Consider the following 55,372-nt stretch of genomic DNA (forward strand, 5'->3'; position numbering starts at 1 on the left):
AGAACCCCTGTTTGCTAACGCAAACAGGGGTTTTGTTTTGGGCGGTCGAAAAAACTAAAAAACCATCGCTCACGTCCTGAGTGCAAACGCCCTGCGTTTCTATGCAATGACCTTACGCATGGCTATTATGCGTGCCTCATTGTGAGGCGATATTTGCATGCTGATGTTGTTGAAACTACTGAAAGACGGTCGATTCCATTCTGGAGAAGCGCTTGGCGCCGCCCTGGGCGTCAGTCGCAGCGCTGTGTGGAAGCAGCTTCAGCATCTTGAGGCAGAGTTAGGGCTGCCCATTCATAAGGTCCGAGGTCGTGGGTATCAATTGGCTGCGCCGTTGGTGTTCTTGAGTGCAGAGCAAATTTCCCTGAATGCGGCCTCTTTAACCTGGCCAGTTCATATTTTCGATTCCATCGACTCCACTAACGCCGAAGCTTTGCGTCTCGTTGACTCAGGGTGCGCAGCCCCCTTTGTCGTACTGTCGGAGCAGCAGACGGCTGGTAGGGGAAGGCGTGGTCGAAAATGGGTCAGTCCGTTTGCGCAAAATGTCTACTACAGCCTCGTGCTGCGCATTGAAGGTGGTCTGCGACAGTTGGAGGGGTTGAGTCTCGTAGTTGGCTTAGCCGTTATGCAGGCGTTGCGTGAGACCGGTGTACAGGGCGCGGCTTTGAAATGGCCAAACGACGTCTTGGTCGGGAGCAAGAAAATTTCTGGCATCTTGCTGGAGCTGGTGGGGGATCCTGCGGATATCTGTCACGTTGTCCTAGGGATAGGCATCAATGTGAATATGCAGAAAGCCGATGATGTGGATCAGCAATGGACTTCAATTCAGCTCGAGACCGGTTCTGCTATTGATCGCAACCAATTGGTGGCGCGTCTGGGGATGCAGTTGCAAGGCTATCTGGATCGACATAAGACTGCCGGTTTTGCCGGGCTGCAAGATGAGTGGGAGCGGCATCACTTGTGGCAGGGCAAGCCTGTGTCTCTCGTTGCTGGTGTTACCCAGATTGATGGGGTGGTGTTGGGCGTGGATCATCAGGGCGCGTTGCGCTTGAATGTCGATGGCGTCGAGAAAATATACAGCGGTGGTGAGTTAAGCCTGAGGTTGCGTGATGATTCTTGAGCTCGACTGTGGGAACAGCTTCATAAAGTGGCGCGTGCTTGAGGCGAGTGATGCAAGTGTCTCCGCCGAAGGCGTGGTGGGTTCGGATGATGCGTTGATTGAGAGCCTGATAGCGCTTCCTGGCCTTCTGCTCACGCGTTGTCGGTTAGTGAGTGTTCGAGCGCTTGAGGAAACCGACAAGCTGGTAGCGGCGTTGGTGAAGGCATTTGGCGTTACCGTTTCCTGTGCGGGTTCCGCGCGACAAATGGCCGGTGTGCACAATGGCTACGAAGAGTTCGAGCGGCTTGGGCTGGATCGTTGGTTGGCGATGCTGGGTGCATATAAGTTAGCGTCCGGCGCATGCGTAGTGCTCGATTTTGGTACGGCGGCGACCGCAGACTTTATTGATGTTGATGGTGAGCACTTGGGTGGGTTTATTTGCCCGGGCTTGCCACTTATGCGCAATCAGTTGCGAACCCATACGCGCAAGATACGTTATGACGATGCCGCGGCTGAGAGAGCTCTTGAGCGTCTCTCTCCTGGGCGGACGACCGTAGAGGCTGTCGAGCGCGGTTGTACGCTTATGCTAAGAGGGTTCGTGTTGACCCAGCTTGAATTGGCGAGAAGCTATTGGGGCGAGGATTTCACTGTCTTCCTGACGGGGGGGGATGCCGACCTGGTCAGGGATGCTGCACCTCAGGCTTGTTTGGTCCCGGACCTTGTGTTTGTTGGTTTGGCAATGGCGTGTCCTTTGTCTTGAGGTGATTATGCGCTGGCTGTTTTTGCTTTTACTTGTCCTCAATGTTTTCTACTACGTCTGGCATCAGCAAGAAGCTCCATTGCGTGCCAAGGACGTCACACCATTGAGTCTCTATCGTGGAACGCAGCAAGATATTCGGCTCCTGAGTGAGTCTGCCGACACGGTGGCGCGGCGTGATCGAGCAAGGGGGGCTGATGCACAAAGCACCTGTCTGTACATTGGTGGTTTCTCGGATCGTCACCAGGCGCTCTCTCTCGAGCAGCGGCTGACAAGCTTGGACATAAGGGTCAGGCTTCAATTGTTGAGCGCGCCTGAAGCCTCGGGTTACTGGTTGCGAGTAGCCCCTGAGAGTAGGCGCTTGGCTGACGATCTGCCCTTTGAAAGCCTTGCTAATGAATTCAATGAGTTAAAACATAAAATAATGCTGTGCGAAGGCATTGCAACTCTCGAATAGTTTGCATAGAATGGCGCCCGCTTCGCAGTGAAGACCTTTAAGGGCTTCAAGGTGAAACGAAGGTCAACGCAGCTAACCTCATATTTTTAATGAGAAAATGCTTGACAGAAGGCCGGCGTGATGTAGAATGCCGGCTCGCTTAGGAGGGGTTCCCGAGCGGCCAAAGGGATCAGACTGTAAATCTGACGTCTACGACTTCGAAGGTTCGAATCCTTCCCCCTCCACCATTTTTAGCGTGAGCTGCAAGCTCCGCGGGTATAGTTTAGTGGTAGAACCTCAGCCTTCCAAGCTGATGATGCGGGTTCGATTCCCGCTACCCGCTCCAAGTTTGCAGGTTGTGCAAGGTGTTTTGCTCTTGTAGCTCAGTTGGTAGAGCACACCCTTGGTAAGGGTGAGGTCAGCGGTTCAAATCCGCTCAAGAGCTCCATATAACAAGGCAGATATGAAAATATCTGCCTTTGTTTTAACAGCTGCCTCGGCTTGTATCGTGTTATGTCTGGCTGTGATTGTCAGGTGATTTCAAGTCTGTTGGGGTTGGTTGTTGTAAAGTCTTTTTCAGGCCTGCATAATGGTCGGCCTGATTTTGTTTTAGGTCAGTAGCTCAATTGGCAGAGCGACGGTCTCCAAAACCGTAGGTTGGGGGTTCGATTCCCTCCTGACCTGCCAGATTCACGTGGTGTGTCTGGCTTTCTTTTCACAGGATCTTCATAGATGACTCCTAAGGCTGAAGCTCAAAGCTCTCGTTTCGATCTGTTCAAGTGGCTCGCTGTAGTCGCCTTGGTGGTCGTAGGCGTTGTTGGCAATCAGTACTATTCTGCTTCGCCGATCCTGTACCGTGTCCTCGCATTGCTCGCCCTCGCTGCTGTAGCTGCCTTTGTAGGACTGCAGACTGCTAAAGGCAAGTCTTTCGCGGTCCTGGTAAAGGAAGCTCGCACCGAAATTCGTAAAGTCGTTTGGCCGACTCGCCAAGAAACCACGCAGACCACATTGATTGTTGTGGCTGTTGTTCTGGTTATGGCGTTGCTGTTGTGGGGGCTCGATTCCCTGCTCGGCTGGCTTGTTTCCTTGATTGTTGGCTAAGGGTGTCCCGTGGCTAAGCGTTGGTACGTTGTGCATGCTTACTCGGGTTACGAGAAGCATGTTATGCGCTCTTTGCTGGAGCGCGTAAAGCTGGCAGGCATGGAAGATGGCTTCGGCGAAATTCTGGTTCCCACTGAAGAAGTGGTTGAAATGCGGAATGGCCAGAAGCGCAAGAGTGAGCGCAAGTTCTTCCCTGGCTACGTGCTGGTACAGATGGACATGAATGAAGGTACTTGGCACTTGGTCAAGGACACTCCTCGTGTCATGGGTTTCATTGGCGGTACTGCTGATAAGCCTGCTCCGATCACTGACAAGGAGGCAGAAGCAATTCTGCGTCGTGTTGCTGACGGTAGCGACAAGCCCAAGCCGAAGACATTGTTCGAGCCGGGTGAGGTTGTTCGTGTTACAGATGGTCCTTTCGCTGATTTCAATGGCACCGTCGAAGAAGTTAACTACGAAAAGAGCCGGATCCAAGTGGCAGTGCTCATTTTCGGTCGCTCTACTCCGGTAGAGTTGGAGTTCAGCCAGGTCGAGAAGGTCTAGCTGAAAAAGCATCCCAACCCCGCAGCCTTAGGCTGTGGGGTTTTGTCGTCACTGGGATAAACGCGCAAGTAACCGGGGAGCCTTTCTAGGCGTTTGAACCCGTAATTGGAGTGCCTCATGGCCAAGAAGATTACCGCTTACATCAAGCTGCAAGTGAAGGCCGCTCAGGCCAACCCTAGCCCACCCGTCGGTCCAGCTCTGGGTCAGCACGGCGTGAACATCATGGAATTCTGCAAGGCCTTCAACGCCCGTACTCAGGGTCTTGAGCCAGGTCTGCCGACTCCAGTGATCATCACTGTATACAGCGACCGTAGCTTTACTTTCGAAACCAAGTCGACCCCGGCTTCGGTTTTGTTGAAGAAAGCTGCTGGTCTGACTAGCGGTTCCGCTCGTCCGAACACCGTTAAGGTTGGCACCGTAACTCGTGCTCAGCTGGAAGAAATCGCGAAAACCAAAAACGCGGATCTGACTGCAGCTGATATGGATGCAGCCGTGCGTACCATCGCCGGTTCTGCTCGTAGCATGGGCCTTAACGTGGAGGGTGTGTAATGGCTAAGCTGACCAAGCGCCAAAAGGCTATCGCCGGCAAAATCGAAGCAGGCAAGTCCTACAACTTCGTAGACGCTGCTGCTCTGCTGACCGAGCTGTCGACTGTCAAGTTCAGCGAGTCTGTTGACGTTGCTGTGAACCTGGGTGTTGACCCGCGTAAATCCGACCAGGTCGTTCGTAGCGCTACTGTGCTGCCACACGGTACTGGCAAGACTGTACGTGTTGCTGTCTTCACTCAGGGCCCGGCGGCTGAAGCTGCTCTGGCTGCCGGCGCTGATCGCGTTGGTATGGACGATCTGGCTGCCGAAATGAAAGGCGGCGATCTGAACTATGACGTCGTTATTGCTTCCCCGGATGCAATGCGCGTTGTAGGTCAGTTGGGTCAGATCCTGGGTCCACGTGGCCTGATGCCTAACCCTAAAGTCGGCACCGTAACGCCAGACGTAGCTACCGCGGTTAAAAACGCCAAGGCTGGTCAGGTTCGTTATCGCACCGACAAAAACGGCATCATTCACACCTCCGTTGGCAAGGTCGGCTTCGACGCCGTCAAGCTGAAGGAAAACGTTGAAGCCCTGATCGCTGATCTGAAGCGTATCAAGCCAGCTTCCTCGAAAGGCATCTACGTCAAGCGCGTTACCCTGAGCACCACTATGGGCCCAGGTCTGGTCATCGACCAAGGCTCGCTGGACGTATAAGACACAAATTGGCGCAAGCGATTGCGCCAATTGAAAGATTGGGGTCCCTGCCTGGCGGGGGCTATCCAAGACCGTAGGCGACGCAAGTCTTAAACCAACAAGCCTACGCAGATGGTGCTCCCGGTTCCTTACCGAATCAGACACCAAAACGACATCCGGCCTCGGCCAGATGAAACGGTAACAAGCAGGAGTTAAACCCGTGGCAATTAATCTCGAAGACAAGAAGGCCATCGTCGCTGAAGTCAACGAGGCTGCCAAAGCTGCTCTGTCCGCTGTCGTGGCTGATGCCCGTGGTGTGACAGTAGGCGCTATGACCGGACTCCGTAAAGAGGCTCGTGAAGCTGGCGTATACGTACGTGTTGTACGTAACACCCTGCTCAAGCGCGCTGTTGCTGACACTGAATACAGTGTTCTCAACGACGTGTTCACTGGCCCGACTCTGATCGCGTTCTCCAAGGACCATCCAGGCGCTGCTGCCCGTTTGTTCAAAGAGTTCGCCAAGAGTCAGGATAAGTTCGAGATCAAGGCAGCTGCGTTCGAGGGCAAGTTCCTCGCAGCTAACCAAATCGACGTACTGGCAACACTGCCGACCCGCGACGAAGCCATTTCGCAGCTGATGAGCGTGATTCAAGGCGCTACCAGCAAGCTGGCTCGTACTCTGGCTGCAGTTCGCGAGCAAAAAGAAGCTGCCGCAGCCTAAGGCTGAGCAACTTCTCTCGCGTATTTTTGTTTATTTCGATGGCCGCGTAGGCCGTCCCCCAATTCAGGAAATACAGCAATGTCTATCTCCCAAGACGATATCCTCAACGCCGTAGCTGAAATGTCGGTTCTGCAGGTTGTTGAGCTGATCAAAGCTTTCGAAGAAAAATTCGGCGTTTCCGCTGCCGCTGCTTCCGCTGGCCCAGCTGCTGCTGCTGCCGTTGTTGAAGAGCAAACCGAATTCAACGTCATGCTGACCGAAGCTGGCGAGAAGAAAGTAAACGTGATCAAGGCAGTACGTGAACTGACCGGTCTGGGCCTGAAAGAAGCCAAGGCTGTAGTTGACGGCGCTCCTGCCATGGTTCTGGAAGCTGTTGCCAAAGACGCAGCTGACAAAGCCAAAGCTACTCTGGAAGAAGCAGGCGCTAAAGTCGAGCTGAAGTAAGCATCGACCTTGCGTCTCCAGCCCAAGCGTTAAGCTGAAGGCTGATGGCTGGTGGCTCTTGCCACCGGCCTTTTTCCGTTCTTGGCTGTCGACTCGGTCGCCGCCATTAACGCGCTGTAGCCACCCGAAGCGGTGGTGCAAACCATGGGGTTTGCAAGATTTTCTGGCTGCTCCCGTCGGAGGGGCCAAACAAGCAGGTGACCAAGCTGGGGAACGCTGATGGCTTACTCATATACTGAGAAAAAACGTATCCGCAAGGACTTTAGCAAGTTGCCGGACGTCATGGATGTCCCGTACCTTCTGGCTATCCAGCTGGATTCGTATCGTGAATTCTTGCAGGCGGGAGCGACCAAAGATCAGTTCCGCGACGTGGGCCTGCATGCGGCCTTCAAATCCGTTTTCCCGATCATCAGCTACTCCGGCAATGCTGCGCTGGAGTACGTCGGTTATCGCCTGGGCGAACCGGCATTTGATGTCAAAGAATGCGTGTTGCGTGGCGTTACGTACGCCGTACCTTTGCGGGTAAAAGTCCGTCTGATCATTTTCGACAAAGAATCGTCGAACAAAGCGATCAAGGACATCAAAGAGCAAGAAGTCTACATGGGCGAAATCCCATTGATGACTGAAAACGGTACCTTCGTTATCAACGGTACCGAGCGTGTAATCGTTTCCCAGCTGCACCGTTCCCCGGGCGTGTTCTTCGACCACGACCGCGGCAAGACGCACAGCTCCGGCAAACTCCTGTACTCCGCGCGGATCATTCCGTACCGCGGTTCGTGGTTGGACTTCGAGTTCGACCCGAAAGACTGCGTGTTCGTGCGTATCGACCGTCGTCGCAAGCTGCCGGCCTCGGTACTGCTGCGCGCGCTCGGCTATACCACTGAGCAAGTGCTGGACGCTTTCTATACCACCAACGTATTCAGCCTGAAGGATGAAACCCTCAAGCTGGAGCTGATCGCTTCGCGTCTGCGTGGTGAAATTGCTGTCCTGGACATCCAGGATGAGAAAGGCAAGGTCATCGTTGAGGCTGGCCGTCGTATCACTGCGCGCCACATCAACCAGATCGAAAAGGCCGGTATCAAAGAGCTGGAAGTGCCTCTGGACTACGTCCTGGGTCGCACGACCGCCAAGGTCATCGTTCACCCGGCTACAGGCGAAATCCTGGCCGAGTGCAACACCGAGCTGAACACCGAAATCCTGGCGAAAATCGCCAAGGCCCAGGTTGTTCGCATCGAGACCTTGTACACCAACGATATCGACTGCGGTCCGTTCATCTCCGACACTCTGAAGATCGACTCCACCAGCAACCAATTGGAAGCGCTGGTCGAGATCTATCGCATGATGCGTCCTGGCGAGCCACCAACCAAAGACGCTGCCGAAACCCTGTTCAACAACCTGTTCTTCAGCCCTGAGCGCTATGACCTGTCTGCGGTCGGCCGGATGAAGTTCAACCGTCGTATCGGTCGTACCGAGATCGAAGGTTCGGGCGTGCTGTGCAAGGAAGACATCGTCGCGGTCCTGAAGACCCTGGTCGACATCCGTAACGGCAAAGGCATCGTCGATGACATCGACCACCTGGGTAACCGTCGTGTTCGCTGCGTAGGCGAAATGGCCGAGAACCAGTTCCGCGTTGGCCTGGTGCGTGTTGAGCGTGCGGTCAAAGAGCGTCTGTCGATGGCTGAAAGCGAAGGCCTGATGCCGCAAGACCTGATCAACGCCAAGCCAGTGGCTGCGGCGGTGAAAGAGTTCTTCGGTTCCAGCCAGCTTTCCCAGTTCATGGACCAGAACAACCCGCTGTCCGAGATCACCCACAAGCGCCGTGTATCCGCACTGGGCCCGGGCGGTCTGACCCGTGAGCGTGCTGGCTTCGAAGTTCGTGACGTACACCCGACGCACTACGGTCGTGTTTGCCCGATCGAAACGCCGGAAGGTCCGAACATTGGTCTGATCAACTCCCTGGCCGCTTATGCGCGTACCAACCAGTATGGCTTCCTCGAGAGCCCGTACCGTGTGGTGAAAGACGCTCTGGTCACCGACGAGATCGTGTTCCTGTCCGCCATCGAAGAAGCTGATCACGTGATCGCTCAGGCTTCGGCCACGATGAACGACAAGAAAGTCCTGATCGACGAGCTGGTAGCTGTTCGTCACTTGAACGAGTTCACCGTCAAGGCGCCGGAAGACGTCACCTTGATGGACGTTTCTCCGAAGCAGGTAGTTTCGGTTGCAGCGTCGCTGATCCCGTTCCTGGAGCACGATGACGCCAACCGTGCATTGATGGGTTCCAACATGCAGCGTCAAGCTGTACCGACCCTGCGTGCTGACAAGCCGCTGGTAGGTACCGGCATGGAGCGTAACGTAGCCCGTGACTCCGGCGTTTGCGTCGTGGCTCGTCGTGGCGGCGTTATCGACTCTGTTGATGCCAGCCGTATCGTGGTTCGTGTTGCCGATGACGAAGTAGAAACTGGCGAAGCCGGTGTCGACATCTACAACCTGACCAAATACACCCGCTCGAACCAGAACACCTGCATCAACCAGCGTCCGCTGGTGAGCAAGGGTGATCGCGTTCAGCGTAGCGACATCATGGCCGATGGCCCGTCCACCGACATGGGTGAACTGGCTCTGGGTCAGAACATGCGCATCGCGTTCATGGCATGGAACGGCTTCAACTTCGAAGACTCCATCTGCCTGTCCGAGCGTGTGGTTCAAGAAGACCGCTTCACCACGATCCACATTCAGGAACTGACCTGTGTGGCACGTGACACCAAGCTTGGTCCTGAGGAAATCACTGCAGACATCCCGAACGTGGGTGAAGCTGCACTGAACAAGCTGGACGAAGCCGGTATCGTTTACGTAGGTGCTGAAGTTGGCGCAGGCGACATCCTGGTGGGTAAGGTCACTCCGAAAGGCGAGACCCAACTGACTCCGGAAGAGAAGCTGCTGCGTGCCATCTTCGGTGAAAAAGCCAGCGACGTTAAAGACACCTCCCTGCGTGTACCTACCGGTACCAAAGGTACTGTCATCGACGTACAGGTCTTCACCCGTGACGGCGTTGAGCGTGATGCTCGTGCACTGTCCATCGAGAAGACCCAGCTCGACGAGATCCGCAAGGACCTGAACGAAGAGTTCCGTATCGTTGAAGGCGCGACCTTCGAACGCCTGCGCTCCGCTCTGGTAGGCCACAAGGCCGAAGGCGGCGCAGGTCTGAAGAAAGGTCAGGACATCACCGACGAAATTCTCGACGGTCTTGAGCACGGCCAGTGGTTCAAACTGCGCATGGCTGAAGACGCTCTGAACGAGCAGCTCGAGAAGGCCCAGGCCTACATCGTTGATCGCCGCCGTCTGCTGGACGACAAGTTCGAAGACAAGAAGCGCAAACTGCAGCAGGGCGATGACCTGGCTCCAGGCGTGCTGAAAATCGTCAAGGTTTACCTGGCAATCCGTCGCCGCATCCAGCCGGGCGACAAGATGGCCGGTCGTCACGGTAACAAAGGTGTGGTCTCCGTGATCATGCCGGTTGAAGACATGCCGCACGATGCCAATGGCACCCCGGTCGACGTCGTCCTCAACCCGTTGGGCGTACCTTCGCGTATGAACGTTGGTCAGATCCTTGAAACCCACCTGGGCCTCGCGGCCAAAGGTCTGGGCGAGAAGATCAACCGTATGATCGAAGAGCAGCGCAAGGTCGCAGACCTGCGCAAGTTCCTGCACGAGATCTACAACGAGATCGGCGGTCGCAACGAAGAGCTGGATACCTTCTCCGACCAGGAAATCCTGGATCTGGCGAAGAACCTGCGCGGCGGCGTTCCAATGGCTACCCCGGTGTTCGACGGTGCCAAGGAAAGCGAAATCAAGGCCATGCTGAAACTGGCAGACTTGCCGGAAAGCGGCCAGATGCAGCTGTTCGACGGTCGTACCGGCAACAAGTTCGAGCGCCCGGTTACTGTTGGCTACATGTACATGCTGAAGCTGAACCACTTGGTAGACGACAAGATGCACGCTCGTTCTACTGGTTCGTACAGCCTGGTTACCCAGCAGCCGCTGGGTGGTAAGGCTCAGTTCGGTGGTCAGCGTTTCGGGGAGATGGAGGTCTGGGCACTGGAAGCATACGGTGCTGCATACACTCTGCAAGAAATGCTCACAGTGAAGTCGGACGATGTGAACGGTCGTACCAAGATGTACAAAAACATCGTGGACGGCGATCACCGTATGGAGCCGGGCATGCCCGAGTCCTTCAACGTGTTGATCAAAGAAATTCGTTCCCTCGGCATCGATATCGATCTGGAAACCGAATAACACGTGACGCGAATCGAGAGCGTGGCCGTTTGGTCCGCTCTCTGCTCCGCCAGGAGGAAAGGCCTTGAAAGACCTACTGAATTTGCTGAAAAACCAGGGTCAAGTCGAAGAGTTCGACGCCATCCGTATTGGATTGGCATCGCCTGAGATGATCCGTTCGTGGTCGTTCGGTGAAGTTAAAAAGCCGGAAACCATCAACTACCGTACGTTCAAACCTGAGCGTGACGGCCTGTTCTGCGCCAAGATCTTTGGCCCGGTAAAGGATTACGAGTGCCTGTGCGGTAAGTACAAGCGCTTGAAGCACCGTGGTGTGATCTGCGAGAAGTGCGGCGTTGAAGTCGCACTGGCCAAGGTTCGTCGTGAGCGTATGGCGCACATCGAACTGGCTTCGCCGGTTGCCCACATCTGGTTCCTGAAATCGCTGCCGTCCCGTATCGGCTTGCTGATGGACATGACTCTGCGTGATATCGAACGCGTTCTCTACTTCGAGAGCTATGTCGTTATCGATCCAGGCATGACCACCCTTGAAAAGGGTCAGCTGCTGAACGACGAGCAGTACTTCGAAGCGCTGGAAGAGTTCGGTGATGATTTCGATGCCCGTATGGGTGCCGAAGCTGTCCGCGAGCTGCTGCACGCTATCGACCTGGAGCACGAGATTGGCCGTCTGCGCGAAGAAATTCCGCAAACCAACTCCGAAACCAAGATCAAGAAGCTGTCCAAGCGTCTGAAGTTGATGGAAGCCTTCCAGGGTTCCGGCAACTTGCCAGAGTGGATGGTGCTGACCGTTCTGCCGGTTCTGCCGCCAGACCTGCGTCCGCTGGTACCGCTGGACGGTGGTCGTTTCGCGACGTCCGACCTCAACGACCTGTATCGCCGCGTGATCAACCGTAACAACCGCTTGAAGCGCCTGCTTGACCTGTCCGCTCCGGACATCATCGTGCGCAACGAAAAGCGTATGTTGCAGGAAGCTGTCGATGCCTTGCTCGACAACGGTCGTCGTGGCCGCGCTATCACCGGTTCCAACAAGCGTCCTCTGAAATCCTTGGCTGACATGATCAAGGGTAAGCAAGGTCGTTTCCGTCAGAACTTGCTCGGTAAGCGTGTTGACTACTCCGGTCGTTCGGTAATTACCGTAGGCCCGACCCTGCGTCTGCACCAGTGCGGTCTGCCCAAGAAGATGGCACTTGAGCTGTTCAAGCCATTCATCTTCGGCAAGCTGGAAATGCGCGGTCTCGCGACCACCATCAAAGCGGCCAAGAAAATGGTCGAGCGCGAACTGCCAGAGGTTTGGGACGTTCTCGCCGAGGTGATCCGCGAACACCCGGTTCTCCTCAACCGTGCACCGACCCTTCACCGTCTGGGTATCCAGGCGTTTGAACCAGTACTGATCGAAGGTAAGGCTATTCAGCTGCACCCGCTGGTCTGTGCTGCGTACAACGCCGACTTCGACGGCGACCAAATGGCCGTGCACGTACCGCTGACACTGGAAGCCCAGTTGGAAGCGCGCGCGTTGATGATGTCGACCAACAACATTCTGTCGCCAGCCAACGGTGAGCCAATCATCGTTCCGTCGCAGGACGTTGTATTGGGTCTGTACTACATGACCCGTGAAGCGATCAATGCCAAGGGCGAAGGTCGTGTGTTCGCTGACCTGCAGGAAGTTGACCGTGTGTTCCGTGCCGGCGAAGCCGCACTGCACGCCAAGGTCAAAGTGCGGATCAACGAAACCGTCAATGACCGTGACGGCGGCAGCGTGAGCAACACCCGTATCGTCGACACCACTGTCGGCCGTGCGCTGTTGTACCAGGTTGTGCCAAAAGGTCTGTCGTACGATGTCGTCAACCTGCCGATGAAGAAGAAGGCGATCTCCAAGCTGATCAACCAGTGCTACCGCGTGGTTGGTTTGAAAGAGACCGTTATCTTCGCTGACCAGTTGATGTACACAGGTTTCGCTTACTCCACTATCTCCGGCGTTTCCATCGGCGTTAACGACTTCGTTATCCCGGATGAAAAAGCTCGCATCATCAGTGCCGCCACTGACGAAGTGAAAGAGATCGAGAGCCAATACGCCTCCGGCCTGGTAACCCAGGGCGAGAAGTACAACAAGGTGATCGACCTTTGGTCCAAGGCGAACGACGAAGTTTCCAAGGCGATGATGGCCAACCTCTCGAAAGAGAAAGTCATCGACCGTCACGGCGACGAAGTTGACCAGGAATCCTTCAACTCGATGTACATGATGGCCGACTCGGGCGCACGGGGTTCTGCTGCGCAGATCCGTCAGCTCGCCGGTATGCGTGGCCTGATGGCCAAGCCGGATGGCTCCATCATCGAAACGCCGATCACTGCGAACTTCCGTGAAGGTTTGAGCGTACTTCAGTACTTCATCTCCACTCACGGTGCTCGTAAGGGGCTTGCGGATACCGCGTTGAAAACCGCTAACTCCGGTTACCTGACTCGCCGTCTGGTAGACGTTGCACAAGATCTGGTTGTAACCGAGATCGATTGCGGCACCGAGCACGGCCTGCTGATGACTCCGCACATTGAAGGCGGTGACGTTGTAGAGCCGCTGGGTGAGCGCGTATTGGGTCGTGTGATTGCCCGTGACGTGTTCAAGCCAGGTACCGAGGAAGTTATCGTTCCTGCTGGCACCCTGGTTGACGAAAAGTGGGTCGAGTTCATCGAACTCAACAGCATCGACGAAGTGATCGTTCGCTCGCCGATCAGCTGCGAAACCCGCTATGGCATTTGCGCCAAGTGCTACGGCCGTGACTTGGCTCGTGGTCACCAGGTAAACATCGGTGAAGCGGTCGGCGTTATCGCTGCCCAGTCCATCGGTGAACCGGGTACCCAGCTGACCATGCGTACGTTCCACATCGGTGGTGCGGCAAGCCGGACCTCCGCAGCCGACAGTGTTCAGGTGAAGAATGGCGGTACCGTCCGCCTGCACAACCTCAAGCACGTTGAGCGAGTGGATGGCCACCTGGTTGCTGTGTCCCGTTCCGGTGAGCTGGCAATCGCTGATGACTACGGTCGTGAGCGCGAGCGTTACAAGCTGCCGTACGGTGCTGTGATTTCGGTTAAAGAAGGTGACAAGGTCGACGCTGGCGCAATCGTGGCCAAGTGGGATCCGCACACTCACCCAATCGTTACCGAAATGAAAGGTACCGTGACCTACGTGGGCATGGAAGAAGGCATCACGATCAAGCGTCAGACTGACGAATTGACCGGTATGACCAACATTGAAGTACTCGACGCCAAAGATCGTCCAGCTGCCGGTAAAGACATCCGTCCTGCCGTGAAGATGGTTGATGACAACGGCAAGGATCTGTTGCTGCCAGGCACTGACGTAATCGCTCAGTACTTCCTGCCAGCCAACGCCCTGGTCGGTGTAGCGGATGGTGCGAAGATCGCGATCGGTGATGTTATCGCGCGTATCCCGCAAGAAACTTCGAAGACCCGTGACATCACCGGTGGTCTGCCGCGTGTTGCCGACTTGTTCGAAGCTCGTCGTCCGAAAGAAGCGTCGATTCTGGCTGAAGTCAGCGGCACCATCGCGTTCGGTAAAGAAACCAAAGGCAAGCGCCGTCTGGTCATTACTCCGAACGACGGTAGCGATCCGTATGAAGAGCTGATTCCGAAGTGGCGTCACCTGAACGTGTTCGAAGGCGAACAGGTAAACCGCGGTGAAGTTATCTCCGACGGCCCGAGCGATCCACACGACATCCTGCGTCTGCTGGGTGTGAGTGCTCTGGCCAAGTACATCGTTAACGAGATCCAGGACGTTTACCGTCTGCAAGGCGTGAAGATCAACGACAAGCACATCGAGACCATCCTGCGTCAGATGCTGCGTAAAGTTGAAATCGCTGAATCCGGCGATTCCAGTTTCATCAAGGGCGACCAGATGGAACTGACTCACGTACTGGTAGAAAACGAGCGCCTGGCGAACGAAGAGAAATTCGTTTCCAAGTTCACTCGCGTGCTGCTGGGTATCACCAAGGCGTCGTTGTCCACTGAGTCGTTCATCTCGGCGGCCTCCTTCCAGGAGACCACTCGCGTACTGACCGAAGCAGCGGTAACCGGCAAGCGCGATTACCTGCGCGGCCTGAAAGAAAACGTGGTCGTGGGTCGTCTGATCCCGGCGGGTACCGGTTTGGCTTACCACAGCGAGCGTAAGCGTCGCCGTGATGCTGACAAGCCGCTGCGCGTGAGCGCCAGTGAAGTGGAAGCTGCACTGACCGAAGCACTGAACTCAAGCGGTAACTGAGTTCTGCGATAGATGAGTCTGGGCCCTGACACTCCCGTTCGTCGGATCGAGGCATTTTTGCCCCGGTTCGGCGCGAGGGGAGGTCGGGGCCTTGCCTTGACTGGGGACAAGATCCTCTTTAGACTCTTGTACCCCTAAATTTGGCGGGAATTCGTTCCTGCCATTTTGCTTTTCTTGCAAGACAATAGCGTCGCAAGACAACAGTGGAGCTAGTAGATGGCAACTATCAACCAGCTGGTACGTCAGCCGCGTAAGCGTATCGTCGAGAAATCCGACGTACCTGCGCTGCAGAACTGCCCGCAACGTCGTGGCGTATGCACCCGTGTGTATACCACCACGCCGAAAAAACCTAACTCGGCACTGCGTAAAGTATGCCGTGTGCGTCTGACCAACGGTTTCGAGGTTTCCTCGTACATCGGCGGTGAAGGCCACAACCTGCAAGAGCACAGCGTGGTACTGATCCGCGGCGGTCGTGTAAAAGACTTGCCAGGTGTTCGTTATCACACCGTACGCGGCTCCTTGGATACTTCCGGCGTTAAAGGTCGTAACCAGGGTCGTTCGAAGTACGGTACCAAGAAGCCTAAGTAGTAGCGGCTTTTTGTAAACCTGAATCATCTTATTTTCTGAGTCGATAAGAGTAAGGTCGGAGGCGTCCCGAAAGGGCACCGATTCCGAGCGAACCTGAAGACCGTTTGAGGGCTTATCCATGCCAAGAAGACGCGTAGCAGCCAAGCGCGAAGTGCTTGACGATCCAAAATACGGAAGCCAAATTCTGGCCAAGTTCATGAACCACGTGATGGAAAGCGGCAAAAAAGCCGTTGCCGAGCGTATCGTTTATGGCGCGCTGGAAAAGGTTAAAGAACGCAAGAACAGCGACCCCCTGGAAATCTTCGAGAAAGCTCTCGACGCCATCGCTCCGCTGGTCGAAGTGAAGTCGCGCCGTGTAGGCGGTGCTACTTACCAGGTTCCGGTTGAAGTTCGCCCGTCCCGTCGTAACGCTCTGGCAATGCGCTGGTTGGTAGACTTCGCCCGTAAGCGCGGCGAGAAGTCTATGGCTCTGCGTTTGGCCGGCGAACTGTTGGACGCTGCTGAAGGTAAAGGTGCTGCTGTTAAGAAGCGTGAAGACGTGCACCGTATGGCTGAAGCTAACAAAGCTTTCTCGCACTACCGCTTCTAATTTTAGCTTCACTAATTTTGCGAGGGCTTTATGGCTCGTACTACTCCGATTAGCCGCTACCGTAACATCGGTATCGTCGCTCACGTGGATGCTGGTAAAACCACCACCACCGAGCGCGTACTGTTTTACACCGGCAAAAGTCACAAAATGGGCGAGGTGCATGACGGCGCCGCGACCACAGACTGGATGGTTCAGGAGCAGGAGCGTGGTATTACCATTACTTCTGCTGCTATTACCGCCTTCTGGAAAGGTTCCGAGAAGCAGTACAAAGACGAGCATCGCTTCAACGTAATCGATACCCCGGGCCACGTAGACTTCACTATTGAAGTTGAGCGTTCCCTGCGTGTACTCGACGGCGCTGTCGTTGTGTTCTGCGGCACCTCGGGTGTTGAGCCTCAGTCGGAAACCGTATGGCGTCAAGCCAACAAGTACGGTGTTCCACGTCTTGTTTATGTAAACAAGATGGACCGTGCTGGCGCCAACTTCCTGCGCGTGATCGGTCAGATCAAGCAGCGTCTGGGTCACACTCCGGTGCCTATCCAGTTGGCGATCGGTTCTGAAGATAACTTCCAGGGTCAGATTGATCTGATCAATATGGAAGCTGTCTACTGGAACGATTCCGATAAAGGTATGGTTCCTGTTCGCAAGCCTATCCCTGAAGAGCTTCAGGAACTGGCTGACGAGTGGCGCAACAACATGGTTGAGGCTGCGGCTGAAGCCAGCGAAGAGCTGATGAACAAGTACCTCGAAGGTGAAGAGCTCACCAACGTGGAAATCAAGGCCGCTCTGCGTCAGCGTACTATCGCTGGTGAGATCGTCTTGGCTGTTTGCGGTTCTTCCTTCAAGAACAAGGGTGTTCCCCTGGTTCTCGACGCCGTTATCGACTACCTGCCTGCTCCAACCGACATTCCTGCTATCAAGGGTACCAACCCTGATAACGAGGAAGAAGAGATGGAGCGTCATGCTGACGACAACGAGCCGTTCTCGGCTCTGGCGTTCAAGATCGCTACAGACCCATTCGTGGGTACTTTGACCTTCGTTCGCGTTTACTCGGGCGTGTTGGCCTCCGGCGACGGCGTGATCAACTCGGTTAAAGGCAAGAAAGAGCGCGTGGGCCGTATGGTGCAAATGCACGCAAACGCTCGCGAAGAGATCAAGGAAGTACGCGCTGGTGACATCGCGGCCCTGATCGGCATGAAGGACGTCACCACTGGTGAGACTTTGTGCGACGCTGCCAAGCCAATCATCCTGGTTCGCATGGACTTCCCGGAGCCGGTTATCTCGGTTGCCGTAGAGCCTAAGACCAAGGATGACCAGGAAAAAATGGGTATCGCTCTGGGCAAGCTTGCTCAGGAAGATCCATCTTTCCGCGTCAAGACTGATGAAGAGACTGGTCAAACGATCATCTCTGGCATGGGCGAGCTGCACCTGGACATCCTGGTTGACCGGATGCGCCGTGAGTTCAACGTCGAAGCCAACATCGGTAAGCCTCAGGTTTCCTATCGTGAGCGCATCACGAAGAACTGTGAAATCGAAGGCAAGTTCGTTCGTCAATCCGGCGGTCGTGGTCAGTTCGGTCACTGCTGGATCCGTTTTGCTCCTGCTGACGAAGGTCAGGAAGGTCTGCAATTCGTGAACGAAGTAGTAGGTGGTGTGGTTCCTAAGGAATACATCCCTGCTATCCAGAAGGGTATCGAAGAGCAGATGAAGAACGGTGTTGTTGCCGGCTATCCGCTGATCGGCCTGAAAGCAACCGTTTTTGACGGTTCTTACCACGACGTCGACTCCAACGAGATGGCGTTTAAGGTGGCTGCTTCCATGGCAACCAAGCAACTGGCCCAGAAGGGCGGTGGTGAGTTGCTTGAGCCAATCATGGCGGTAGAAGTTGTTACACCTGAAGACTATATGGGTGATGTCATGGGCGACCTTAACCGTCGTCGCGGCATGATCTTGGGTATGGAAGACACGGTTTCCGGCAAAGTGATTCGCGCCGAGGTTCCGTTGGGTGAGATGTTCGGTTATGCGACCGACGTTCGCTCCATGTCCCAGGGTCGCGCAAGCTACTCTATGGAATTCAAAAAATACAACACAGCTCCGGCGCACATCGCTGAAACTGTATCCAAAAAACAAGGCTGATTCAGTCCTTTAGGCAAGGAGTTAATTGTCGTGGCTAAAGAAAAATTTGATCGTTCCCTACCGCACGTAAACGTTGGCACCATCGGCCACGTTGACCACGGTAAAACCACTCTGACCGCTGCTCTGACTCGCGTCTGCTCCGAAGTTTTCGGTTCGGCTCGTGTTGACTTCGACAAGATCGACAGCGCACCAGAAGAAAAAGCTCGTGGTATCACCATCAACACCGCGCACGTTGAGTACAACTCGACTATTCGTCACTACGCTCACGTTGACTGCCCAGGTCACGCTGACTATGTGAAGAACATGATCACTGGTGCTGCCCAGATGGACGGCGCGATCCTGGTTTGCTCGGCCGCTGATGGTCCGATGCCACAAACCCGTGAGCACATCCTGCTGTCCCGCCAGGTTGGCGTTCCGTACATCGTGGTTTTCCTGAACAAGGCTGACCTGGTAGACGACGCTGAGCTGCTGGAACTGGTTGAGATGGAAGTGCGCGATCTGCTGAGCACTTACGACTTCCCAGGTGACGACACTCCGATCATCATCGGTTCTGCTCGTATGGCTCTGGAAGGCAACGACGAAAACGAAATGGGCACCACTGCCGTTCGTAAACTGGTTGAAACTCTGGACAGCTACATCCCAGAACCAGTTCGTCTGACCGACAAGCCGTTCCTGATGCCAATCGAAGACGTATTCTCGATCTCCGGTCGCGGTACTGTTGTGACTGGTCGTATCGAGCGCGGTATCGTTCGCGTTCAGGATCCATTGGAAATCGTTGGTCTGCGTGACACTACCGTCACCACCTGCACCGGTGTTGAAATGTTCCGCAAGCTGCTCGACGAAGGTCGTGCTGGCGAGAACTGCGGCGTTCTGCTGCGTGGTACCAAGCGTGACGACGTTGAGCGTGGCCAGGTTCTGGTTAAGCCAGGTTCGGTCAAGCCGCACACCAAGTTCACCGCAGAAGTTTATGTTCTGAGCAAAGAAGAAGGCGGCCGTCATACTCCGTTCTTCAAAGGCTACCGTCCACAGTTCTACTTCCGTACTACTGACGTGACCGGTAACTGCGAATTGCCAGAAGGCGTTGAAATGGTAATGCCAGGTGACAACATTCAAATGACTGTTACCCTGATCAAAACCATCGCAATGGAAGACGGTCTGCGCTTCGCAATCCGTGAAGGCGGCCGTACCGTTGGTGCTGGCGTTGTAGCTAAAATCATCGAGTAATCTCTCTTTTGAGTGAGCTTTGATGTTTTGAGAAAGCCCCCGCTTAGCGGGGGCTTTTTTATTGGGTTGACACCTATCTAGGGCGTCTATAGAATTGCGCCTCCTTTTAACGGGCGTATTGCGCCCGGTGGGAATAGCAGCCGGAGTCTGAAATCCAATGCAAAATCAGCAAATCCGTATCAGGTTGAAGGCTTTTGACCATCGCCTGATCGACCAATCCACCCAGGAAATCGTGGAAACCGCGAAACGTACTGGTGCTCAAGTGCGTGGTCCAATTCCACTGCCTACCCGTAAAGAGCGGTTCACCGTTCTGGTCTCCCCGCACGTCAACAAAGACGCGCGTGACCAGTACGAGATCCGTACTCATAAGCGCGTACTGGACATCGTCCAGCCAACGGATAAAACCGTTGATGCACTTATGAAGCTCGATCTGGCGGCCGGTGTGGAAGTACAGATCAGCCTCGGCTAAGACTTGGGTCTTAGTCGTGTAACGCTCTGAAATGGGCGGCCATAGCGGGTGAAAGCCCCGTACACTCATGAGGTTTACAACATGACTATTGGTGTAGTCGGTCGTAAATGCGGTATGACCCGTATTTTCACCGAAGAAGGTGTCTCCATTCCGGTCACGGTCATTGAGATCGAACCGAATCGCGTCACCCAGTTCAAAACTGAAGAAACCGATGGCTATCGTGCAGTGCAAGTCACTGTCGGCGAGCGTCGTGCTTCGCGCGTGACTGCTGCTCAAGCAGGTCACTTCGCTAAAGCAAACGTTGCAGCTGGTCGTACTGTTATGGAGTTCCGTCTTGAAGACGGCGACTACCAGGCTGGCGATCTGATCAACGCTGAAATCTTCGCCGCTGGTCAACTGGTTGATGTAACCGGTCAGTCCAAAGGTAAAGGCTTCCAGGGTACGATCAAGCGTTGGAATTTCCGTGGTCAAGACAACACTCACGGTAACTCCGTTTCCCACCGCGTCCCGGGCTCTATTGGCCAGTGCCAGACTCCTGGTCGTGTATTCAAGGGCAAAAAAATGTCCGGTCATATGGGCGCTGAGCGCGTGACCGTGCAGTCCCTCGAAGTAGTGCGCGTCGACGCTGAACGCAATCTGTTGTTGGTCAAGGGTGCTGTTCCTGGCGCTACTGGCGGCAACCTGGTTGTACGTCCAGCGGCCAAGGCTCGCGGTTAAGGGGAAGCTGACATGCAATTAAATGTAAATGACGCTCAAGCGATCGAAGTTTCCGAACTGACATTTGGCGGCGAATTCAACGAGACGCTCGTTCACCAAGCAGTCGTGGCCTACATGGCCGGCGGCCGTCAAGGTAGCAAGCAGCAAAAGACCCGTTCCGACGTACGTGGTGGCGGTAAGCGCCCTTGGCGTCAGAAAGGCACTGGCCGTGCTCGTGCCGGTACTATCCGTAGCCCAATCTGGCGTGGCGGCGGTACCACTTTCGCAGCTCGTCCACAGGATCACTCTCAGAAGCTCAACAAGAAGATGTACCGCGCAGCTCTGCGCTCCATCCTTGCTGAACTCGTGCGTACTGATCGTCTGGTCGTGGTTCAGGACTTCGCTGTCGAAAGTCCAAAAACCAAAGATCTGCTGGGCAAACTGAACAACATGAGCCTGACCGACGTTTTGATCGTGTCCGAAGCTGTTGATCAGAACCTGTACCTGGCTGCTCGCAACCTGCCACACGTTGATGTACGTGACGTGCAAGGTTCCGATCCAGTTAGTCTGATCGCATACGACAAGGTGTTGATCACCGTGTCGGCCGTGAAGAAATTCGAGGAGCTGCTGGGATGAACCAGGAACGCGTATTTAAAGTTCTGCTTGGCCCGCACGTTTCCGAAAAGGCTACGGTTCTGGCTGACAAGAAAGGCCAGTTCGTTTTCAAGGTTGCAACTGACGCAACCAAGCTGGAAATCAAGAAGGCCGTCGAAAGCCTGTTCAGCGTGAAAGTAGAGCGTGTTACTACCCTGAATGTTCTGGGTAAGAGCAAGCGCACTGCTCGCGGTCTGGGCAAGCGTAATGACTGGAAGAAGGCAGTTATCTCCCTTCAGCCAGGCCAAGATCTCGATTTCAGCAGCAGTGCTGAGTAAGGAAGGGGTGCATCATGGCAATCGTTAAATGCAAACCGACTTCCCCTGGCCGCCGTTTTGTGGTCAAGGTGGTCAACCAGGAGCTGCATAAAGGCGCTCCTCACGCACCGCTGCTCGAGAAAAAATCGAAGTCTGGTGGTCGTAACAACAATGGTCGCATTACCACTCGTCACATCGGTGGTGGCCATAAGCAGCATTATCGTCTGGTCGATTTCCGTCGCAACGACAAAGATGGCATCGCTGCCACTGTCGAGCGTATTGAATACGATCCAAACCGTACTGCTCACATCGCTCTGCTGCTGTACGCAGATGGCGAGCGTCGCTACATCATCGCCCCTAAAGGCGTGAGTGCTGGTGACCAGCTGATCGCAGGTGCTCTGGCGCCGATCAAGCCGGGCAACGCTCTGCAACTGCGTAACATTCCAGTTGGTAGCACCGTACACGGCATCGAATTGAAGCCAGGTAAAGGCGCGCAAATCGCTCGTTCCGCTGGTGCTTCGGCTCAGTTGATCGCTCGTGAAGGTGTCTACGTGACCCTGCGTCTGCGTTCTGGTGAGATGCGTAAAGTACTGGCTGAATGCCGTGCGACCCTGGGCGAAGTCTCGAACTCCGAGCACAGCCTGCGTTCGTTGGGTAAAGCTGGTGCCAAACGCTGGCGTGGCGTTCGCCCAACCGTTCGTGGTGTTGCCATGAACCCGGTTGACCACCCACACGGTGGTGGTGAAGGTCGTACCTCTGGTGGTCGTCATCCGGTATCGCCATGGGGCTTCCCGACTAAGGGCGCGAAGACTCGTGGTAATAAGCGTACCGACAAAATGATCGTCCGTCGTCGCAAGTAAATAGAGGGATACGACAGTGCCACGTTCTCTGAAAAAAGGTCCTTTTATTGATCTTCACCTACTGAAGAAGATCGAAGTGGCGGCGGAAAAGAACGATCGCAAACCAGTTAAGACCTGGTCGCGTCGTTCGATGATCCTGCCACAAATGGTCGGTCTGACCATCGCAGTACACAACGGTCGTCAACACGTCCCAGTTCTCGTTAACGAAGACATGGTCGGCCACAAACTGGGCGAGTTTGCCGGTACCCGCACTTATCGTGGGCACGTGGCAGACAAGAAAGCCAAGCGTTAAGGGGTTAGGAAATGGAAGTAGCCGCTAAGTTGTCGGGCGCTCGAATCTCCGCCCAGAAAGCCCGCTTGGTCGCCGACCAGATCCGCGGGAAGAAGGTGGGCGAAGCGCTCAACCTGTTGGCTTTCAGCAGTAAGAAAGCCGCCGAGATCATGAAGAAAGTGCTGGAGTCGGCCGTAGCCAACGCCGAGCATAACGAAGGCGCAGACGTTGATGACCTGAAGGTCAGCACCGTTTTCGTCAACGAAGGGCGTTCGCTGAAGCGCATCATGCCACGTGCCAAAGGCCGTGCTGATCGCATCGTCAAGCGGTCTTGCCATATCACTGTCAAGGTTGCTGACAAGTAACGGAGTCGAAGAGATGGGTCAGAAAGTACATCCCATTGGCATTCGCCTGGGAATCGTCAAGGAGCACACCTCCGTCTGGTACGCAGACGGTCGGACTTATGCGGACTATTTGTTCGCTGATCTGAAGGTGCGTGAGTATCTCCAAGACAAACTAAAAAGCGCGTCCGTAAGCCGTATCGATATCCATCGTCCGGCCCAAACTGCACGTATCACCATCCACACCGCTCGTCCAGGTATCGTTATCGGGAAGAAAGGTGAAGATGTTGAGAAACTGCGTCAGGACCTGACCAAGCAAATGGGTGTGCCTGTGCACATCAATATCGAAGAGATCCGCAAGCCGGAGCTCGACGGTATGCTGGTTGCGCAGAGCGTAGCTCAGCAGCTGGAGCGTCGCGTAATGTTCCGTCGCGCTATGAAGCGCGCCGTACAGAACGCCATGCGCATTGGTGCCAAAGGCATCAAAATCCAAGTGAGCGGTCGTCTCGGCGGTGCTGAAATCGCACGTACTGAATGGTATCGCGAAGGTCGTGTGCCACTGCACACCCTGCGTGCCGACATCGACTATGCCAACTACGAAGCTCACACCACTTACGGTGTGATCGGTGTAAAGGTTTGGATCTTCAAAGGCGAAGTAATTGGTGGTCGCCAAGAAGAACTGAAACCACAAGCACCAGCGCCTCGTAAAAAAGCTGCTAAGTAAGGGGTACGCCAAATGTTGCAACCTAAGCGTACGAAGTTCCGCAAGCAGATGACAGGCCACAACCGTGGTCTGGCTCAGCGCGGTAGCAAAGTCAGCTTCGGCGAGTTCGCGCTGAAGTCTGTAGCTCGTGGTCGTCTCACCGCTCGTCAGATCGAGTCAGCGCGTCGTGCTCTGACCCGTCACGTAAAACGTGGCGGCAAGATCTGGATCCGTGTATTCCCGGACAAGCCGATCTCCAAAAAACCTCTCGAGGTTCGGATGGGTAAAGGTAAGGGTAACGTGGAATACTGGGTTGCCCAGATTCAGCCAGGCAAAGTCCTGTATGAAATCGAGGGTGTTTCTGAAGAGCTGGCGCGTGAGGCTTTCGCCCTGGCTGCTGCAAAGCTGCCGCTCGCCACCTCCTTTGTTAAACGGACGGTGATGTGATGAAAGCGAATGAACTTCGTGAAAAATCCGCACAGCAGCTGAACGAGCAACTGCTCGGCCTGCTGCGCGACCAGTTCAATCTGCGTATGCAGAAAGCAACTGGCCAGTTGGGGCAGTCTCATCTGCTCTCGCAAGTTAAGCGTGACATCGCTCGCGTGAAGACTGTGCTCAACCAGCAGGCAGGTAAGTGATCATGGCTGAAGCCGAAAAGACTGTCCGTACGCTGACTGGCCGTGTTGTCAGCGACAAGATGGACAAAACCATCACCGTTTTGATCGAGCGTCGCGTTAAGCACCCGATCTACGGTAAATATGTTAAGCGTTCGACTAAGCTGCACGCGCACGACGAAACCAATCAGTGCCACATCGGCGACAAAGTCACTATTCGTGAAACTCGTCCGCTGGCCAAGACCAAGTCTTGGGCGCTGGTTGATGTTCTCGAACGCGCTGTGGAAGTCTAAGGACTAGGGGTCGGAGAAATTATATGATTCAGACTCAATCCATGCTCGATGTGGCCGATAACAGCGGCGCTCGCCGTGTTATGTGCATCAAGGTGCTGGGTGGCTCCCATCGTCGTTACGCTGGTATCGGTGACATCATCAAAGTTACCGTCAAGGAAGCAATTCCTCGCGGTAAGGTGAAAAAAGGCCAAGTGATGACTGCTGTTGTAGTCCGCACTCGTCACGGCGTACGTCGTGCTGATGGCTCCATTATCCGCTTTGATGGCAACGCTGCTGTTCTTCTGAACAACAAGCAAGAGCCGATCGGCACCCGTATCTTTGGGCCAGTGACCCGTGAACTTCGTACTGAGAAGTTCATGAAGATCGTCTCGCTCGCCCCAGAAGTGCTGTAAGGAGATCCGACATGCAAAAGATTCGTCGTGACGACGAGATCATCGTGATCGCCGGCAAAGACAAAGGTAAGCGCGGTAAGGTGCTTAAGGTTCTCGCTAATAACCGTCTGGTTATCGGTGGTCTGAACCTGGTCAAGCGTCATACCAAGCCTAACCCGATGTCGGGCGTGCAGGGCGGTATCGTCGAGAAAGAAGCTCCGCTGGACGCTTCTAACGTCGCCATCTTCAATGGCGAAACCAACAAGGCTGACCGCGTTGGTTTCAAAGTAGAAGACGGTAAGAAAATTCGTGTCTTCAAGTCGACCCAAAAAGCGGTTGATGCTTGAACACTGCTAGGTAGATTAGACCATGGCACGACTACAAGAGATTTACCGGAAGGAAATCGCCCCTAAGCTTAAGGAAGAACTTAAGCTCGGGAACGTGATGGAAGTTCCGCGCGTCACCAAAATCACCCTGAACATGGGTCTGGGCGAAGCGATCGGCGACAAAAAAGTCATCGAGCACGCTGTTGCCGACCTGGAAAAGATCACCGGTCAAAAAGTCGTTGTGACTTACGCTCGGAAATCCATCGCTGGCTTTAAAGTCCGTGAAGGTTGGCCGATCGGCGTCAAAGTGACTCTGCGCCGTGAGCGTATGTACGAATTCCTGGATCGTCTGCTGTCGATCTCCCTGCCTCGGGTCCGCGACTTCCGCGGCCTGAATGCCAAGTCCTTCGATGGTCGTGGTAACTACAGCATGGGCGTGAAAGAGCAGATCATCTTCCCGGAAATCGACTACGACAAGATCGATGCTCTCCGCGGTCTGGACATCACCCTGACCACCACTGCCAAGAACGATGATGAAGGTCGCGCCCTGTTGCGTGCTTTCAAATTCCCGTTCCGCAACTGATTGGAGTAGGACCATGGCCAAGATGAGCATGAAAAACCGCGAGCTGAAGCGTCAGCTCACGGTTGCCAAGTACGCCAAGAAGCGTGCAGCACTGAAAGCAATCATCGTTGATCTGAACGCAAGTCCAGAAGCGCGTTGGGAAGCTACAGTTGCTCTGCAGAAGCAGCCACGTGACGCAAGCGCTTCGCGCATGCGTAACCGCTGCCGCCTGACCGGTCGTCCACACGGCGTTTACCGCAAGTTCGGCCTCGGCCGTAACAAACTGCGTGAAGCGGCAATGCGTGGTGACGTACCAGGTCTGGTTAAAGCCAGCTGGTAAGTACTTTCAACGTCCAGGTGGTCGGAATCGCAAGATACTGACCGCCGGTGACCTTGAATCTGGATCAAGCCCCTTTTGGGGCTTGTTTCATTTCTGGAGTGTGTCTAAAATACGCGGCTCGCCTGAGCCCGTGTTTTTTGTGCTCGGAGATTCTCGGCGACATATGTAGCCGCAAGGCTAATTTTTTTGTATTAGGAGCGTCTAGCCCATGAGTATGCAGGACCCGTTAGCGGACATGCTAACTCGTATCCGTAATGCCCAGATGGCTGAAAAGTCCGTCGTAAGCATGCCATCTTCCAAGTTGAAGGTAGCTGTTGCCAAAGTCCTGAAAGACGAAGGCTACATTGCGGGTTATCAGATCAGCAGCGAAATCAAACCACTGCTGTCCATCGAGCTGAAGTACTTCGAAGGCCGTTCGGTCATCGAGGAAGTGAAGCGCGTTAGCCGTCCAGGCCTGCGTCAGTACAAGTCCGCTGAAGATCTGCCGAAAGTTCGTGGCGGTCTGGGCGTGTCTATCGTCTCCACCAACAAAGGTGTGATGACGGATCGTGCTGCGCGCGCTGCCGGTGTCGGCGGCGAAGTTCTTTGCACTGTGTTCTAAGGGGGGATAAGCATGTCTCGCGTCGCTAAGAACCCCGTTAAGCTGCCAGCCGGTGTCGAAGTCAAATTCGCAGGCCAACAGCTTTCGGTGAAGGGTGCCAAGGGTACTCTTGAACTGAACATCCATTCGTCCGTTGAGATCGTTGAAGAAGCTGGTGAGCTGCGTTTCGCTGCTCGCAATGGCGATCAACAAACTCGCGCAATGGCCGGTACCACGCGTGCGTTGGTAAACAACATGGTCCAAGGCGTAAGCCAAGGCTTCGAGCGCAAGCTCCAGCTGGTCGGTGTTGGTTACAAAGCGCAAGCAAAAGGCACGGTTTTGAACCTTGCCCTTGGCTTCTCGCACCCAGTGGATTACGAACTGCCAGCGGGCATCACTGCTGAGACTCCTAGCCAGACCGATATCCTGATCAAGGGCATCGACAAGCAGCTGGTAGGTCAAGTGGCCGCTGAGATCCGCGACTTCCGTCCACCAGAGCCGTACAAAGGCAAAGGTGTGCGCTACGCGGACGAAGTCGTCCGTCGTAAAGAAGCCAAGAAGAAGTAGGGCATAGCAAATGACCGACAAAAAAGTTACTCGACTGCGTCGCGCTCGCAAAGCACGCCTGAAAATGCACGAACTCGAAGTCGTGCGTCTCTGCGTGTTCCGCTCGTCGCAGCACATCTACGCCCAGGTCATCTCGGCCGACGGCAACAAAGTCCTGGCAAGCGCCTCGACTTTGGATAAAGAACTGCGTGATGGTGCCACTGGCAACATCGACGCGGCCACAAAGGTTGGCCAGCTGGTCGCTACGCGTGCTAAGGCCGCTGGCGTCTCGCAAGTGGCTTTCGACCGCTCTGGCTTCAAGTACCACGGTCGCGTGAAAGCGCTGGCTGATGCTGCTCGTGAAGCTGGGCTGGAGTTCTAAGTTATGTCAAATAACGACCAAAAGCGCGACGAAGGCTACATTGAGAAGCTGGTTCAAGTTAACCGCGTAGCCAAAACCGTTAAAGGCGGCCGTATCTTCACTTTCACCGCGTTGACCGTGGTGGGTGATGGTAAAGGGCGTGTTGGCTTCGGCCGTGGCAAGTCACGTGAAGTGCCTGCCGCGATCCAGAAGGCAATGGAAGCTGCTCGTCGCAACATGATCCAAGTTGATCTGAACGGCACTACTCTGCAGTACGCAATGAAGTCCGCTCACGGCGCTTCGAAGGTGTACATGCAGCCTGCTTCTGAAGGTACCGGTATCATCGCTGGCGGCGCTATGCGTGCTGTCCTCGAAGTTGCTGGCGTTCAGAACGTTCTGGCCAAGTGCTACGGCTCGACTAACCCGGTAAACGTGGTTCACGCCACTTTCAAGGGTCTGAAAGCTATGCAATCTCCTGAGTCCATCGCTGCCAAGCGTGGTCTGACTGTCAAGGAGATCTTCTGATCATGGCTACCGTTAAAGTAACGCTGATCAAAAGCATGACCGGCCGCATCCCTAACCACAAACTGTGTGTTAAAGGTTTGGGTCTGCGTCGCATCGGTCACACTGTAGAAGTCCAGGATACTCCCGAGAATCGCGGGATGATCAACAAGGCTTACTACATGCTGCGTGTAGAGGGTTAATCGATGAAACTCAATGATCTGAGTCCAGCGCCGGGTTCCCGTCGCGAAAAGCATCGTCCGGGCCGTGGTATCGGTAGCGGTTTGGGTAAGACTGGTGGCCGTGGCCACAAAGGTCAAACCTCCCGCTCCGGTGGCACCATCGCTCCAGGCTTTGAAGGCGGTCAACAGCCGCTGCATCGTCGCCTGCCTAAGTTCGGTTTCGTATCCCTGAAAGCCATGGACCGCGCAGAAGTGCGTCTGTCCGAGCTGGCTAAAGTGGAAGGCGACATCGTTACTGTGCAGACCCTGAAAGATGCCAACGTGATCAACGTCAACGTACAGCGTGTGAAAATCATGCTGTCCGGTGAAGTGACTCGCGCTGTCACTATCGGCAAGGGAATCGGCGCCACCAAAGGTGCGCGTTCGGCTATCGAAGCAGCTGGCGGCAAGTTCGAGGAATAAATGGCTAAGCAAGGTGCTCTCTCAGCGCTCGGCAAAGGCGGTATGTCTGAACTTTGGGCTCGTCTGCGTTTTCTGTTCCTGGCGATTATCGTCTACCGAATAGGCGCACACATCCCGGTTCCAGGTATCAACCCGGACCGACTCGCAGACCTGTTTCGACAGAATGAGGGGACCATTCTTAGCTTGTTCAACATGTTTTCCGGCGGTGCGCTGGAGCGGATGAGCATCTTTGCACTGGGGATCATGCCGTACATTTCGGCGTCGATCATCATGCAACTGATGACAGCCGTCAGCCCGCAGCTGGAGCAGTTGAAGAAGGAAGGTGAAGCTGGCCGTCGCAAGATTAGCCAGTACACCCGCTACGGCACTGTAGTCCTCGCCCTGGTTCAAGCTATCGGCATGTCCGTTGGCCTGGCAGGGCAGGGCGTTGCGTTCACTGGTGACTTTGGCTTCCATTTCGTCGCGGTATCCACGTTTGTGGCTGGTGCGATGTTCATGATGTGGCTGGGTGAACAGATTACTGAGCGTGGTGTTGGTAACGGTATCTCGATGTTGATTTTCGCAGGTATCGTCGCCGGTCTTCCGAGAGCAATCGGGCAGTCTTTCGAGTCTGCGCGTCAGGGTGATATCAATATCTTCGCCCTGGTTGCTATCGGTTTGCTGGCAGTAGCGATTATCGGTTTTGTGGTGTTCATTGAGCGTGGCCAGCGTCGTATTGCTGTTCACTACGCCAAGCGTCAGCAGGGCCGTAAGGTTTTTGCTGCGCAGACCAGCCACTTGCCGCTGAAAGTGAATATGGCCGGTGTTATTCCGGCAATTTTCGCGAGCAGCATCTTGCTGTTTCCGGCTTCGTTGGGTACCTGGTTTGGTCAGTCTGAAAATATGGGCTGGCTGCAGGACCTCTCTCAGTCGATCGCTCCTGGTCAGCCGTTGAATATTCTGCTGTTTAGTGCAGGGATTATTTTCTTCTGCTTCTTCTATACGGCGTTGATGTTCAATCCGAAAGACGTAGCGGAAAACCTGAAGAAGTCCGGTGCCTTTATTCCGGGTATCCGTCCAGGTGAGCAGTCGGCACGCTACATTGATGGCGTTCTGACTCGTTTGACCCTGTTCGGTGCTCTATATATGACGGCCGTGTGTCTGTTGCCCCAGTTCCTGGTGGTTGCAGCAAACGTTCCGTTCTACCTTGGCGGGACCTCGTTGCTGATCGTGGTCGTGGTTGTGATGGACTTCATGTCCCAAGTACAATCGCACCTCGTTTCGCACCAGTACGAATCCCTGATGAAGAAAGCCAACCTGAAGGGCTACGGCAGCGGCATGTTGCGCTGAGTACCCCATAAGGTTCGAGGAGTTGGTGATGAAAGTTCGTGCATCGGTGAAAAAGCTGTGCCGTAACTGCAAGATTATTCGCCGCGAAGGTGTTGTTCGAGTAATTTGCAGCGCGGAACCGCGTCACAAACAGCGCCAAGGCTGAGTGTGATCCGCTTGAAGCCCGGCAGCTAGTGCGCTGCCGGGTTGATTATTTGTTATTACAGCGATATTATCTCGCGCCCTATTTCTTGGCTTCCGGGGCGTAGGTAGCTGTCAATTGGAGTCCCACTGAATGGCCCGTATTGCAGGCGTTAACATTCCAGATAACAAGCACACTGTTATCTCGCTGACCTACATCTATGGTGTTGGTCGCACTACTGCGCAGAAAATTTGCGCAGTTGCTGGGGTAAACCCAGCCGCTAAGATCAAGGATCTGAGCGACGAGCAGATTGAACAGCTGCGTGGCGAAGTGGCGAAGTTCACCACTGAAGGTGACCTGCGTCGCGAAATCAACATGAAAATCAAGCGTTTGATGGACCTCGGTTGCTATCGCGGTCTGCGTCATCGTCGTGGTCTTCCAGTACGCGGTCAGCGTACCAAGACTAACGCGCGTACCCGTAAAGGTCCGCGTAAGCCGATCCGCAAGTAATCGCCCCAGCGAATCGACAGGAAAATTATCATGGCAAAACCTGCTGCTCGTCCTCGTAAAAAAGTTAAAAAGACAGTGGTTGATGGCATCGCCCACATCCATGCATCTTTTAACAACACAATCGTGACCATCACCGACCGTCAAGGTAACGCGCTTTCTTGGGCTACCTCCGGTGGTTCGGGTTTCCGCGGTTCCCGCAAGTCCACCCCGTTTGCTGCTCAAGTAGCTGCTGAACGTGCTGGTCAAGCTGCGCTGGAATACGGCCTGAAAAACCTCGACGTTAACGTCAAAGGTCCAGGTCCAGGTCGTGAGTCTGCTGTCCGTGCTTTGAACGGCTGTGGCTATAAGATCGCCAGCATCACCGACGTGACGCCAATCCCGCACAACGGGTGCCGTCCGCCGAAGAAGCGCCGCGTGTAATCCAGGAGATTGTAAAGAATGGCTCGTTACATTGGTCCAAAATGCAAACTCGCTCGTCGCGAAGGCACCGATCTCTTCCTGAAGAGCGGCGTGCGCGCGATCGAATCGAAGTGCAACATTGAAGCAGCACCTGGTATCCACGGCCAACGCCGCGGTCGCCAGTCCGATTACGGCACCCAACTGCGTGAAAAGCAGAAGGTCCGTCGTATTTACGGCGTTCTCGAGCGTCAGTTCAGCGGCTACTACAAAGAAGCTGCTGGCAAGAAAGGTGCAACCGGTGAAAACCTGCTGCAACTGCTCGAATGCCGTCTGGACAACGTTGTATACCGTATGGGCTTTGGTTCGACTCGTGCCGAATCCCGTCAGCTGGTATCGCACAAGTCGATCAGCGTTAACGGTCAGACCGTAAACGTTCCGTCTTACCAGGTTCGTGCTGGTGACGTGGTCGCAGTTCGCGAGAAAGCTAAAAACCAACTTCGCATTGTCCAAGCTCTCGATCTGTGTGCCCAACGTGGCCGCGTAGAATGGGTAGAAGTAGACACTGAGAAGAAGTCGGGCGTTTTCAAGAACGTTCCTGCTCGCAGTGATCTGTCCGCCGACATCAACGAAAGCCTGATTGTCGAGCTCTACTCCAAGTAAGGGCTAGAAAATAGGTGCATCCATGCAGATTTCGGTAAATGAGTTCCTGACACCCCGCCACATTGATGTGCAGGTTGTCAGTCCAACCCGCGCCAAAATTACTCTCGAGCCTCTCGAGCGTGGTTTTGGCCACACCCTGGGCAACGCGCTGCGCCGCATCCTGTTGTCCTCAATGCCCGGCTGTGCAGTAGTCGAGGCCGAGATTGACGGTGTGCTCCACGAGTACAGCGCCATCGAAGGTGTACAGGAAGACGTAATTGAAATCCTGTTGAACCTTAAAGGTCTGGCTATCAAGCTGCACGGCCGTGACGAAGTTACGCTGACCTTGTCGAAGAAGGGTTCGGGGGTGGTTACCGCTGCCGATATTCAGCTGGATCATGATGTCGAGATCGTTAACCCCGATCACGTAATCGCTAACCTGGCGTCTAACGGCGCCCTGAACATGAAGCTCACTGTAGCTCGTGGTCGTGGTTATGAACCGGCCGACTCGCGTCAGAGCGATGAAGACGAAAGCCGCAGCATTGGTCGCTTGCAGCTTGACTCTTCGTTCAGCCCGGTTCGCCGTATCGCATACGTGGTGGAAAACGCCCGTGTCGAGCAGCGTACTAACCTGGACAAGCTGGTTATTGATCTGGAAACCAACGGTACCCTGGATCCTGAAGAGGCTATCCGCCGCGCTGCAACCATTCTGCAACAGCAGTTGGCTGCGTTCGTCGACCTCAAAGGTGACAGCGAACCAGTGGTAATCGAGCAGGAAGACGAGATCGATCCGATCCTGCTTCGCCCGGTTGACGATCTGGAACTGACTGTACGTTCGGCTAACTGCCTTAAGGCGGAAAACATTTACTACATCGGCGACCTGATTCAGCGTACCGAAGTAGAACTGTTGAAGACTCCGAACCTGGGCAAGAAATCCTTGACTGAAATCAAGGACGTTCTGGCCTCCCGCGGTCTGTCCCTCGGCATGCGCCTCGACAACTGGCCGCCTGCAAGTCTTAAGAAGGACGACAAGGCGACTGCCTGATCGTCGTAATCACCGAACGTGAGTTTGGTAAGGAATGAACCATGCGTCATCGTAAAAGTGGTCGTCACCTGAGCCGTACCAGCTCGCACCGCAAGGCCATGTTCCAAAACATGGCGGTGTCGCTGTTCGAGCACGAGCTGATCAAAACTACACTGCCGAAAGCTAAAGAACTGCGTCGCGTTGCTGAGCCGCTGATCACTTTGGCCAAGACAGACAGCCTGGCTAACCGCCGTCTGGCTTTCGACCGTACTCGTTCGAAAGCTATCGTTGGTAAGCTCTTCAACGACCTGGGCAAGCGTTACGCTACCCGTGAGGGTGGCTACCTGCGCATCCTCAAGTGCGGTTTCCGCGCTGGCGACAACGCGCCTATGGCGTACGTCGAGTTGGTTGATCGTGCTACTGCCGGCGAAGCTGTAAGCGCCGAGTAAGACGACAAGCTGCAACAAAAAACCGGGCCTCGCGCCCGGTTTTTTGTGCGCGTAACAAAAGCGCAACTTATACAAGCTTCCATAGACAGTGCGCTGCACTATAGCGAGCGGAGTCTTGTTAGTTATTTTCTATCGACGCATACGATTTAATGAATTTGTAGGCGTAGTGTTGATGATCAATACTCCCTCCAAGCCGCTTAGCCGGCAGTTCAAAGTCCGACCTGAGGAAGATTGCGCATGAGCCAGAATAAAGTCCTTACCACCGCCAGCGGGGCTCCTGTTGCGGATAACCAGAACTCCCGTTCCGCAGGCCCTCGTGGCCCGTTGTTGCTCGACGATTTCCATCTGATCGAGAAGCTCGCTCACTTCAACCGTGAAAACATTCCTGAGCGGCGCGTGCATGCCAAAGGATCGGGTGCCTACGGTACGTTCACCGTTACCCAAGACATCACCCAGTACACCAGTGCCAAGCTGTTCGAATCTGTTGGCAAGCAAACGCCTACATTCCTGCGATTCTCCACTGTGGGTGGTGAGCGCGGGTCTGCTGACACTGAGCGTGATCCACGTGGTTTTGCCCTTAAGTTCTATACCGAAGAGGGCAACTGGGACATCGTGGGCAACAACACCCCTGTGTTCTTCATCCGGGATCCGCTGAAATTCCCGGACTTTATCCACACCCAGAAACGCCTGCCGCAGAGCAACCTGAAAAGCGCGCAGATGATGTGGGACTTCTGGTCGCACTCTCCAGAGGCGCTGCATCAGGTCACCATTCTGTTTTCGGACCGTGGCATTCCAGACGGCTATCGCCACATGCACGGCTTCGGCAGTCACACGTACAGTCTGATCAACGCCAAGGGCGAACGTCACTGGGTGAAGTGGCACTACAAGACCAAGCAAGGCATCAAGAACCTGGCCCCGGCCGAGGCTGCACGCCTGGCGGGTACCGACCCTGACTATGCCCAGCGTGATCTGTTTGGTGCTATCGAGCGCGGTGATTTTCCGAAATGGCGCGTCTGCATCCAGATCATGACTGAGGCTCAAGCAAACGCTCATTATGAGAACCCGTTTGACGTGACCAAGACCTGGTCGCAAAAAGAGTTCCCGCTGATCGAAGTGGGCGAGCTTGAGCTCAACCGTAATCCGCAGAACTACTTCGCTGAAGTGGAGCAGGCTGCATTTGGTCCGAGCAACATGGTTCCAGGCGTTGGCCTGTCACCCGATCGTATGTTGCAAGGTCGAGTGTTTGCCTACGCAGATGCCCACCGCTACCGTGTCGGCACTAACCACCAGCAACTGCCCGTAAACGCGCCGCGCAACCCGGTTAACAGTTACCAGCGTGACGGTTCTATGGCCTTCGGCAGTAATGGCGGTGCGGCTCCCAACTACGAGCCAAACAGCTATGCCGATGCGCCCAAGCAAGCCCCGCAGTACGCAGAGCCGGCACTGGCCCTGAGCGGCGCTGCTGATCGTTACGATCACCGCGAAGATACGGACTACTACAGCCATGCGGGCGCGCTGTTCCGCTTGATGAATGATGAGCAGAAAGCCCTGCTGACCAATAACATTGCCGGTGCGATGGCTAGCGTTTCCAGCGATGTGGTCCAGCGTCAATTGCAGCACTTCTACAAGGCCGACCCGGCTTATGGAGAAGCAATCGCAAAGGCACTGGGTGTATCGCTTAACTGACTCTAAACGATAAGCAGAACCGCCCTCATTTGGGCGGTTTTTGCGTTATTTCAGCTACTTTTCTACGGAAATCTTCACTTTTCTGCCGTTGATCCCGTGACCTTCAAGTCATCATGGTTCAAACTACAGTCTTTCAAGCAGGGAGATGTAGGGCGATGCAAGGTCACCCCGACGTAATCGATTACCTCAACACGTTGCTGACGGGCGAACTGGCAGCTCGTGACCAATATTTCATCCATTCGCGCATGTACGAAGACTGGGGCTTTACCGAGCTCTACGAGCGTATCAACCATGAGATGGAAGAAGAGGCACAGCACGCCGACGCACTGATGCGACGTATCCTGATGCTCGAAGGCACGCCGCGTATGCGTCCTGATGATCTCGATGTGGGGACCACGGTACCGGACATGCTCGCTGCCGACCTTCGCCTCGAGTACAAAGTTCGTGCTGCGCTCTGCAAGGGCATCGAACTTTGCGAGCTGCACAACGACTACGTCACCCGGGAAATTCTGCGCGTGCAGTTGGCCGACACCGAAGAAGATCACACCTACTGGTTGGAAAAACAGTTGGGCCTGATCAAGTTGATTGGCCTGGAGAATTACCTGCAATCGCAGTTCTGATTCCCAGCTGTAAAAAAGCCCCCGTCACCGCAAAGTGACAGGGGCTTTTTATTGGGCTAGAAAAAGTCAGGCCCGGTCGCGCGCCAGCAACGGTTTCAAGTAGTAACCGGTGTGCGACTGTGGCATTTCGCAAACTTGCTCCGGCGTACCCACTGCGATGATCTGGCCACCCTTGGAACCACCTTCCGGCCCAAGGTCCACCAGCCAGTCAGCGGTCTTGATCACATCAAGGTTGTGCTCGATTACCACCACGGTATTGCCGTGGTCTCGCAGGCGGTGCAGCACGTCCAGCAATTGCTGGATATCCGCGAAGTGCAGACCGGTGGTCGGTTCATCGAGGATGTACAAGGTTTTGCCGGTATCGCGCTTGGACAGCTCGCGAGACAGCTTGACCCGTTGTGCCTCGCCACCTGACAGCGTAGTCGCCGATTGCCCCAGCTTGATGTACGACAAGCCCACATCCATCAGCGTTTGCAGCTTGCGCGCCAACGCCGGCACTGCGTCGAAGAACTCGCGAGCTTCCTCGATGGTCATTTCCAGGGTTTCGTGGATGCTCTTGCCCTTGTACTTGATCTCAAGGGTTTCGCGGTTGTAGCGCTTGCTTTTGCACACGTCGCACGGCACGTAGATGTCCGGCAGAAAATGCATCTCCACCTTGATCAAGCCATCGCCCTGGCAGGCCTCACAGCGCCCGCCCTTGACGTTGAACGAGAACCGCCCAGGTCCATAGCCGCGCGAGCGGGACTCGGGTACACCCGCGAACAGCTCGCGGATCGGTGTAAACAGCCCGGTGTAGGTGGCCGGGTTGGAGCGTGGGGTACGCCCAATCGGGCTTTGGTCGATATCGACCACCTTGTCCAGGTGCTCCAGGCCCTTGATGCTGTCGTGCGCCGCCGCTTCCAGGGTGGTCGCGCCGTTCAGCGCGGTGGCACTGAGTGGGAACAGCGTGTTGTTGATCAGCGTCGACTTGCCCGAACCGGAAACACCGGTCACACAGGTCAGCAGGCCCAGCGGAATCTCCAGGTCGACATTGCGCAGGTTGTTGCCGCGCGCGCCCTTGAGATGCAGTGCCATCTTTTTGTTACGCGGCGTACGCTTGGCGGGCACTTCGATCTTCACCCGGCCAGACAGGTACTTGCCGGTCAACGAATCAGGATGCGCCATCACTTCGGCAGGCGTGCCCTCGGCAACGATATGTCCGCCATGCACACCTGCGCCCGGGCCGATATCGACCACGTAGTCCGCCAGGCGGATGGCATCTTCATCGTGCTCGACCACAATCACGGTATTGCCGATGTCCCGCAGGTGTTTCAACGTGCCGAGCAGGCGATCGTTATCCCGTTGGTGCAAGCCAATCGACGGTTCGTCGAGGATATACAGCACGCCAACAAGGCCCGCACCGATCTGGCTGGCCAGCCGGATCCGCTGTGCTTCACCGCCCGACAAGGTATCGGCGCTGCGGTCCAGTGACAGGTAGTCCAGGCCAACGTTGACCAGGAACTGCAGGCGCTCGCGAATTTCCTTGAGGATCTTGTCGGCAATTTCCCCACGACGCCCGGTGAGCTTGAGGACACCAAAATATTCACACGCATCGCCGATTGGCAGGTTAGTCACTGCCGGCAACGTTTTTTCGCCCACCCACACATGCCGCGCTTCACGGCGCAGGCGTGTGCCACGGCAATCCGGGCAAGGCTGTGTGCTGAGGAACTTTGCCAGTTCTTCACGCACACTTGCCGATTCGGTCTCGCGGTAGCGACGTTCCAGGTTCGGCACGATGCCTTCGAACGGGTGGGAGCGCTTGACGATGTCGCCACGGTCGTTCAGGTACTTGAAGTCGACATTCTGCGAGCCGCTGCCATGCAGAATGACCTTCTGCTGGTCTGCCGGCAGCTGGTTGAACGGCACTTCCAGGCTGAACTTGTAGTGCGAGGCCAATGACCCGAGCATCTGGAAATAGTAGACGTTACGCCGGTCCCAGCCGCGTATCGCCCCCTCGGCCAGGGTCAGGTCGCCATTGACCAGGCGCTTGATATCGAAGAACTGCTTCACGCCCAGGCCATCGCACGTCGGGCAGGCGCCGGCTGGGTTGTTGAAGGAAAACAGCTTGGGCTCCAGTTCGCTGATGGCGTGCCCACAGATTGGGCAGGCGAAGCGCGCGGAGAAGATGATCTCTTCGCCCGGCTCGTCATCCATCGGCGCCACCAGGGCAATGCCGTCGGCCAGCTTCAGCGCGGTCTCGAACGATTCCGCCAAACGCTGCTGCAGGTCGGCGCGTACCTTGAAGCGGTCGACCACCACATCAATGGAATGCTTTTTCTGCTTGTCGAGTTTGGGCGCTTCATCCAGCTCATAGAGCTTGCCGTTGATGCGCGCACGTACAAAACCCTGGGCGCGCAGCTCTTCGAAGACCGAAAGGTGCTCGCCCTTGCGCTCGCGGATGACGGGCGCCAGCAGCATCAGCTTGGCGCCTTCCGGCTGGGCCAGTACCAGGTCGACCATCTGGCTGACGGTCTGGGCTTCCAGGGGAATATCGTGGTCCGGGCAGCGCGGAATACCCACGCGCGCATACAGCAGGCGCAGGTAGTCGTAGATTTCGGTAATGGTGCCCACGGTGGAACGCGGGTTGTGGGAGGTCGACTTCTGCTCGATGGAAATGGCCGGCGACAAGCCTTCGATGGTGTCGACGTCGGGCTTTTCCATCATCGACAGGAATTGCCGGGCATAGGCCGACAGGGATTCCACATAGCGACGCTGACCTTCGGCATATAGCGTGTCGAACGCCAGGGACGACTTGCCGGAGCCGGACAAGCCGGTGATGACGATCAGTTTGTCCCGGGGCAGGGTCAGGTCGATGTTCTTCAGGTTGTGGGTTCTAGCCCCACGAATCAGGATCTTGTCCAAGATGGCCTCGCACGGCGGGCGTAAATAATGCCGGAGTATACGGCTAAAGACTGGATGAATATACACTGTCAAAAGGCCGCTTGCAGCCTTAGATGAAAGCTGCGCGGCAAAGCGCCGCATATACCCTCTCAATCGATGGGACTGGTAGAATCGCCGCCGGTTCACACGAGGTTTTTCCATGCACGATCCCCACAGCGAACGCATGAGTAGCGGCGAGACCCGAGCGGCAAGCGGTCTGGCCCTGGTGTTCGCCTTCCGTATGCTGGGCATGTTTATGGTGTTGCCGGTGCTGGCGACCTATGGAATGGATCTCGCAGGCGCTACCCCCGCGTTGATCGGCCTGGCGATTGGCGCCTATGGCCTGACCCAGGCGATTTTTCAGATCCCGTTCGGGATTATTTCTGACCGCATTGGCCGTCGCCCGGTGATTTATCTTGGCTTGATCGTGTTCGCCCTTGGCAGTGTGCTTGCGGCCCAGTCCGATTCGATCTGGGGCGTGATCGCCGGGCGCATCCTGCAAGGCGCCGGGGCGATTTCCGCCGCGGTGATGGCGTTGCTGTCGGACCTGACCCGCGAACAGCACCGCACCAAGGCCATGGCCATGATCGGCATGACCATCGGTCTGTCGTTCGCCGTGGCCATGGTGGTCGGCCCGTTGCTGACGAGCGCTTTTGGTCTGCACGGGTTGTTTCTGGCCACTGGCGGCCTGGCCCTGGTCGGGATTGTGATCGTAGCCTTTATGGTGCCGCGCTCTACCGGCACGCTGCAGCACCGAGAATCGGGCGTCGCACGTCAGGCGCTGCTGCCGACGCTCAAGCACCCGGACCTGCTGCGCCTGGATTTAGGTATCTTCGTATTACACGCAATGCTGATGTGCAGCTTCGTCGCCTTGCCCCTGGCCCTGGTGGAAAAAGCCGGCCTGCCCAAGGAGCAGCATTGGTGGGTCTACCTCACCGCGCTGCTGATTTCGTTCTTCGCCATGATCCCGTTCATCATCTATGGCGAGAAGAAACGCAAAATGAAACGAGTTTTACTCGGCGCCGTCGCGACATTGATGCTCACTGAACTATTCTTCTGGCAGTTCGGCGATAGCCTGCGGGCACTGGTCATCGGTACGGTGGTGTTTTTCACCGCGTTCAACCTGCTGGAAGCTTCGCTGCCGTCGCTGATCAGTAAAGTTTCACCGGCTGGCGGCAAGGGCACGGCGATGGGGGTGTACTCCACCAGCCAGTTCCTTGGCTCGGCGTTGGGCGGCATCATGGGTGGCTGGATGTTCCAGCATGGCGGTTTGTCGGTTGTCTTCCTCGGATGCGCCGGGCTGGCTGCACTTTGGCTGGTCTTTGCTGTTACCATGCGCGAACCTCCCTACGTCACAAGTCTGCGTTTGCCGCTATCGCCCGAGGCGATCCGCGAGGCTGGTCTGGTAGAGCGCCTGAAGGCCGTCGTAGGGGTAACGGATGCAGTCGTGGTCGCTGAAGAGGCGGCCATTTACATCAAATTGGACACCGAATTATTGGATCGCGCGACGCTCGAGCAACTGGTCAACCCAGTGCCGACAGCGCGCCCAGCCTAGGAGAACGTTATGGCCCGTGGGGTTAACAAAGTCATATTGGTCGGTACTTGCGGCCAGGATCCCGAAGTTCGCTACTTGCCTAACGGTAATGCCGTGACCAACCTGAGTCTGGCGACCAGCGAACAGTGGACCGACAAGCAGACCGGCCAGAAGGTCGAGAAAACCGAATGGCACCGCGTGTCGATGTTCGGCAAGGTCGCTGAGATTGCCGGCGAATATCTGCGCAAAGGTTCGCAGGTCTACATCGAAGGCAAACTGCAAACCCGCGAGTGGGAAAAAGACGGCATCAAGCGTTACACCACCGAAATCGTGGTCGACATGCAAGGCACCATGCAATTGCTGGGCGGCCGTCCACAGGGCGACCAACAGGGCCAGGGCGGCATGTCCAACTCGGCACCGCGTCCACAGCAGTCGCGTCCACAGCCAACCCAGCAGCCACAGCGTGAGTCGCGTCCAGCGCCACAACAGGCTGCGCCGCAACCGGCTCAGGATTTCGACAGCTTTGATGACGATATTCCGTTCTGACCCTCAGCTTTTCAGAACGTAATCCAAAAAAGCGAAGCCATTGATTTGGCTTCGCTTTTTTTATTAGCGCAGATCTTGGTGGTGCAAAAAATACAGCGCCGGAACTCAGCTCGTCTGCTGCAGCAACGGATACAGCGATATCACCAGCAACGCCGCCATGCCGAAGTTGAACACGCGTAACCAGCGCGGGTTGCGCAGCACGTTGCGCAACACACTGCCGAATCCTGCCCAAACCCCCACGCTCGGCGCATTGATCAGGGCGAACACCGTAGCGATGATCACCACGTTCATGGTGTAGCCCTGCAACGGTGTGTAGGTGCTGATTGCACCGATTGCCATCACCCACGCCTTGGGATTGACCCATTGAAACGCCGCCGCGCCCCAGAACCCCAGAGGCTTGCCTTTACCTTCAGTGTCTTCGGATGCCGGGCCCGAACGGGCGATGTTCCACGCCAGGTACAGCAAGTAAGCCGCGCCCGCGTAGCGCAGGATGGTGTAGAGCACCGGATAGGCGGTAAACGCCGCGCCCAGCCCAAGCCCCACCGCCAATACCAGCACCAGGAATCCGGAGCTGATGCCCAGGATATGCGGGATGGTGCGCTGGAAGCCGAAATTAACCCCTGAGGCCAGCAGCATGGCGTTATTGGGGCCCGGGGTGACGGACGTGACAAACGCAAATAAAGCAAACGCCAGCATCAAATCAAACGACAAGGACATGGTTTTTTCCTGGAACGGGCCTTAGCACGTCACCTGCCACTCGGGTTTCGCGGTTACAGGTGTACGGAGGCCACTTAAAGTTGGAGTCAGAGCAACGAACTGAGAAAGCCGATGGCAACCATCGAGTAGAACGCTGCGCAAATCAGCCCGAAGGACTTGCGGGTCCGGGCAAAAAAAGGTTCTGCCGAATGGGCGGAAAACGCCAGGGCGTAGGTGCAGAAAATCAGGAAACCCAACAACGCACAGGCCGCCACCAGCACAAAACTCGCCCATGCCGGTGCGTTGACGCTCAGCCCCACTGTGGTCACGGTGAACCAGGTCAAGGCCGCCTTGGGGTTGGTCAGGTGAATGCCCAACCCTTGTAGATAGAAGCCCAGGTTGCGCGTCTGTTTTGCTCGCGCTTTGGCCACCGTCGTGGCGTTATGCGCCAGCGCACTGCGCACCGACTTCCAGGCCAGGAAGAACAGGTAGCAGGCGCCGAACACCTTCAGCCACAGGATGATCTGGGTGTTGGACATTAACAGCGCCGACACGCCGGCAGCGGTCATCGCGCCCCAGCACAACGACCCGGAAATAACCCCCGCCGCCAGCGCCAGGCCCGGTGTGCGCCCGTAGTTCAAGGAGGTGTTGGCGATGGCCAGGTTGCCTGGGCCCGGGCTGGCGGTGCCGATCACGTAGACCCCCAGTGCCGCTGCAAAACTTGAAAACTCAAACATAGGTGCACTCATACCCGTGGCGCCAGCGCGCAGTGAGCACCCCAAGCCACCGCGGCTTGAAGTGATGGTCAAAAAAGCTACTTGAAGCAACGATGATCCGGCTCTTGGGCGCGAATCTTCTCCATCCAGGGCTTGAGTTCCGATTGCTTGTACAGGCGCTCGCCCCAATTTTCCGGCGAAACCGGCAATGGCCGCCCCTGCAGGATGTAGTCGGTGAGCAGGTGAATGAACTGCTGCAGGCAATAGGCGCCCACGTGCAGGCGCAGCGAGGAAGCCGTCTCGGCGGGCGCGACGTTGAAGCGCGCCACATCGATGATCTGCCCGCTGTCCACCGAAGGGGCCAGGTGATGGCAGGTCGAACCGTAGGTTTCATCGTTGTAGTAGATCGCGTAATGCTGGCTGCCCAGGCCCCGATATTTGGGGGGCGCCGGGTGCAGGTTGATCGCGCCTTTGCGGGCATTCTTGTAGATGCTCTGCGGGAAGATGAAGTCGCCACGGTAGGAGATGATCCAGTCGCCTTCCCAATCATCCAGGTGATAAGGGTAGGGATCGCCCGGGTCCCAGCAAAACACCTCGAGGTTGGAGAACACGGTCTTGGCGAATTCCACGCCGTGATCACACCAGTCCATAGTGCACACCGACAGCAGGACTTTGTCCTTGCATGGTTCGATCGTCTGCATCTTCATTTCTCCCTTTCCAGCTAATGTGGGTGACAACGACCGTCCCCCGGTAAGCCCGCTCGATCGCTAGTAGGCGACAGCCCTGACCACTGCATTGAAGCGCTCGACCATTTGCCCCAGTTCCCCTTCGCTGGTGATAAACGGCGGTGCGAACAGCACATGATTGCCTTGTGTGCCTTGCACTGTGCCGCTGCCGGGATAAATCAGCAGGCCGCGTTGCAGCGCCTCTTGCTTGAGGGCCGCGGCATAGGCGCCGCCGCCTCTGAATGGCGCCTTGGTGGAACGGCTCTCGACAAACTCGACGCCCACGAACAATCCGCGCCCGCGCACATCGCCAACGATATCCAGGTCAGCCAGGCTTTCCCTGAGCCAGGTGCGCAGTTGCTCACCCCGTTGGCGCACTTGCGTCAGCAGGTCTTCTTCGACGATGACTTGCTGTACCTCCAGGGCAATGGCGCAGGCCAGCGGGTGGTTGACATGGGTTTGGCCGTTGCCCAGTACACCCGAGCCACGGGCCATCACCGAATGCACCCGGTCACTGATCAACAGCGCCGAGATCGGCATGTAACCCGCCGCCAGGCCTTTGCCGACCGCGACCATGTCGGGCACGATGCCGTCGTCGGTATAGGCGAACAGCTGCCCGGTACGCCCCATGCCGGCCATCACCTCATCAAGGATCAGCAGCACATCGTGGCGCTCGCACACCGCCTTGATCTTGCGAAAATAACCGGGCACCGCAGGCACCGCGCCGTTGGTGGAGCCCACTACGGTCTCGGCAAAGAACGCCGCGACGTTCTCACTGCCCAGGCTACGAATCCTGGCGTCCAGTTCATCGGCCAGGCGTGTGGCGTACTGCTCCTGGCTTTCGTCGGGCCGTTGATCACGGTAGGCGTAGCAGGGGGAGACGAACTCGGCGGGTGCAAATAGTCGACCGAATACCGACTGGCGCTGCGGGTTGCCGGAGATGCTCAAGGTGCCCAGTGTGCTGCCGTGATAGCTCTGTTGGCGGGAAATGAACACTGATTTGTCGGGCAAGCCGCGCTCGCACTGGTACTGGTAAGCGATTTTCATCGCCAGCTCCATCACCTCCGAGCCGCCGGACAAGAACTGCGCACGCGCCAGGCCGCCACTGGCTGCCACCAGGCGCTCAGCGAGCTCCTCGGCGGCAGCGGTGGTGAAGCTGCCCGCATGGGCCCAGGCCAGTTTCTTCGCTTCGCGCTCGAATGCCGCGGCGATCCGCGGGTGCCCATGGCCCAGGCTCGACACTGCGACACCGCCGCAGGTGTCGAGGTAGCGTTTGCCCGTTGCATCCTCAAGCCAAACCCCACTCCCGCCGACCGCCAGGATCGGTGAGCTGTTGAGGTTCTTGTAGATCACTTTTGACATGGGCGCAGTTCCTCAGGCAATGGGCGTTACCGTTTACTCACAGCGTGATCCCAGGCTGTCGGCGCCTGGTGAAAGCGCCGGCCGAAACGGGAAGAGTGAAACACCGAACGCGTCAGCCCGATGGGCAGCAACACGACGATAAACATCAGAAACGCAAGAAATCTCAGCACGGTAAAAGCTCCATTGAGTTAAAGGTAAGGATCAATCCAGCGGGATCTCGCTGCGCCAGTCCACAGCTTCGACGAAGGCCGGTTGGCCGGGGCGTTCCAGCACGTAACGGCCCAAAACCAGTACGTCCATTTCGGTGCGCATGAAGCAGGCGTACGCTTCCTCGGGTTTGCACACGATGGGCTCACCGCGCACGTTGAACGAGGTATTGACCAGCACCGAGCACCCCGTGCGTTCCTTGAAACTGCGCAGCAGGTAGGTGAACGGTGCGTTGTTTTCCTCGGTCACCGTTTGCACCCGTGCCGACAGGTCGACGTGGGTCACCGCCGGCAATTGCGAGCGAATATTGTTGATACTGCCCAGCCCGCGCTCCGGGCCGCCTTCTTGCCGCGACTGCTGGGATTTGATCGAGTCGGTGACCGGCGCGACCATCAGCATGTAAGGGCTTTTTTCGCAGATATCGAAATAGTTGCCGGCGTCCTCGGCCAGCACGGCCGGGGCAAACGGGCGGAACGACTCGCGGTATTTGATCTTCAGGTTCATGGTGCGCTGCATCTCGGGGTTGCGTGCATCGCCGAGAATCGAACGCGCGCCCAAGGCTCGTGGGCCAAACTCCATGCGCCCCTGGAACCAGCCCACCACCGCGCCCTCGGCCAGGCGACTGGCAACCTGGTCATACAGCCCGGCGTCGTCATAGCGGGTGAAGGGGTAGTGGTTTTCCAGCAGGAAGCGGGCGATTTCTTCGTCGCCAAAGCCCGGCCCCAGCAGGCTGCCGCTCATGGCATCAGACTTGCCACCTTCCAGGTGCGGACGACCGCTGTGCTTGACGGCAAAGTCCAACGCCGCCCCCAGGGCGCAACCGGCATCACCGGCCGCCGGCTGGATCCAGATCGAATCAAAGCGCCCCGAGCGGCTGAGCACGCCGTTGGCCACGCAGTTCAAGGCCACGCCACCGGCCAGGCACAGATTGCGCTCGCCGGTCTGCTTGACCGCGGCAGTGGCCAGGCCCAGCACCACTTCCTCGGTGACTTTTTGAATCGACGCGGCCAGGTCGCACTCGCGCTGTGAGATCGGGCTTTCGGGTTGACGGATCGGCCCACCGAACAACTCTTCAAAAGCTTCGCCGACCATGCGCTCACCGCGCAGGTACTCGAAGTACTTCATGTTCAGGGTGAACGAGCCGTCCTCGCGGATATTGATCAGCTCGTCGCGAATCTTGTCGGCGTAGATCGGCTGGCCATAGGGCGCCAGACCCATCAGCTTGTATTCCCCTGAGTCGACCTTGAACCCGCAATAGTAGGTCATGGCCGAATACAGCAAACCCACCGAATGGGGGTAGGAAATCGAGTTTTTCAGTTCAAGATTGGTGCCCTGGCCGTGCCAGATCGTGGTCGAATGCCATTCGCCGATGCCGTCGATGCACAACACCGCCGCGTTCTTGAACGGTGACGGGTAAAACGCCGCCGCCGCGTGGGAGCGGTGATGCTGGGAGGCCTGGGTGCGCGGCGCCTTGCCCCGGCCCAGGATTTCGAGTTGCTCGTCGACGAACTTGAGCACGTTCCACTTCCAGCGAATCCATTCCGGCATCGCATTGATGAACGTACGTGCGCCGCCGATGCCGCCGCTGGCAAACGACGAAATCACCCGGGAGAATTTTTCCTGGGGGTCTTCGTAATAAACCACCGCCTCCAGGTCATCCAGGCTGATGCCCTCGGCGTCCAGGCAATAGGCAATCGCCTGGGCCGGGAACGCCGGGTCATGGCGCACGCGAGTGAAGCGCTCTTCCTGGGCGGCAGCGACGGGCACGCCGTCCTTGACCAGGGCGGCAGCACTGTCGTGGTAGAAGGCAGAAATCCCTAAAACATAATTAGCCATTTAACTGTGCATCCTCATCACATTCCGCCAATCCATGGAGTCGCCTGCGCCAATCGAACTGCTGGCGTGTAGGCAACCTTCTCTGCGTATCAAGACCACCATTGCGCGAATGGCAGGCTTCGTAGAACCGGGATCAAGGACACCACGAGCACCAGGCTCATGGTGATATTGAACGCCTTCAAACGTTGTGGCTGGGTCAGGAAGCGCCGCAGGTACTGCCCGAAAAACACCCAGACCATCGAACACGGTGAACCGAATACAAAAAACAACAGCGCAATCAGAAACACCTGCACCGTGTACGAGCCCAAGGGCGAGGTGTAGGCCAGCACTGCGCCCACCGCCATCACCCAGGCTTTCGGGTTGAGCCACTGGAACAGCGCCGCAGCGGTGAACCCCAAAGGCTTGCCTGATTGGTCACCCAGATCGGTGGTGGGGGCACTGGCAATCTGATACGCCAGGAACAACAGGTACAACGCGCCGACCACCTGCAAGCCGTCATGCAACCACGGGTACTGGCGGAACACCGCCCCGGCCCCCAACCCGACCGCCACCAGCATCAGCGGAAAGCCGATGTTGATACCGGCCACATGGCGCAAGGTACGGCCGATGCCGAAATTGGCCCCGGACGACATCAACATCACGTTGTTCGGGCCTGGCGTGACACAGGTGGCAATCACGAACAGCACGATCGAGTAGTAATCCAGTGCCTGCATGGTCATGCCCTGCTCAACGGTAATCTTCCAGCGTGCCCTGTCGACGAATGTCCACGGACACACAATGGAAACCGCCGCTCAGACTGCGCGCGTGGCGCATCTTCAGCGGTGCCACATCGATGCCGTGTTTTTCCAGTGCGCGAATCAGCGGCACTTGCTGGTCATTGATCACCGCCAGCGACGGGTTGACCATGATGAAGTTCATGCCCTGCCAGATAGAGGCACGCGGGTACGACCAGCAGTAACCGGTGTCCACCATGTCGGGGGCCCAGATGATGTCCCAGTGCTTGAACACTTCGGGCACCTGATCCTTGCCGATGCGTTCGGGGTTCAACACCACCAGCCCTGGACGCACCAGGGTGATGGTGGTGTCCAGGTGCGTACCGTCGTAGAACCCGCTGAGGGCGTGCACGCGATATTGGTCGCCGAGCACGCGCTTGAGCCACTCGTAGCCCATGCGGTTACCGCTGCGCGACACCAGGTAAAGAATGTCGCGGCCCATGCGCAGCACGTTGGCGGCATCGAAAATCGGCTCATCGTTGGCGATGATCGAGCCCTCGCGCGGGTTGACCCGGTAGGTACTGTCGGGCAGTTCCGGCTTGGGCGCGGAAATCCAGTTGGCGCCGCTGGCGAAGTACGCCTGCAGGTGTTCGCGGTAGGCAAAAGGTTCGAAGTAACGGCTGCGCAAGGCCATCGGCGCTTCAATGATGGTTTTGCCGATCGGCAACAGAACGTCCCTTGGGCAGTAGTTGTATTCGCCGTCGGTCTTCCAGTCGCCGGTGCCGAACAGTGCCGCGTGATAAGTCTCTTTGGGCCGGCGCACGGTCACCCCATGGCCGACCAGGAAGGCGGCAAAGGCGTCCAGGTCTTCCTGTGCTTCTTCAACCAGTTGTTCGGGGTAAGGCCCTGACGGAATCTCATTGGGCGAGTCGTGGTGCTCGCTGTAGTCGAGGGCGAACAGGCCCTTGTCCGGCCGCGGCACGCGCGCGCCATGGGCAATACCCACGATCATTTCCTCGAGGGGGTCCCATTCGTTATGCACTTCTACCAAAGACATAATTGCTCCTCGTGGCGTTATTGTTCGTGGGTTTGCAGCAATACCTGCCGCGTGATCGGCAAGTGATGCAGATAGCCTTTTGAAGCCGCTGTGCGGGTTGGGCGCGGGAGTACATGGTCGGCTGATGAGAGGCGCAAGCGACGCAACATCGAGGCCCATTTGCCTGGCATAGGCGCCAGGGACTCATAGCCCACGCGCACGCGCTGCCATTGCGCGGCGACCTGCTCGGCACTGGTCAACGCACGCATGTACGCATCGATCGCATCGGCAGCCCAGGCCGAATGCCCGGTGGACACGTTATCAATGGTGTTGTGCAGGTCGACGAACGCCGTGCTGAACCCGTAGTGCCGTAAAAAGCGCCGCGCCGAACGATAGCTGCCGCCCACGCCGGACAGCTCCATCGCCAGGTTCATGCCGAGCACTTCGGGCATGAACGTCATCGGCAGTTTGCCCAGGCACAGCCAATACACGGGCAGGCGGAAGGAGTCTTCGTCCAGGCGCGGGTCTTCGGCGAATTCACGGCTACCGGTGGGGGCCAGTTCGAAATCCATGTCACGCAGGCCATCGCGATAAATTTTCGGATGATTGAGCGCCTCGATGCCGTTGCCCAATTCATCCCAATAGGTCTGGAACAGGGTGTAGCCCACGTGGGAAGACGCCAGCCCCAGGTCGGTAAAGCCTTGCAGCCACGCACCGTCGATCAGCGTCAGCGGCGCCAGTTGCAGGGTCGACTCGATGATTTCTTCACGGCTGGGCATTTGCGCCGGGTCGCTGTCATCGAACTGTTGGCCGTTCTGGTCATGCTTGTCCAGCAACCAGGCTCGCAGCACATTGGGGCCCCACTGGTCGGGCAATTGACGCTCGGACGTCTTCAGCGACTGGCGCGAACGCTCAAGCCAACGGCTCACATAGGCATGGGCAAACTGGCGGGTGGCCGGCTGCAGCGCACGCCCCTGCAAGACAAAATAGGCTTCGCGCAGGCTCTTGGGCCAGTGTCCGGTGTCGGCAGGGCTGGCTGAGTCAGGGCGGGGCACCGTGGCGGCGCTGTCGACTGGCTGGCGTGGCAGTTGTGGCGTGGCGCCAGCCTGGGGCAACCAGTCGATCCACTGGCGAATCACGCTCAAGTCTGCCTCGCTGAAGATGCGGAACATGCGCCCGGTCGGCGCCACCAGGCTGGTGACCAGCAGGCTTTTTTTCGAGTTGCCCGGCACGATCAAACGGCTGCGCGACAGCACATCCAGCAGGGGCAACGGGTCGCGCTGCGCTTCTTCGATCCACAGCGCCAGGCTGCGCCCTTCAATCAGGTAATTCTGGTGATACACCGCGCCCACCCGCGCCAGACGCTGCATCAAATGCGCCATGGCCTGTTGGGGCGAAGTGGCGGTCAGCGAGGCGTTATACAGCCGCGCATTCCAGCGTTGCAGTGCGCCGAACAGCCAGTTGGCGCCGCGTAGCAGACGGGCCTGGCGCTCTTCGCCCTGCTCGATGATGCGGTGCGCGACCCATTGGCTGATATGGCGCAACGAAGCCGGTTCCAGGCCGGGGAATGACGCGCTCAGATCCAGCCGGCCGAGTTCCAGCGCCAGCCCTTCAAGCTGGCCCATGGCTGCCCAGCCCGGGCAAAGCCCGATGGCGCGCAAGGCCCAATCGACACCGCAGAGTTCATCACCGTAGGCATCGCTGCGCCGGCTGAGGGCAAGCAACAGCGCGGGCAGTTCGAACGCGTCGTCATGCAGGTCCGGCAGGGTCGCCAATTGCGCCGGCGCCAAGGCGTAGGTGGTCAGCTGTAGCTGGCCCAACAACGCGTTGAAGTGATGGCCGCGGGAGGCGTTCGGGTAGCCGACGCCGATGTCATGGGCAAACAGTTGCATCAGGCGCAGCTGCGCGGGGTCTTCAAATACCCCGGGTGCGCTCAGGCCCTGCAGCCAGCAGCCGAGCACCGAGGCCATCGGTGCCGAATAAACCGCCAATGCCTGGGCAAAAGCGCGGGCGTTGTGCTGTTCGACGGCGGCGGTGGCGGCGCCGGCATACGCCGACGCCTGTTCCGACTGCCACGCATCGATCCGCTGTGACAGCAGCGGCAGCTGCACCGGCTCGACGTCTTTGCCCAGCAGGGTGTCGAGGTACTCCGTATCCAGGAAACATTCAGGCTCCAGCGCCAAACGATAGAGTTCGCGCCACCTGTCGTCTGCGGGGATGCGTGTTGGAATCGAGCCATCCATAGCCATTACCTTCCAGTGCCGCGTCAGAACATCGGATAAATGGAGGAGTCAGGTTTCTTCTTCTTTTTTCCAAACAGGCGCTGGAAAAACTTCTTGATGGATTTCATGTGCAAGTCCTTTTAGCGGGTGACATCGAGAATAAGTTTTGAAACCAGGTCGTTGCCGGCATCGGTGAAATGGATGCGGTCGACGAACTGCCAGTCTTGCGGGCCCAGTGCCTCGGCCAGCAATGGCGTGATGTCGACAAACTCCACTCCCATGGCCCGCGCCCCGTCGCGCAAGCGCTGGGCGTAGGCTTCGCGCACCGAGGTTTGCAGGATGTCGCCATACACCTCGGTGAAATTACCGAGTTGGTCGAGTTCGGCAAACAGTTGCTCTTCCTCATGGCTGCCGGTCTCGCGGACCCAGCCGGCGAGCGGTTGCAGGATGAACGTCAGCTTCGCACCCATGTCGGTGGCCAGGGCGCGCCAGATATCCAGGTGCTGCAAGGTCAGGTTGGCGGCGTAGTCGATCTGTTCCTGCATCGACGGCGGCGTGGGTTGCTCGGGCTCCTGAGGCTTGCCGAACAGATTCGACAGGCTCCAGTTGCTGGCGGTCGGCTGCTGTGGCGTCAAGGCATCGAAAAACTGATGGCAGTTGAAAAACGCGCCGTGCTCGCCCCGATAGGCGTGAGGCTGACGTGCCAGGCCAAGGTTGTTGAAACCGGAGAACAGCACGATTTCATCCACCTTGGGCAGGTGGTGCCGGTTGAGGGTGAACAGCACCAGCTCTTGGGTAGAGTTGAAGCTGCGGCCGCCGAAATTGACCCAGCGCTGGCCACGGGGATCGTTCTTCGTGAGGCGCGAAGCAAGGGTCCAGCTGTCGGCGCTGGCGCCAATGCCGAACACGGTGGAGCTGCCCGCCAACAGGCGTACCGGGCCATTACCCTTGATACCGTCGACCACCGAATAGCGGGTACCCAATGACTCGGAGTAGCGAAAGCCGGATGAATCGGTATTGACCACGGGGGAAGCATGGTCAGTGGGGTGGAAGTACATCAAATAGGGCAGCCATCGAACTTCACCGGCATCGGTGAATTTCTGTTCGTACTCGGCCATCTGCGGTGTGAGCGTCGTCCTTGTCGTCATAGCGCTTGATCCATTTGGTATTCGCTGGGCAGATTCAAACACCTGGTTGGTTTGTCAGGTGCTTGCTTTGTAGGGCATTTCTGAAAATTTGGTGCGTACAGTGCTGCTTTACTATTTTGTAACTACATTTGTACCAACCTTGTCCAAGGTCTCGTGCACTGTTATGGGACCTATCATCCCAAGGCGACGACGTGTATTGCAGATACAGCAGAACTCAATCTTTTGAATACAGATTGGGGTTTTATGCTGAAAATTTTTCAAAAAAAGGCCAATCTGTAACTTCTTAAGCGACAGATCAGAAGCTACAGTCGGGCCTATGACTCTTTACCTGAACCTCGCCGAATTCATCAGCAGCCGCATCGAGCAGGGCCTGTACGGGCCCGGTGAGCGGTTGCCATCTGTACGCACCCTCAGCCATGAGCACGGCGTCAGCCTGACGACCGTGCAACAGGCCTACCGTGTATTGGAATGTTCGGGGTTGGCGGTATCGCGTCCCAAGTCGGGCTATTTCGTGCCGTCGGACCGGCGCGTGGCACCTTTGCCACAGATGGGCCGACCCATCCTGCGGCCGGTGGACATTTCCCAGTGGGACATGGTCCAGGAACTGATACGCCTCGATCAAGGCGCCGGTATCGTGCAACTGGGGTGCGGTATGCCGGACATCAGCGTGCCGACCCTCAAGCCGCTGCTGACCGCCATGGCCCGTATCAGCCGGCGCAGCGACAACACCAGCCTGCAATACAGCCACATCCAGGGTGTATTGGCCTTGCGCGAACAGATCGCCCGGCTGTCCATCGATGCGGGTGTTCGCCTGACCCCGGCCGACCTGATTGTCACCAGTGGCTGTCAGGAAGCCCTGTCTACCGCAATCCGTGCGATTTGCGCGCCCGGCGATATCGTGGCGATCGCCTCGCCGAGCTATTACGGGATGATGCAGATCCTCAAGGCGGCCGGTCTCAAGGCGCTGGAGATCCCCAGCGACCCCGTGACCGGCATCAACCTGGAAGCCCTTGAGATGGCCCTGGAGCAGTGGCCGATCAAGGTCATCCAATTGACCGCCAACTGTAACAACCCCATGGGCTACATCATGCCCGACGAGCGCAAGCTCAAGCTGATCCGCATGGCCCAACGCTTTGACGTGCCGATCATCGAAGACGATATCTACGGTGATCTGTCGCATCGCTATCCGCGGCCACGCTCGCTCAAGTCCTTCGATGAAGACAACCGCGTGGTGTTGTGCAGTTCGTTTTCCAAGACCGTGGCCCCTGGCCTGCGCGTCGGCTGGATCGCTCCGGGGCGTTACCTGCCCCAGGTGCTGCATATGAAGTTCATCGGCTCTGGCGCCACCGTCACCCAACCGCAATTGGCCGTGGCCGAATTTATCGCCAAGGGTAATTACCAGTTGCACCTGCGGCGTATGCGCAAGCAATACAAGCGCAACGGCGATCTGATGAGTGAGTGGGTCAAGCGCTATTTTCCGGCGGGGACCCGCGTCAGCCAGCCTCAGGGCGGCTTTACGCTGTGGGTCGAATTGCCCGGGGAGTTCGATACCTACGCCCTCAACCGACTGTTGGAAGCGCAGGATGTGCAGGTGGCCAACGGCAATATTTTCTCGGCAGCGGGAAAATACCGTAATTGCATCCGGCTGAACTTCGCCAACCCACCCACCCGCAAGGTCGAGATGGCCGTGCAAAAGGTCGGGCAAACCGTTGGCCAGTTGATACAGATGGAGCTGGACAACCCCCTCACCGCGCAACAATGGCAGCCTCAGCCCTCTGCGTTTTGATCGGTTGCGTGCTCACTTGGCGGCATTTGTTCTCAAGGGTCACAAGATTTAGGCTGTAGCCCTCTTTGACAAGAAGGAAAGCAGCGATGACCTGGTCTGCCAAGCAGTACACCCTGTTCGAACAACAGCGCACTCGCCCGGTCCGTGACCTGGTGGCGGCGATTCCCGAAACCGACGTGCGCACTGCCGTCGACTTGGGCTGCGGGCCGGGCAACTCCACAGCGGTACTGGCCGAGCGCTTTCCCCAAGCGCGAGTCACCGGCATGGACAGCTCCGACGACATGCTGGCCGACGCCCGCGAGCGCTTGCCGGCGTTGAGCTTCGAACTGGCAGATATCGGCGCCTGGAATCCAGCACAAAAATTCGATGTGATTCTGGCCAATGCCTCACTGCAATGGCTGCCCGACCACGCCGCGCTATACCCGCACTTGGTCAAACAACTGAACCCTGGCGGTACGCTGGCGGTGCAAACCCCGGACAATCTCGACGAGCCCGCCCACCGGTTGGCCCGCGAAGTGGCGGCCGACGGCCCATGGTCGGCGAAGATCGGCGCGGTCAAACACAATGAGCGGCACACCGCGAGTTACTACTACGAGTTGCTGAGCAAGCACTGCAGTACGGTGGATGTGTGGCGCACCACCTATCAGCACCCGTTGGCAGATCATGCGGCGGTGGTGGAGTGGTTCAAGGCGTCGGCATTGCGGCCCTTTCTTGCGCCGTTGACCGACGATGAAAAGGCCGCCTTCCTGCAGCAATATCAGGCGCGAATTGCCCTGGCTTATCCAGCCCTGGCCGATGGCACTGTGTTGCTGCCCTTTCCGCGCCTGTTCATCATCGCGACACGCTAACGTGATCGGCGTAAGTGGCGGTCACGCGGCCGCCGTTTGCGTCTGCAAGTATTCCTGCGCCGACATGACGCCCGCATAGCCAAATGCCAAGGATGCCATGTACGCCCCATGCACCTGCGCCGCTGGAATCACCTGGCCGTTGAATTCCTGATCGCGAGTAGCACAAGCGTCATGGATCACCGTGACCTTATAGCCCAGGTCCGCCGCCGCCCGCACCACGGCGTCCACACACATATGACTCATGCTGCCGACCACCACCAGATCGGTGATGCTGCGCTGCTCCAGCAACTCGCGCAGGTTGGTTTGGCGAAACGCATTCACAAAATGCTTGAGCACTACCGGTTCATCACCCTCGTTCAACACCTTGTCGTGCAAGCGGGCGCCGTCGGAGCCGGGCGTGAAGAACGGCGCGTCGTCGCCTTCAAACTCATGGCGTACGTGAATCACCGCATCGCCTGCCTGTCGAAATGCCTGTAGCACCTGCGCCGCCTTGTCCGCCGCGGCTTCTACGCCGTCAAGCGGCCACTTGCCCTGAGGGAAGTAGTCGTTCTGGATATCGATTAGGATGAGCGCTTGCTTGGCCATGTATGTTGCCTCCTGATGGGTTGATGGGCCCAGTATCTTAGCTGGCGCCGAGGTTGAGAATTGGCCGCACCGACAATAACAGGGGGAAAACTGACAATGGCAGTGGAACGCGCGACGCTCGAACTGGGTGTATTGATCTATCAGGGCGCGCAACTGGCCGCCGTGCATGGCCTGACCGACCTGTTCGGGGTCGCCAATCGCATCGCCGCCGAGTACCAATCTGCGCAACTGCCGCTGCTGCGGGTCAGCCACTGGCAGGTGGACGCCCACGGCACGCCTGCGCGCGTGTTCGACAGCCACCCGTCGCCGGCCCAACCGATGATGGCTCTGCTGGTACCGCCGTCGATTGGCGAGTTCACCGAAGACCAGGCGCCGCCCGCACTGCTGGAGTGGATCCGCCAGCAGCATGCTGCCGGCACGGTGCTTGGCGGTGTGTGCATCGGCTCGATCATGTTGGCGCGTAGCGGTCTGTTGGATGGGCGTAGCGCCACCGCTCACTGGTCGTCCTCGGAATCCTTCGCGGCCCGTTACCCGGCAGTGCGCCTGGAAGCGGATAAACCCATCGTCGATGACGGCGACCTGATCACCACCGCCGGGCTGATGGCTTGGTCCGAACTGGGCCTGCGCCTGGTCGACCGGCTGATGGGGCCCAGTGTCGCCGCCGACACTGCGCGTTTTCTGGTGATCGAACACAGCGACAGTGCCCGCCAGTGCGGAAGCAACTTTGCGCCGATCCTCAGGCATGGCGACAGTGCGATCCTGAAGGTCCAGCATTGGCTGCAAGCCAGTGGCGCAGTGGATGTTTCGGTGGCGGCGATGGCGCAGGCGGCAAACCTGGAAGAGCGCACGTTTTTGCGCCGTTTTCGCAGTGCGACGGGGCTTAAACCCACCGAGTACTGCCAGCATCTGCGG

The 55,372-nt window shown here is 57.0% G+C and carries 62 protein-coding genes and 4 tRNA genes (1 of these 66 cut by a window edge); 54 read left to right on the forward strand and 12 right to left on the reverse strand.

Annotated features, from left to right (window positions below):
• The first annotated feature begins 157 nt into the window (after positions 1-157).
• From birA to bfr, 49 genes are all read left to right on the forward strand, one after another.
• A complete protein-coding gene (gene birA / locus E4O97_RS02885) occupies positions 158-1,117 on the forward strand; it encodes a bifunctional biotin--[acetyl-CoA-carboxylase] ligase/biotin operon repressor BirA (RefSeq protein WP_032879211.1) in 960 nt (319 codons plus the stop codon).
• Positions 1,107-1,856: a pantothenate kinase gene (locus E4O97_RS02890; RefSeq protein ID WP_078822464.1), complete on the forward strand. Its 750-nt coding sequence runs from the start codon at positions 1,107-1,109 to the stop codon at positions 1,854-1,856. Before birA ends, E4O97_RS02890 begins: the two co-directional genes overlap by 11 nt.
• 7 nt (positions 1,857-1,863) lie before the next feature.
• The gene (locus tag E4O97_RS02895; protein WP_005791992.1) at positions 1,864-2,310 is read left to right on the forward strand and encodes a hypothetical protein; all 447 of its coding nucleotides are present in this window, start codon (positions 1,864-1,866) and stop codon (positions 2,308-2,310) included.
• A 142-nt stretch (positions 2,311-2,452) separates the two neighbouring features.
• Positions 2,453-2,537, forward strand: a tRNA-Tyr gene (locus tag E4O97_RS02900).
• A gap of 24 nt (positions 2,538-2,561) precedes the next feature.
• Positions 2,562-2,635, forward strand: a tRNA-Gly gene (locus E4O97_RS02905).
• 26 nt (positions 2,636-2,661) lie between these two features.
• A tRNA-Thr gene (locus tag E4O97_RS02910) sits at positions 2,662-2,737 on the forward strand.
• 163 nt (positions 2,738-2,900) lie between these two features.
• Positions 2,901-2,976: transfer RNA gene (locus E4O97_RS02915), tRNA-Trp, on the forward strand.
• Positions 2,977-3,021: 45 nt separating this feature from the next.
• Positions 3,022-3,390 (forward strand): preprotein translocase subunit SecE, encoded by a 369-nt coding sequence (gene secE / locus E4O97_RS02920; protein ID WP_005791990.1) that lies wholly within the window; start codon positions 3,022-3,024, stop codon positions 3,388-3,390.
• 9 nt (positions 3,391-3,399) lie between these two features.
• Positions 3,400-3,933: a transcription termination/antitermination protein NusG gene (nusG, locus tag E4O97_RS02925; protein ID WP_003176436.1), complete on the forward strand. Its 534-nt coding sequence runs from the start codon at positions 3,400-3,402 to the stop codon at positions 3,931-3,933.
• A 117-nt stretch (positions 3,934-4,050) separates the two neighbouring features.
• On the forward strand, positions 4,051-4,482 hold the full coding sequence (rplK, locus tag E4O97_RS02930; protein WP_003176435.1) for a 50S ribosomal protein L11: 432 nt from the start codon (positions 4,051-4,053) through the stop codon (positions 4,480-4,482).
• Positions 4,482-5,177, forward strand: coding sequence for a 50S ribosomal protein L1 (rplA, locus tag E4O97_RS02935; protein ID WP_003176434.1), 696 nt, complete (start codon positions 4,482-4,484; stop codon positions 5,175-5,177). Before rplK ends, rplA begins: the two co-directional genes overlap by 1 nt.
• Positions 5,178-5,376: 199 nt before the next feature.
• Complete coding sequence (rplJ, locus tag E4O97_RS02940) at positions 5,377-5,877, forward strand: 50S ribosomal protein L10 (RefSeq protein ID WP_003232405.1); 501 nt, start codon at positions 5,377-5,379, stop codon at positions 5,875-5,877.
• A 78-nt stretch (positions 5,878-5,955) separates the two neighbouring features.
• On the forward strand, positions 5,956-6,321 hold the full coding sequence (gene rplL / locus E4O97_RS02945; protein WP_005791984.1) for a 50S ribosomal protein L7/L12: 366 nt from the start codon (positions 5,956-5,958) through the stop codon (positions 6,319-6,321).
• Positions 6,322-6,540: 219 nt separating this feature from the next.
• On the forward strand, positions 6,541-10,614 hold the full coding sequence (gene rpoB, locus E4O97_RS02950) for a DNA-directed RNA polymerase subunit beta (protein ID WP_019819139.1): 4,074 nt from the start codon (positions 6,541-6,543) through the stop codon (positions 10,612-10,614).
• 64 nt (positions 10,615-10,678) lie between these two features.
• Complete coding sequence (gene rpoC / locus E4O97_RS02955; protein WP_005791982.1) at positions 10,679-14,878, forward strand: DNA-directed RNA polymerase subunit beta'; 4,200 nt, start codon at positions 10,679-10,681, stop codon at positions 14,876-14,878.
• 216 nt (positions 14,879-15,094) lie between these two features.
• Entirely contained in the window at positions 15,095-15,466 is a 372-nt protein-coding gene (rpsL, locus tag E4O97_RS02960) for a 30S ribosomal protein S12 (RefSeq protein WP_002555494.1), read from the forward strand.
• Positions 15,467-15,584: 118 nt separating this feature from the next.
• Complete coding sequence (gene rpsG, locus E4O97_RS02965) at positions 15,585-16,055, forward strand: 30S ribosomal protein S7 (protein ID WP_002555493.1); 471 nt, start codon at positions 15,585-15,587, stop codon at positions 16,053-16,055.
• Positions 16,056-16,085: 30 nt separating this feature from the next.
• Entirely contained in the window at positions 16,086-18,191 is a 2,106-nt protein-coding gene (gene fusA / locus E4O97_RS02970) for an elongation factor G (RefSeq protein ID WP_005791981.1), read from the forward strand.
• Positions 18,192-18,221: 30 nt separating this feature from the next.
• Positions 18,222-19,415: an elongation factor Tu gene (gene tuf, locus E4O97_RS02975; protein ID WP_005791980.1), complete on the forward strand. Its 1,194-nt coding sequence runs from the start codon at positions 18,222-18,224 to the stop codon at positions 19,413-19,415.
• Positions 19,416-19,572: 157 nt separating this feature from the next.
• A complete protein-coding gene (gene rpsJ / locus E4O97_RS02980; RefSeq protein ID WP_003186070.1) occupies positions 19,573-19,884 on the forward strand; it encodes a 30S ribosomal protein S10 in 312 nt (103 codons plus the stop codon).
• Positions 19,885-19,965: 81 nt separating this feature from the next.
• On the forward strand, positions 19,966-20,601 hold the full coding sequence (gene rplC / locus E4O97_RS02985) for a 50S ribosomal protein L3 (protein WP_003194649.1): 636 nt from the start codon (positions 19,966-19,968) through the stop codon (positions 20,599-20,601).
• 12 nt (positions 20,602-20,613) lie between these two features.
• Complete coding sequence (gene rplD / locus E4O97_RS02990) at positions 20,614-21,216, forward strand: 50S ribosomal protein L4 (protein ID WP_003176424.1); 603 nt, start codon at positions 20,614-20,616, stop codon at positions 21,214-21,216.
• Positions 21,213-21,512 carry a 50S ribosomal protein L23 gene (rplW, locus tag E4O97_RS02995; protein WP_002555488.1) on the forward strand — a complete coding sequence of 100 codons (300 nt, stop codon included), beginning with the start codon at positions 21,213-21,215 and terminating at the stop codon, positions 21,510-21,512. Before rplD ends, rplW begins: the two co-directional genes overlap by 4 nt.
• A 14-nt stretch (positions 21,513-21,526) precedes the next feature.
• Positions 21,527-22,351 carry a 50S ribosomal protein L2 gene (rplB, locus tag E4O97_RS03000; RefSeq protein WP_003186055.1) on the forward strand — a complete coding sequence of 275 codons (825 nt, stop codon included), beginning with the start codon at positions 21,527-21,529 and terminating at the stop codon, positions 22,349-22,351.
• A 16-nt stretch (positions 22,352-22,367) separates the two neighbouring features.
• Positions 22,368-22,643: a 30S ribosomal protein S19 gene (gene rpsS, locus E4O97_RS03005; RefSeq protein ID WP_002555486.1), complete on the forward strand. Its 276-nt coding sequence runs from the start codon at positions 22,368-22,370 to the stop codon at positions 22,641-22,643.
• A gap of 11 nt (positions 22,644-22,654) precedes the next feature.
• Positions 22,655-22,987 carry a 50S ribosomal protein L22 gene (rplV, locus tag E4O97_RS03010; RefSeq protein ID WP_003103908.1) on the forward strand — a complete coding sequence of 111 codons (333 nt, stop codon included), beginning with the start codon at positions 22,655-22,657 and terminating at the stop codon, positions 22,985-22,987.
• 13 nt (positions 22,988-23,000) lie between these two features.
• On the forward strand, positions 23,001-23,687 hold the full coding sequence (rpsC, locus tag E4O97_RS03015; RefSeq protein WP_003176422.1) for a 30S ribosomal protein S3: 687 nt from the start codon (positions 23,001-23,003) through the stop codon (positions 23,685-23,687).
• A 12-nt stretch (positions 23,688-23,699) separates the two neighbouring features.
• Entirely contained in the window at positions 23,700-24,113 is a 414-nt protein-coding gene (gene rplP / locus E4O97_RS03020) for a 50S ribosomal protein L16 (RefSeq protein ID WP_003176421.1), read from the forward strand.
• On the forward strand, positions 24,113-24,304 hold the full coding sequence (gene rpmC, locus E4O97_RS03025) for a 50S ribosomal protein L29 (RefSeq protein WP_002555481.1): 192 nt from the start codon (positions 24,113-24,115) through the stop codon (positions 24,302-24,304). Before rplP ends, rpmC begins: the two co-directional genes overlap by 1 nt.
• Positions 24,305-24,306: 2 nt before the next feature.
• On the forward strand, positions 24,307-24,573 hold the full coding sequence (rpsQ, locus tag E4O97_RS03030) for a 30S ribosomal protein S17 (RefSeq protein WP_003176419.1): 267 nt from the start codon (positions 24,307-24,309) through the stop codon (positions 24,571-24,573).
• A gap of 23 nt (positions 24,574-24,596) precedes the next feature.
• Positions 24,597-24,965, forward strand: a complete 369-nt coding sequence (rplN, locus tag E4O97_RS03035; protein WP_002555479.1) for a 50S ribosomal protein L14 — start codon at positions 24,597-24,599, stop codon at positions 24,963-24,965.
• 11 nt (positions 24,966-24,976) lie between these two features.
• Positions 24,977-25,291, forward strand: coding sequence for a 50S ribosomal protein L24 (rplX, locus tag E4O97_RS03040; RefSeq protein WP_003176416.1), 315 nt, complete (start codon positions 24,977-24,979; stop codon positions 25,289-25,291).
• Positions 25,292-25,313: 22 nt separating this feature from the next.
• Entirely contained in the window at positions 25,314-25,853 is a 540-nt protein-coding gene (gene rplE / locus E4O97_RS03045; protein ID WP_003194642.1) for a 50S ribosomal protein L5, read from the forward strand.
• Between the two features lie 13 nt (positions 25,854-25,866).
• The gene (gene rpsN, locus E4O97_RS03050) at positions 25,867-26,172 is read left to right on the forward strand and encodes a 30S ribosomal protein S14 (RefSeq protein ID WP_003176414.1); all 306 of its coding nucleotides are present in this window, start codon (positions 25,867-25,869) and stop codon (positions 26,170-26,172) included.
• A 208-nt stretch (positions 26,173-26,380) separates the two neighbouring features.
• Positions 26,381-26,773, forward strand: coding sequence for a 30S ribosomal protein S8 (rpsH, locus tag E4O97_RS03055; RefSeq protein ID WP_003176413.1), 393 nt, complete (start codon positions 26,381-26,383; stop codon positions 26,771-26,773).
• Between the two features lie 12 nt (positions 26,774-26,785).
• Positions 26,786-27,319 carry a 50S ribosomal protein L6 gene (gene rplF, locus E4O97_RS03060; protein ID WP_003194640.1) on the forward strand — a complete coding sequence of 178 codons (534 nt, stop codon included), beginning with the start codon at positions 26,786-26,788 and terminating at the stop codon, positions 27,317-27,319.
• Between the two features lie 10 nt (positions 27,320-27,329).
• Positions 27,330-27,680, forward strand: a complete 351-nt coding sequence (rplR, locus tag E4O97_RS03065) for a 50S ribosomal protein L18 (protein WP_003186037.1) — start codon at positions 27,330-27,332, stop codon at positions 27,678-27,680.
• 3 nt (positions 27,681-27,683) lie between these two features.
• Positions 27,684-28,184, forward strand: coding sequence for a 30S ribosomal protein S5 (rpsE, locus tag E4O97_RS03070; protein ID WP_003176409.1), 501 nt, complete (start codon positions 27,684-27,686; stop codon positions 28,182-28,184).
• A gap of 2 nt (positions 28,185-28,186) precedes the next feature.
• The gene (gene rpmD, locus E4O97_RS03075; RefSeq protein ID WP_003176408.1) at positions 28,187-28,363 is read left to right on the forward strand and encodes a 50S ribosomal protein L30; all 177 of its coding nucleotides are present in this window, start codon (positions 28,187-28,189) and stop codon (positions 28,361-28,363) included.
• A 3-nt stretch (positions 28,364-28,366) separates the two neighbouring features.
• Positions 28,367-28,804, forward strand: a complete 438-nt coding sequence (rplO, locus tag E4O97_RS03080) for a 50S ribosomal protein L15 (RefSeq protein WP_003176407.1) — start codon at positions 28,367-28,369, stop codon at positions 28,802-28,804.
• Positions 28,805-30,133 (forward strand): preprotein translocase subunit SecY, encoded by a 1,329-nt coding sequence (secY, locus tag E4O97_RS03085; protein WP_003194637.1) that lies wholly within the window; start codon positions 28,805-28,807, stop codon positions 30,131-30,133. It abuts the gene before it with no gap.
• A gap of 28 nt (positions 30,134-30,161) precedes the next feature.
• Positions 30,162-30,278, forward strand: a complete 117-nt coding sequence (gene rpmJ / locus E4O97_RS03090; protein ID WP_002555468.1) for a 50S ribosomal protein L36 — start codon at positions 30,162-30,164, stop codon at positions 30,276-30,278.
• Positions 30,279-30,407: 129 nt separating this feature from the next.
• Positions 30,408-30,764, forward strand: a complete 357-nt coding sequence (gene rpsM, locus E4O97_RS03095) for a 30S ribosomal protein S13 (RefSeq protein WP_003194635.1) — start codon at positions 30,408-30,410, stop codon at positions 30,762-30,764.
• A gap of 30 nt (positions 30,765-30,794) precedes the next feature.
• Positions 30,795-31,184: a 30S ribosomal protein S11 gene (gene rpsK / locus E4O97_RS03100; RefSeq protein ID WP_002555466.1), complete on the forward strand. Its 390-nt coding sequence runs from the start codon at positions 30,795-30,797 to the stop codon at positions 31,182-31,184.
• A gap of 18 nt (positions 31,185-31,202) precedes the next feature.
• A complete protein-coding gene (gene rpsD, locus E4O97_RS03105; RefSeq protein ID WP_003176404.1) occupies positions 31,203-31,823 on the forward strand; it encodes a 30S ribosomal protein S4 in 621 nt (206 codons plus the stop codon).
• A 22-nt stretch (positions 31,824-31,845) separates the two neighbouring features.
• Positions 31,846-32,847, forward strand: a complete 1,002-nt coding sequence (gene rpoA, locus E4O97_RS03110; RefSeq protein ID WP_003176403.1) for a DNA-directed RNA polymerase subunit alpha — start codon at positions 31,846-31,848, stop codon at positions 32,845-32,847.
• Between the two features lie 41 nt (positions 32,848-32,888).
• The gene (gene rplQ / locus E4O97_RS03115) at positions 32,889-33,275 is read left to right on the forward strand and encodes a 50S ribosomal protein L17 (RefSeq protein WP_003176402.1); all 387 of its coding nucleotides are present in this window, start codon (positions 32,889-32,891) and stop codon (positions 33,273-33,275) included.
• A 237-nt stretch (positions 33,276-33,512) separates the two neighbouring features.
• The gene (locus tag E4O97_RS03120; RefSeq protein WP_078822462.1) at positions 33,513-34,961 is read left to right on the forward strand and encodes a catalase; all 1,449 of its coding nucleotides are present in this window, start codon (positions 33,513-33,515) and stop codon (positions 34,959-34,961) included.
• 155 nt (positions 34,962-35,116) lie between these two features.
• On the forward strand, positions 35,117-35,581 hold the full coding sequence (gene bfr / locus E4O97_RS03125) for a bacterioferritin (RefSeq protein WP_032879213.1): 465 nt from the start codon (positions 35,117-35,119) through the stop codon (positions 35,579-35,581).
• Between the two features lie 66 nt (positions 35,582-35,647).
• Here bfr and uvrA read toward each other — a convergent pair whose 3' ends face one another.
• Positions 35,648-38,482: an excinuclease ABC subunit UvrA gene (uvrA, locus tag E4O97_RS03130; RefSeq protein ID WP_032879214.1), complete on the reverse strand. Its 2,835-nt coding sequence runs from the start codon at positions 38,480-38,482 to the stop codon at positions 35,648-35,650.
• A gap of 178 nt (positions 38,483-38,660) precedes the next feature.
• Between uvrA and E4O97_RS03135 the strand changes: the two genes are divergently transcribed.
• Together E4O97_RS03135 and E4O97_RS03140 are read left to right on the forward strand one after the other, a co-directional pair.
• Entirely contained in the window at positions 38,661-40,055 is a 1,395-nt protein-coding gene (locus tag E4O97_RS03135; protein ID WP_005791905.1) for an MFS transporter, read from the forward strand.
• A 9-nt stretch (positions 40,056-40,064) separates the two neighbouring features.
• Positions 40,065-40,580 carry a single-stranded DNA-binding protein gene (locus tag E4O97_RS03140; RefSeq protein ID WP_005791904.1) on the forward strand — a complete coding sequence of 172 codons (516 nt, stop codon included), beginning with the start codon at positions 40,065-40,067 and terminating at the stop codon, positions 40,578-40,580.
• Between the two features lie 105 nt (positions 40,581-40,685).
• On the opposite strand, the gene E4O97_RS03145 is transcribed toward E4O97_RS03140, so the two are convergent.
• From E4O97_RS03145 to E4O97_RS03190, 10 genes are all read right to left on the reverse strand, one after another.
• Positions 40,686-41,297 carry a LysE family translocator gene (locus E4O97_RS03145; RefSeq protein WP_032879215.1) on the reverse strand — a complete coding sequence of 204 codons (612 nt, stop codon included), beginning with the start codon at positions 41,295-41,297 and terminating at the stop codon, positions 40,686-40,688.
• Positions 41,298-41,383: 86 nt separating this feature from the next.
• Entirely contained in the window at positions 41,384-42,013 is a 630-nt protein-coding gene (locus E4O97_RS03150) for a LysE family translocator (protein WP_005791901.1), read from the reverse strand.
• A 77-nt stretch (positions 42,014-42,090) separates the two neighbouring features.
• Positions 42,091-42,699 carry a formyltransferase family protein gene (locus tag E4O97_RS03155; protein ID WP_177464533.1) on the reverse strand — a complete coding sequence of 203 codons (609 nt, stop codon included), beginning with the start codon at positions 42,697-42,699 and terminating at the stop codon, positions 42,091-42,093.
• A 60-nt stretch (positions 42,700-42,759) separates the two neighbouring features.
• Positions 42,760-44,079: an aspartate aminotransferase family protein gene (locus tag E4O97_RS03160; protein WP_248160834.1), complete on the reverse strand. Its 1,320-nt coding sequence runs from the start codon at positions 44,077-44,079 to the stop codon at positions 42,760-42,762.
• A 26-nt stretch (positions 44,080-44,105) separates the two neighbouring features.
• Entirely contained in the window at positions 44,106-44,249 is a 144-nt protein-coding gene (locus E4O97_RS03165) for a hypothetical protein (RefSeq protein ID WP_005791897.1), read from the reverse strand.
• Positions 44,250-44,280: 31 nt separating this feature from the next.
• On the reverse strand, positions 44,281-46,122 hold the full coding sequence (locus E4O97_RS03170; RefSeq protein ID WP_005791895.1) for a carbamoyltransferase: 1,842 nt from the start codon (positions 46,120-46,122) through the stop codon (positions 44,281-44,283).
• 89 nt (positions 46,123-46,211) lie between these two features.
• A complete protein-coding gene (locus E4O97_RS03175; RefSeq protein ID WP_248160842.1) occupies positions 46,212-46,835 on the reverse strand; it encodes a LysE family translocator in 624 nt (207 codons plus the stop codon).
• Positions 46,836-46,848: 13 nt separating this feature from the next.
• Positions 46,849-47,892 (reverse strand): hypothetical protein, encoded by a 1,044-nt coding sequence (locus E4O97_RS03180; protein ID WP_005791891.1) that lies wholly within the window; start codon positions 47,890-47,892, stop codon positions 46,849-46,851.
• Positions 47,893-47,909: 17 nt separating this feature from the next.
• Complete coding sequence (locus E4O97_RS03185) at positions 47,910-50,114, reverse strand: iron-containing redox enzyme family protein (protein ID WP_248130876.1); 2,205 nt, start codon at positions 50,112-50,114, stop codon at positions 47,910-47,912.
• Positions 50,115-50,233: 119 nt separating this feature from the next.
• The gene (locus tag E4O97_RS03190) at positions 50,234-51,241 is read right to left on the reverse strand and encodes an SGNH/GDSL hydrolase family protein (RefSeq protein WP_005791889.1); all 1,008 of its coding nucleotides are present in this window, start codon (positions 51,239-51,241) and stop codon (positions 50,234-50,236) included.
• 316 nt (positions 51,242-51,557) lie between these two features.
• Here E4O97_RS03190 and E4O97_RS03195 point away from each other — a divergent pair, with 316 nt between their 5' ends.
• Positions 51,558-53,027, forward strand: coding sequence for a PLP-dependent aminotransferase family protein (locus tag E4O97_RS03195; RefSeq protein WP_078822458.1), 1,470 nt, complete (start codon positions 51,558-51,560; stop codon positions 53,025-53,027).
• A gap of 86 nt (positions 53,028-53,113) precedes the next feature.
• Positions 53,114-53,875: a trans-aconitate 2-methyltransferase gene (tam, locus tag E4O97_RS03200; protein WP_103735408.1), complete on the forward strand. Its 762-nt coding sequence runs from the start codon at positions 53,114-53,116 to the stop codon at positions 53,873-53,875.
• A gap of 21 nt (positions 53,876-53,896) precedes the next feature.
• Here the strand turns inward: tam and E4O97_RS03205 are convergent, their stop codons facing one another.
• The gene (locus tag E4O97_RS03205) at positions 53,897-54,460 is read right to left on the reverse strand and encodes a cysteine hydrolase family protein (RefSeq protein WP_078822456.1); all 564 of its coding nucleotides are present in this window, start codon (positions 54,458-54,460) and stop codon (positions 53,897-53,899) included.
• A 96-nt stretch (positions 54,461-54,556) separates the two neighbouring features.
• Here E4O97_RS03205 and E4O97_RS03210 point away from each other — a divergent pair, with 96 nt between their 5' ends.
• Positions 54,557-55,372 carry the 5' portion of a GlxA family transcriptional regulator gene (locus E4O97_RS03210; RefSeq protein WP_248090814.1) on the forward strand. 156 nt of this gene lie beyond the right edge of the window, so 816 of the gene's 972 nt are visible here — the first part of the coding sequence; its start codon is at positions 54,557-54,559; the stop codon falls past the right edge of the window.

The organism is Pseudomonas sp. W15Feb34, from assembly GCF_023127765.1.
GTDB classification, from domain to species: Bacteria; Pseudomonadota; Gammaproteobacteria; order Pseudomonadales; family Pseudomonadaceae; genus Aquipseudomonas; species Aquipseudomonas synxantha_A.

Bases quoted from the DNA above. Each gene is read 5' to 3' on its own strand.
- birA (WP_032879211.1), top strand. From the start codon at position 158: ATGCTGATGTTGTTGAAACTACTGAAAGACGGTCGATTCCATTCTGGA.
- E4O97_RS02890 (WP_078822464.1), top strand. From the start codon at position 1,107: ATGATTCTTGAGCTCGACTGTGGGAACAGCTTCATAAAGTGGCGCGTG.
- E4O97_RS02895 (WP_005791992.1), top strand. From the start codon at position 1,864: ATGCGCTGGCTGTTTTTGCTTTTACTTGTCCTCAATGTTTTCTACTAC.
- secE (WP_005791990.1), top strand. From the start codon at position 3,022: ATGACTCCTAAGGCTGAAGCTCAAAGCTCTCGTTTCGATCTGTTCAAG.
- rplK (WP_003176435.1), top strand. From the start codon at position 4,051: ATGGCCAAGAAGATTACCGCTTACATCAAGCTGCAAGTGAAGGCCGCT.
- rplA (WP_003176434.1), top strand. From the start codon at position 4,482: ATGGCTAAGCTGACCAAGCGCCAAAAGGCTATCGCCGGCAAAATCGAA.
- rplL (WP_005791984.1), top strand. From the start codon at position 5,956: ATGTCTATCTCCCAAGACGATATCCTCAACGCCGTAGCTGAAATGTCG.
- rpoB (WP_019819139.1), top strand. From the start codon at position 6,541: ATGGCTTACTCATATACTGAGAAAAAACGTATCCGCAAGGACTTTAGC.
- rpsL (WP_002555494.1), top strand. From the start codon at position 15,095: ATGGCAACTATCAACCAGCTGGTACGTCAGCCGCGTAAGCGTATCGTC.
- rpsG (WP_002555493.1), top strand. From the start codon at position 15,585: ATGCCAAGAAGACGCGTAGCAGCCAAGCGCGAAGTGCTTGACGATCCA.
- fusA (WP_005791981.1), top strand. From the start codon at position 16,086: ATGGCTCGTACTACTCCGATTAGCCGCTACCGTAACATCGGTATCGTC.
- rpsJ (WP_003186070.1), top strand. From the start codon at position 19,573: ATGCAAAATCAGCAAATCCGTATCAGGTTGAAGGCTTTTGACCATCGC.
- rplC (WP_003194649.1), top strand. From the start codon at position 19,966: ATGACTATTGGTGTAGTCGGTCGTAAATGCGGTATGACCCGTATTTTC.
- rplD (WP_003176424.1), top strand. From the start codon at position 20,614: ATGCAATTAAATGTAAATGACGCTCAAGCGATCGAAGTTTCCGAACTG.
- rplW (WP_002555488.1), top strand. From the start codon at position 21,213: ATGAACCAGGAACGCGTATTTAAAGTTCTGCTTGGCCCGCACGTTTCC.
- rplB (WP_003186055.1), top strand. From the start codon at position 21,527: ATGGCAATCGTTAAATGCAAACCGACTTCCCCTGGCCGCCGTTTTGTG.
- rplV (WP_003103908.1), top strand. From the start codon at position 22,655: ATGGAAGTAGCCGCTAAGTTGTCGGGCGCTCGAATCTCCGCCCAGAAA.
- rpsC (WP_003176422.1), top strand. From the start codon at position 23,001: ATGGGTCAGAAAGTACATCCCATTGGCATTCGCCTGGGAATCGTCAAG.
- rplP (WP_003176421.1), top strand. From the start codon at position 23,700: ATGTTGCAACCTAAGCGTACGAAGTTCCGCAAGCAGATGACAGGCCAC.
- rpmC (WP_002555481.1), top strand. From the start codon at position 24,113: ATGAAAGCGAATGAACTTCGTGAAAAATCCGCACAGCAGCTGAACGAG.
- rpsQ (WP_003176419.1), top strand. From the start codon at position 24,307: ATGGCTGAAGCCGAAAAGACTGTCCGTACGCTGACTGGCCGTGTTGTC.
- rplN (WP_002555479.1), top strand. From the start codon at position 24,597: ATGATTCAGACTCAATCCATGCTCGATGTGGCCGATAACAGCGGCGCT.
- rplX (WP_003176416.1), top strand. From the start codon at position 24,977: ATGCAAAAGATTCGTCGTGACGACGAGATCATCGTGATCGCCGGCAAA.
- rplE (WP_003194642.1), top strand. From the start codon at position 25,314: ATGGCACGACTACAAGAGATTTACCGGAAGGAAATCGCCCCTAAGCTT.
- rpsN (WP_003176414.1), top strand. From the start codon at position 25,867: ATGGCCAAGATGAGCATGAAAAACCGCGAGCTGAAGCGTCAGCTCACG.
- rpsH (WP_003176413.1), top strand. From the start codon at position 26,381: ATGAGTATGCAGGACCCGTTAGCGGACATGCTAACTCGTATCCGTAAT.
- rplF (WP_003194640.1), top strand. From the start codon at position 26,786: ATGTCTCGCGTCGCTAAGAACCCCGTTAAGCTGCCAGCCGGTGTCGAA.
- rplR (WP_003186037.1), top strand. From the start codon at position 27,330: ATGACCGACAAAAAAGTTACTCGACTGCGTCGCGCTCGCAAAGCACGC.
- rpsE (WP_003176409.1), top strand. From the start codon at position 27,684: ATGTCAAATAACGACCAAAAGCGCGACGAAGGCTACATTGAGAAGCTG.
- rpmD (WP_003176408.1), top strand. From the start codon at position 28,187: ATGGCTACCGTTAAAGTAACGCTGATCAAAAGCATGACCGGCCGCATC.
- rplO (WP_003176407.1), top strand. From the start codon at position 28,367: ATGAAACTCAATGATCTGAGTCCAGCGCCGGGTTCCCGTCGCGAAAAG.
- secY (WP_003194637.1), top strand. From the start codon at position 28,805: ATGGCTAAGCAAGGTGCTCTCTCAGCGCTCGGCAAAGGCGGTATGTCT.
- rpmJ (WP_002555468.1), top strand. From the start codon at position 30,162: ATGAAAGTTCGTGCATCGGTGAAAAAGCTGTGCCGTAACTGCAAGATT.
- rpsM (WP_003194635.1), top strand. From the start codon at position 30,408: ATGGCCCGTATTGCAGGCGTTAACATTCCAGATAACAAGCACACTGTT.
- rpsK (WP_002555466.1), top strand. From the start codon at position 30,795: ATGGCAAAACCTGCTGCTCGTCCTCGTAAAAAAGTTAAAAAGACAGTG.
- rpsD (WP_003176404.1), top strand. From the start codon at position 31,203: ATGGCTCGTTACATTGGTCCAAAATGCAAACTCGCTCGTCGCGAAGGC.
- rpoA (WP_003176403.1), top strand. From the start codon at position 31,846: ATGCAGATTTCGGTAAATGAGTTCCTGACACCCCGCCACATTGATGTG.
- rplQ (WP_003176402.1), top strand. From the start codon at position 32,889: ATGCGTCATCGTAAAAGTGGTCGTCACCTGAGCCGTACCAGCTCGCAC.
- E4O97_RS03120 (WP_078822462.1), top strand. From the start codon at position 33,513: ATGAGCCAGAATAAAGTCCTTACCACCGCCAGCGGGGCTCCTGTTGCG.
- bfr (WP_032879213.1), top strand. From the start codon at position 35,117: ATGCAAGGTCACCCCGACGTAATCGATTACCTCAACACGTTGCTGACG.
- E4O97_RS03135 (WP_005791905.1), top strand. From the start codon at position 38,661: ATGCACGATCCCCACAGCGAACGCATGAGTAGCGGCGAGACCCGAGCG.
- E4O97_RS03140 (WP_005791904.1), top strand. From the start codon at position 40,065: ATGGCCCGTGGGGTTAACAAAGTCATATTGGTCGGTACTTGCGGCCAG.
- E4O97_RS03145 (WP_032879215.1), bottom strand. From the start codon at position 41,297: ATGTCCTTGTCGTTTGATTTGATGCTGGCGTTTGCTTTATTTGCGTTT.
- E4O97_RS03150 (WP_005791901.1), bottom strand. From the start codon at position 42,013: ATGTTTGAGTTTTCAAGTTTTGCAGCGGCACTGGGGGTCTACGTGATC.
- E4O97_RS03155 (WP_177464533.1), bottom strand. From the start codon at position 42,699: ATGAAGATGCAGACGATCGAACCATGCAAGGACAAAGTCCTGCTGTCG.
- E4O97_RS03160 (WP_248160834.1), bottom strand. From the start codon at position 44,079: ATGTCAAAAGTGATCTACAAGAACCTCAACAGCTCACCGATCCTGGCG.
- E4O97_RS03170 (WP_005791895.1), bottom strand. From the start codon at position 46,122: ATGGCTAATTATGTTTTAGGGATTTCTGCCTTCTACCACGACAGTGCT.
- E4O97_RS03175 (WP_248160842.1), bottom strand. From the start codon at position 46,835: ATGCAGGCACTGGATTACTACTCGATCGTGCTGTTCGTGATTGCCACC.
- E4O97_RS03180 (WP_005791891.1), bottom strand. From the start codon at position 47,892: ATGTCTTTGGTAGAAGTGCATAACGAATGGGACCCCCTCGAGGAAATG.
- E4O97_RS03185 (WP_248130876.1), bottom strand. From the start codon at position 50,114: ATGGATGGCTCGATTCCAACACGCATCCCCGCAGACGACAGGTGGCGC.
- E4O97_RS03190 (WP_005791889.1), bottom strand. From the start codon at position 51,241: ATGACGACAAGGACGACGCTCACACCGCAGATGGCCGAGTACGAACAG.
- E4O97_RS03195 (WP_078822458.1), top strand. From the start codon at position 51,558: ATGACTCTTTACCTGAACCTCGCCGAATTCATCAGCAGCCGCATCGAG.
- tam (WP_103735408.1), top strand. From the start codon at position 53,114: ATGACCTGGTCTGCCAAGCAGTACACCCTGTTCGAACAACAGCGCACT.
- E4O97_RS03205 (WP_078822456.1), bottom strand. From the start codon at position 54,460: ATGGCCAAGCAAGCGCTCATCCTAATCGATATCCAGAACGACTACTTC.